The 42225-nt window shown below is 70.9% G+C and carries 40 protein-coding genes and 2 pseudogenes; 16 read left to right on the top strand and 26 right to left on the bottom strand.

Annotated features, from left to right (window positions below; genetic code table 11):
• The coding region (locus ABD330_RS28325) for a TetR/AcrR family transcriptional regulator (protein WP_344468856.1) at positions 1 to 501 on the top strand (501 nt) is incomplete at its 5' end.
• 49 nt (positions 502 to 550) lie between these two features.
• Here the strand turns inward: ABD330_RS28325 and ABD330_RS28320 are convergent.
• On the bottom strand, positions 551 to 1216 hold the full coding sequence (locus ABD330_RS28320; protein ID WP_344468855.1) for a response regulator: 666 nt from the start codon (positions 1214 to 1216) through the stop codon (positions 551 to 553).
• A 435-nt stretch (positions 1217 to 1651) separates the two neighbouring features.
• On the opposite strand from ABD330_RS28320, the gene ABD330_RS28315 reads away from it, so the two are divergent.
• From ABD330_RS28315 to ABD330_RS28305, 3 genes are all read left to right on the top strand, one after another.
• Entirely contained in the window at positions 1652 to 2677 is a 1026-nt protein-coding gene (locus ABD330_RS28315; RefSeq protein WP_344468854.1) for an AfsA-related hotdog domain-containing protein, read from the top strand.
• Entirely contained in the window at positions 2677 to 5352 is a 2676-nt protein-coding gene (locus ABD330_RS28310; protein WP_344468853.1) for an AfsR/SARP family transcriptional regulator, read from the top strand. The genes ABD330_RS28315 and ABD330_RS28310 overlap by 1 nt, the downstream gene beginning before the upstream one ends.
• A gap of 146 nt (positions 5353 to 5498) precedes the next feature.
• Positions 5499 to 5954, top strand: coding sequence for a YcxB family protein (locus ABD330_RS28305; RefSeq protein ID WP_344468852.1), 456 nt, complete (start codon positions 5499 to 5501; stop codon positions 5952 to 5954).
• A 9-nt stretch (positions 5955 to 5963) separates the two neighbouring features.
• On the opposite strand, the gene ABD330_RS28300 is transcribed toward ABD330_RS28305, so the two are convergent.
• The 5 genes from ABD330_RS28300 to ABD330_RS28280 are packed head-to-tail and all read right to left on the bottom strand — an operon-like array spanning position 5964 to position 10195.
• Entirely contained in the window at positions 5964 to 6539 is a 576-nt protein-coding gene (locus tag ABD330_RS28300; RefSeq protein WP_344468851.1) for a hypothetical protein, read from the bottom strand.
• Positions 6536 to 7933 (bottom strand): hypothetical protein, encoded by a 1398-nt coding sequence (locus tag ABD330_RS28295; RefSeq protein ID WP_344468850.1) that lies wholly within the window; start codon positions 7931 to 7933, stop codon positions 6536 to 6538. The genes ABD330_RS28300 and ABD330_RS28295 overlap by 4 nt, the downstream gene beginning before the upstream one ends.
• Complete coding sequence (locus ABD330_RS28290; protein WP_344468849.1) at positions 7930 to 8739, bottom strand: ABC transporter ATP-binding protein; 810 nt, start codon at positions 8737 to 8739, stop codon at positions 7930 to 7932. The genes ABD330_RS28295 and ABD330_RS28290 overlap by 4 nt, the downstream gene beginning before the upstream one ends.
• A 41-nt stretch (positions 8740 to 8780) precedes the next feature.
• Positions 8781 to 9575, bottom strand: a complete 795-nt coding sequence (locus ABD330_RS28285; RefSeq protein ID WP_344468848.1) for a zf-HC2 domain-containing protein — start codon at positions 9573 to 9575, stop codon at positions 8781 to 8783.
• A 59-nt stretch (positions 9576 to 9634) separates the two neighbouring features.
• Entirely contained in the window at positions 9635 to 10195 is a 561-nt protein-coding gene (locus ABD330_RS28280) for an RNA polymerase sigma factor (RefSeq protein ID WP_344468847.1), read from the bottom strand.
• Between the two features lie 170 nt (positions 10196 to 10365).
• Between ABD330_RS28280 and ABD330_RS28275 the strand changes: the two are divergent.
• Both ABD330_RS28275 and ABD330_RS28270 read left to right on the top strand, forming a co-directional pair.
• Positions 10366 to 10593 (top strand): annotated as a pseudogene (locus tag ABD330_RS28275) (pirin family protein); the annotation flags it as partial.
• Between the two features lie 93 nt (positions 10594 to 10686).
• Positions 10687 to 11643 carry a pirin family protein gene (locus tag ABD330_RS28270; protein WP_344468846.1) on the top strand — a complete coding sequence of 319 codons (957 nt, stop codon included), beginning with the start codon at positions 10687 to 10689 and terminating at the stop codon, positions 11641 to 11643.
• 211 nt (positions 11644 to 11854) lie between these two features.
• Here ABD330_RS28270 and ABD330_RS28265 read toward each other — a convergent pair whose 3' ends face one another.
• The 4 genes from ABD330_RS28265 to ABD330_RS28250 all read right to left on the bottom strand — a co-directional run bounded on the left by ABD330_RS28265 (position 11855) and on the right by ABD330_RS28250 (position 15014).
• Complete coding sequence (locus tag ABD330_RS28265) at positions 11855 to 12634, bottom strand: hypothetical protein (protein ID WP_344468845.1); 780 nt, start codon at positions 12632 to 12634, stop codon at positions 11855 to 11857.
• A 370-nt stretch (positions 12635 to 13004) separates the two neighbouring features.
• Positions 13005 to 13193, bottom strand: coding sequence for an AbrB/MazE/SpoVT family DNA-binding domain-containing protein (locus ABD330_RS28260; protein ID WP_344468844.1), 189 nt, complete (start codon positions 13191 to 13193; stop codon positions 13005 to 13007).
• A gap of 88 nt (positions 13194 to 13281) precedes the next feature.
• Positions 13282 to 13974 (bottom strand): Eco29kI family restriction endonuclease, encoded by a 693-nt coding sequence (locus ABD330_RS28255; protein WP_344468843.1) that lies wholly within the window; start codon positions 13972 to 13974, stop codon positions 13282 to 13284.
• 200 nt (positions 13975 to 14174) lie between these two features.
• Positions 14175 to 15014, bottom strand: coding sequence for a GIY-YIG nuclease family protein (locus ABD330_RS28250; RefSeq protein ID WP_344468842.1), 840 nt, complete (start codon positions 15012 to 15014; stop codon positions 14175 to 14177).
• Positions 15015 to 15130: 116 nt separating this feature from the next.
• Between ABD330_RS28250 and ABD330_RS28245 the strand changes: the two genes are divergently transcribed.
• Both ABD330_RS28245 and ABD330_RS28240 read left to right on the top strand, forming a co-directional pair.
• A complete protein-coding gene (locus tag ABD330_RS28245; RefSeq protein WP_344468841.1) occupies positions 15131 to 16468 on the top strand; it encodes a DNA cytosine methyltransferase in 1338 nt (445 codons plus the stop codon).
• The gene (locus ABD330_RS28240) at positions 16465 to 17298 is read left to right on the top strand and encodes a very short patch repair endonuclease (RefSeq protein WP_344468840.1); all 834 of its coding nucleotides are present in this window, start codon (positions 16465 to 16467) and stop codon (positions 17296 to 17298) included. Before ABD330_RS28245 ends, ABD330_RS28240 begins: the two co-directional genes overlap by 4 nt.
• A gap of 132 nt (positions 17299 to 17430) precedes the next feature.
• Here ABD330_RS28240 and ABD330_RS28235 read toward each other — a convergent pair whose 3' ends face one another.
• Genes ABD330_RS28235 through ABD330_RS28210 form a run of 6 tightly spaced genes read right to left on the bottom strand, consistent with a single transcriptional unit; the run spans position 17431 to position 23704 of the window.
• The gene (locus tag ABD330_RS28235; protein WP_344468839.1) at positions 17431 to 18480 is read right to left on the bottom strand and encodes a hypothetical protein; all 1050 of its coding nucleotides are present in this window, start codon (positions 18478 to 18480) and stop codon (positions 17431 to 17433) included.
• The gene (locus ABD330_RS28230; RefSeq protein ID WP_344468838.1) at positions 18474 to 19496 is read right to left on the bottom strand and encodes a glycosyltransferase; all 1023 of its coding nucleotides are present in this window, start codon (positions 19494 to 19496) and stop codon (positions 18474 to 18476) included. The genes ABD330_RS28235 and ABD330_RS28230 overlap by 7 nt, the downstream gene beginning before the upstream one ends.
• A complete protein-coding gene (serS, locus tag ABD330_RS28225; RefSeq protein ID WP_344468837.1) occupies positions 19497 to 20789 on the bottom strand; it encodes a serine--tRNA ligase in 1293 nt (430 codons plus the stop codon).
• On the bottom strand, positions 20782 to 21492 hold the full coding sequence (locus ABD330_RS28220; protein ID WP_344468836.1) for a histidine phosphatase family protein: 711 nt from the start codon (positions 21490 to 21492) through the stop codon (positions 20782 to 20784). Before ABD330_RS28220 ends, serS begins: the two co-directional genes overlap by 8 nt.
• A complete protein-coding gene (locus ABD330_RS28215) occupies positions 21489 to 22454 on the bottom strand; it encodes an aminoglycoside phosphotransferase family protein (protein ID WP_344468835.1) in 966 nt (321 codons plus the stop codon). Before ABD330_RS28215 ends, ABD330_RS28220 begins: the two co-directional genes overlap by 4 nt.
• Complete coding sequence (locus ABD330_RS28210; RefSeq protein ID WP_344468834.1) at positions 22454 to 23704, bottom strand: methionine adenosyltransferase; 1251 nt, start codon at positions 23702 to 23704, stop codon at positions 22454 to 22456. The genes ABD330_RS28215 and ABD330_RS28210 overlap by 1 nt, the downstream gene beginning before the upstream one ends.
• A 209-nt stretch (positions 23705 to 23913) precedes the next feature.
• Here ABD330_RS28210 and ABD330_RS28205 point away from each other — a divergent pair, with 209 nt between their 5' ends.
• The 3 genes from ABD330_RS28205 to ABD330_RS28195 are packed head-to-tail and all read left to right on the top strand — an operon-like array spanning position 23914 to position 27384.
• The gene (locus ABD330_RS28205) at positions 23914 to 25305 is read left to right on the top strand and encodes a helix-turn-helix domain-containing protein (protein ID WP_344468833.1); all 1392 of its coding nucleotides are present in this window, start codon (positions 23914 to 23916) and stop codon (positions 25303 to 25305) included.
• A complete protein-coding gene (locus ABD330_RS28200; protein ID WP_344468832.1) occupies positions 25302 to 26186 on the top strand; it encodes a phosphotransferase in 885 nt (294 codons plus the stop codon). Before ABD330_RS28205 ends, ABD330_RS28200 begins: the two co-directional genes overlap by 4 nt.
• A gap of 28 nt (positions 26187 to 26214) precedes the next feature.
• On the top strand, positions 26215 to 27384 hold the full coding sequence (locus ABD330_RS28195) for a damage-control phosphatase ARMT1 family protein (protein ID WP_344468831.1): 1170 nt from the start codon (positions 26215 to 26217) through the stop codon (positions 27382 to 27384).
• Positions 27385 to 27477: 93 nt separating this feature from the next.
• Here ABD330_RS28195 and ABD330_RS28190 read toward each other — a convergent pair whose 3' ends face one another.
• The 6 genes from ABD330_RS28190 to ABD330_RS28165 all read right to left on the bottom strand — a co-directional run bounded on the left by ABD330_RS28190 (position 27478) and on the right by ABD330_RS28165 (position 33718).
• The gene (locus ABD330_RS28190) at positions 27478 to 27813 is read right to left on the bottom strand and encodes a hypothetical protein (RefSeq protein ID WP_344468830.1); all 336 of its coding nucleotides are present in this window, start codon (positions 27811 to 27813) and stop codon (positions 27478 to 27480) included.
• 286 nt (positions 27814 to 28099) lie between these two features.
• A complete protein-coding gene (locus ABD330_RS28185; protein WP_344468829.1) occupies positions 28100 to 29851 on the bottom strand; it encodes a relaxase/mobilization nuclease domain-containing protein in 1752 nt (583 codons plus the stop codon).
• A complete protein-coding gene (locus ABD330_RS28180) occupies positions 29848 to 30588 on the bottom strand; it encodes a plasmid mobilization protein (protein WP_344468828.1) in 741 nt (246 codons plus the stop codon). Before ABD330_RS28180 ends, ABD330_RS28185 begins: the two co-directional genes overlap by 4 nt.
• 288 nt (positions 30589 to 30876) lie before the next feature.
• Entirely contained in the window at positions 30877 to 31824 is a 948-nt protein-coding gene (locus ABD330_RS28175) for a DUF2637 domain-containing protein (RefSeq protein ID WP_344468827.1), read from the bottom strand.
• A gap of 134 nt (positions 31825 to 31958) precedes the next feature.
• The gene (locus ABD330_RS28170) at positions 31959 to 32672 is read right to left on the bottom strand and encodes an ATP-binding protein (RefSeq protein WP_425555665.1); all 714 of its coding nucleotides are present in this window, start codon (positions 32670 to 32672) and stop codon (positions 31959 to 31961) included.
• Positions 32672 to 33718, bottom strand: a complete 1047-nt coding sequence (locus ABD330_RS28165; RefSeq protein ID WP_344468826.1) for a hypothetical protein — start codon at positions 33716 to 33718, stop codon at positions 32672 to 32674. Before ABD330_RS28165 ends, ABD330_RS28170 begins: the two co-directional genes overlap by 1 nt.
• Positions 33719 to 34137: 419 nt before the next feature.
• On the opposite strand from ABD330_RS28165, the gene ABD330_RS28160 reads away from it, so the two are divergent.
• A complete protein-coding gene (locus ABD330_RS28160; protein WP_344468825.1) occupies positions 34138 to 34632 on the top strand; it encodes a helix-turn-helix transcriptional regulator in 495 nt (164 codons plus the stop codon).
• Between the two features lie 594 nt (positions 34633 to 35226).
• Positions 35227 to 36042: a recombination directionality factor gene (locus tag ABD330_RS28155; protein ID WP_344468824.1), complete on the top strand. Its 816-nt coding sequence runs from the start codon at positions 35227 to 35229 to the stop codon at positions 36040 to 36042.
• Positions 36043 to 36109: 67 nt separating this feature from the next.
• On the opposite strand, the gene ABD330_RS28150 is transcribed toward ABD330_RS28155, so the two are convergent.
• On the bottom strand, positions 36110 to 37858 hold the full coding sequence (locus ABD330_RS28150) for a recombinase family protein (RefSeq protein ID WP_344468823.1): 1749 nt from the start codon (positions 37856 to 37858) through the stop codon (positions 36110 to 36112).
• Positions 37859 to 37893: 35 nt separating this feature from the next.
• On the opposite strand from ABD330_RS28150, the pseudogene ABD330_RS28145 reads away from it, so the two are divergent.
• A pseudogene (locus ABD330_RS28145) lies at positions 37894 to 38628 on the top strand (pirin family protein); the annotation flags it as partial.
• Between the two features lie 15 nt (positions 38629 to 38643).
• On the opposite strand, the gene ABD330_RS28140 reads toward ABD330_RS28145, so the two are convergent.
• From ABD330_RS28140 to ABD330_RS28130, 3 genes are all read right to left on the bottom strand, one after another.
• Positions 38644 to 39837: a caspase, EACC1-associated type gene (locus tag ABD330_RS28140; protein WP_344468822.1), complete on the bottom strand. Its 1194-nt coding sequence runs from the start codon at positions 39835 to 39837 to the stop codon at positions 38644 to 38646.
• Positions 39834 to 40190, bottom strand: a complete 357-nt coding sequence (locus ABD330_RS28135) for an effector-associated constant component EACC1 (RefSeq protein ID WP_344468821.1) — start codon at positions 40188 to 40190, stop codon at positions 39834 to 39836. The genes ABD330_RS28140 and ABD330_RS28135 overlap by 4 nt, the downstream gene beginning before the upstream one ends.
• Before the next feature lie 104 nt (positions 40191 to 40294).
• A complete protein-coding gene (locus ABD330_RS28130) occupies positions 40295 to 41227 on the bottom strand; it encodes a hypothetical protein (protein ID WP_344468820.1) in 933 nt (310 codons plus the stop codon).
• A gap of 398 nt (positions 41228 to 41625) precedes the next feature.
• On the opposite strand from ABD330_RS28130, the gene ABD330_RS28125 reads away from it, so the two are divergent.
• Both ABD330_RS28125 and ABD330_RS28120 read left to right on the top strand, forming a co-directional pair.
• Positions 41626 to 41985: a PadR family transcriptional regulator gene (locus ABD330_RS28125; protein ID WP_344468819.1), complete on the top strand. Its 360-nt coding sequence runs from the start codon at positions 41626 to 41628 to the stop codon at positions 41983 to 41985.
• The gene (locus ABD330_RS28120) at positions 41982 to 42182 is read left to right on the top strand and encodes a hypothetical protein (RefSeq protein WP_344468818.1); all 201 of its coding nucleotides are present in this window, start codon (positions 41982 to 41984) and stop codon (positions 42180 to 42182) included. The genes ABD330_RS28125 and ABD330_RS28120 overlap by 4 nt, the downstream gene beginning before the upstream one ends.
• The last annotated feature ends 43 nt before the right edge of the window (positions 42183 to 42225 follow it).

Here is a 42225-nt window from a genome sequence, read left to right as displayed (position 1 = left end):
GCCGCGCTCGTCGTCTTCGACGAGCGCGGCGCCGACCTGCTCACGCTCGCCGCCGTGGCCGCCCGCACGAAGGTGGCGACGCCCTCGCTCTACAAGCACGTCCGGAGCCTGGCGGAACTGCGCGCCCTGGCCGCGGCCCGGGTCCGCGCGGATCTCGGGGCCCAGCTGCGGCAGGCCCTGCTCGGCCGCAGCGGGGAGGACGCGGTCGTCACCCTGCTCCGCGCCCACCAGGAGTTCGCCGACCGCCACCCCCACCGGTACGCGCTGGCCGTCGGCCACGACGATCCCGGACCGGCCGGCTCGGCCGACCAGGTGGACGCGGTGCTGGCCGCTGCCCTACGGGGCTACGGACTCGAACCGGACGCCCTGCGGCACACCGTCCACGCCCTGCGCACCGTCGCCCTCGCCTCGGCGGCCCTCGGCTCCTCCGAGGCCGCCCGCCTCCTCCTGGCCGGCGTCCTCACGGCGGGCCTGCGCAGCCTCGCCGCCCACCCGGCCTGAGCGTCTCCCTGCGGGACCGCGCGGGCGCGGTCGAACAGTACGGGGCTCCTCAGACCCCCGCCGCAGGTGCCGTCATCCGGCCGTAGAGTTCGCGGCGTGAGGAGACCTCCAGCTTCTGGAGCACCGTGCTGACGTAGTTCTTCACCGTCTGCCGGGCCAGGTGGAGTTCATCGGCGATCTCGTCGTTGGAGTAGCGCCGGAGCAGCAGGCCGAGCACCTCGCGCTCGCGGACGGTCATCCCGTCCTGCTGGAGGTCGGCTTCGAGCCAGTTCTCCTCGTCGCGGGGGGTCTCCTGGCTGGTCAGCCAGACGTGCCGGCCGTCGATCAGCCGTTGGACGGCCTCGACCAGGGCGGCGGTGTCGACCGAGCGGTGCACGAAACCGTCGGCCGCGCCCCTGAGGCACTCGATGACGACGCTCAGTTCGGACCGCTCGGTGTAGACGAGGACCAGTGGCGCGTGGGTCAGGGACTTGAGCCGGCGGCCGAGCCGGATGCCGTCCCAGGGGGCGCGCAGGTCGCAGTCGGTGACCACCAGGTCGGGCGTGGTCTCCTGGCTGAGGTGCCAGGCCCCCTCCGCCGAGGAGGCGACGGCGACCGAGTCGACGAGTCCCGCGTCCCGCAGCAGACCGGAGACCGCCCACCGCGCCAGTGGCCACTGATCGACGACCAGTGCCCGCCGGGTCGTCCCCGGCATCGGCTCCCTGTCCCCTGCCATACCGTTCACCGTCCTTCGGCACTCGACCAGTTGTCCGGTTCGATCCCGTCCGGGTGCCTTGTCCGACACTCGCTGTGACTGTGATTGTCAGGATGGTGAACTATGTGGGTCAACGCGGGCCGACCTTGTTTTGCAAGTGCGGCCGACGGGTTTCGCAAGTCCGCCCGACGGGGCGTCACCCACCGCACTGTCGAACGTGTTCCGCACAGTCACTCGATCCCCTCGGGGGCGTCCGGTACCCCTGGTACCGCCCGTTCGGCCCAATCGAGTACCGGCGGTCCTAACCGTCCGCCACCGGCGCTTCCTAACCTGATCGCGGACGGGGGGAGCGTTCAGCGGTCCCGAGCAGGGCCCCGGGGAGGGCCCGAGCAGGGTCCCGGGCCACGCCTCCTCCGGCTGCCTGCACCCGCCAGACGCTTACGAGTGGAGATCACCGTGCCAGAACAAGCACCAGGTCAGACCCTCGCTCAAGCGGTCCGCCGGCACCACGGGCCGACCTCGGCACCGGGCGCCACGGCCTTGGTCCACCACCTGGTGCACCGGCCGAACACCCCCGAAGGTGTCGTGCTCGGCACCACCGGGCCGACCGAGCAGCAGTTCGCCGTCTCCGCACTGCTGCCCGAACGGCATCCACTGTTCAACGACGGGCCCAACCTCTTCCACGACCTGCACTCCCCCGCCGAAGTACTGCGCCGCACCGCCCTGTTCGTCTCCCACCGGTACTTCCGGGTGCCCCAGGAGCGCCCGGCGGTCTTCGCCGCGACCGAGGTCATGGTCACCGGACTCGACCCGTGGCGCCGCACCCCGGGCCCCGCCCACCTCACCATGGACATCACCCTCAGCCCGGTGGACGTGGTCAGCGGCGTGCCGCGCGGCCTGGAGTGCGAGTCGGCACTGTACGTCGAGGGCGTCCGCTGCGGCACCGCCACCGCCCGGCTGGTCTTCCTGATGCCCCGGGTCTACCAGAACCACCGCGAGCGCGGCCGGGTGCTGAGCCGGGGCCGGTTCACCGGGCCGGAGGACGGCGAGCTCTGGGCGAACGAGCCCGCCGCCAAGGCCGTCGGCCGGGCCGACCAGGCCAACGTCCTGCTGGGCCGTCCGGTCCAGAGCCGGCAGGGCGAGCTGGTGGTCGAGGTCTCCGTCGACCCGCGCAACCAGGTGTACGGCGAGGCCACCACCGACCACGTCCCGGCCATGGTGCTGATCGAGTCCACCCGGCAGGCCGCCCTGCTGCTGGCCGGCGAGCTGCACGGGTTCACCGTGAACAGCTGCGTGCTGAGCCGGTGGAGCGCCCGCTTCCAGGGCTTCGCCGAGCCCGACCTGCCGCTGCACTGCCGCGCCGTCGCGGGCACGCTCGGCCGGTCCGCCGACGGCCGCCCGGCCCTGCCGGTCACGCTGACGCTGCACCAGGGCGCCCGGCAGATCGCCGCCGTCGACACCGTCGTCCTCCAGGACTACTGATGTCGGACTCAGGAGAAGGCATCAGATTCAGGGTCCTCGGCCCGATCAGCATGACCCCGCACACCCCGACCGCCGCCAAGGTCCGGGTGCTGCTGGCGACCCTGCTGGTACGCGCGAACGAGGCGGTCTCCACCGCGAGCCTGATCGACGAGCTCTGGGACATCAACCCGCCGCGCACCGCCGCCACCACCCTCCAGGTCTACGTCTCCCAACTCCGGCGCGCCCTGGGCGAGATCCCGTCCGAGCCGACCACCTCCGACCGCCGCCTGCACACCGTGCCGCCCGGCTACCGGCTGACCGTCTCGCCCACCGACCTCGACCTCGCCCGGTTCGAGACCCTGCGCCGCACCGGCAAGGAGGCCTACGACCAGGGCGACTTCACCACCGCCGCCGCCGACCTGCGGGAGAGCCTCGCGCTCTGGTCCGGCGTCGCGCTCTCCGGCGTCCCGCACGGCCCGGTGCTGGCCACCACCTGCGTGCGGCTGGAGGAGCTGCGCACCGTCACCCTCGAACAGCGGATCGCCGCCGACCTCCGGCTCGGCCGCCACCACGAACTGACCGGCGAACTCATGGAGTTGGTGAACCAGCACCCGTACCGGGAGACCCTGCACGCGCACCTGATGGTGGCCCTGTACCGCTCCGACCGGCAGTCGGACGCGCTGCAGGCGTTCAGCCGGGCCCGCAAGGCGCTGGTGGACGAGCTGGGGGTGGAGCCCGGCGCCGGGCTGAAGCGGCTGCACGACCGGATCCTGCGCTCCGACCCGCTGCTCGCCTGGCAGGATCCGTCCCCGGCCCGGCCGGCCCCGGGCGCCCCCGCGCTCTGGCTGCCCCCGGCCACCGCCGACTTCACCGGCCGCGAGGCCGCCCTCGCCACCGCCGCGAAGCTCGTCCCCGGGGCCGCCGAGGGCGAGGCACCGCGCGGCCGCCAGGTGCTGGTGGTCGGCGGCCGGGCGGGGGTCGGCAAGACCACCTTCGCGGTGGAGTTCGCCCGCCGGAACGCGGCGGGCTTCCCGGACGGCCAGGTGCTGATCGAGCTGCGCGGCTCGCAGGACACCGCCCTCGACGCGTCGCAGACCATCATCGCCCTGCTCCGCAGAATCGTCCCGGCAGGCGCCGAACCGCCTGCCGGGACGGACCTCCCCGAGCTGGCCGACCTGCTGCACCGCGCCGTCGAGGGCCGCCGGCTGCTGCTCGTCCTGGACGACGCCTCCTCCGAGGACCAGCTCCGCCCGGTGCTGGCCGCGATGCCCGAGGTCTTCACCGTGATCACCAGCCGCCGCCCGCTGACCGGGCTGGACGGCGCCCGGCACCTCGTCCTGGACGTGCTGCGCTCCAGCGAGGCGCACCGCCTGCTGGTGTCGATCGTCGGCCCCCGGCTCGCCGACGACCCGGCGGCCGGACGGGAGATCGCCCGGCTCTGCGGGTACCTGCCGCTCGCCGTCCGGGTGGCCGGCAGCGGCCTGGCCGCCCGCCCGCACTGGTCGGGAGCGGACTGGGCGGACCGGCTGGCCGACGAGAGCGCCGGGCTCACCCCGTTCGTGGCCGGCGATCTCGACGTCCGGGCCAGCCTGCTGGTCGGCTACCGCGAGATCGGCCCGGCCGAACGCCGCGCCTTCCGGCTGCTGGCGCTGGCCCCCGTGCCCGACTTCCCGCTCTGGGCCGCCGCCGCCCTGCTCGACCTGCCGCCGGCCGAGACGGAGCAGCTGGTGGAGCGGCTGGTCGAGTCCCAGCTGCTCTCCGTCCGCCGGACGGCACCGGGCCGGCCCTGCCGGTACAGCTACCACCGGCTGCTCCGCAAACTCGCCCTGGAGCAGCTAGACGCGGACCCGCCGGGCGCCGTCGAGTCGGCGACGGACCGGCTCGGCGCCGCCTTCCTGCGGTACGCCCGGTACGCCGCCGCGCTGCTCACCCCGGGCGCCACCGAGGTGCCGGACGGCGACGGCACCGACTTCCCGCCCGCGAAGGTGGTCGGCGACACCCCCGCACGCTGGTTCCAGGACGAGGCCGCCGGGCTGGTCGGCTCCGTCCGGCAGGCCCACGCGGCCGGGCTGTGGTGCCTGACCTGGGAGCTGACCGAGGCGCTGGCCGGGTACTTCGAGGCCGGGTCGGTCTGGGACGAGTGGGCCGCCACCCACCAGCTGGCGCTGGAGGCCGCCCAGCGCGCCGAACAGCCCACCGCGCGCTCGGCGGTGCTGCGCTCGCTCGGCGACCTCGCCTGGCAGCAGCGCCGCAACCCGCAGGCCGCCGAGTACTACGAGACCGCCCGGGCAATCCACCACGGCCTCGCCGACCGCCTCGGCGAGGCGCACTGCCTGATCGGCCTGGCCGACGTCGCCCTGACCGACGCCGAACCGGGCCCGGCGGCCAAGCTCTACGCCCAGGCCGCCGAACTCCTCGGCGACGGCGCGGACGGCCGGCGCGGCCGGACGGACGTGCTGCGCGGCATCGCGCTGACCCACCTGCTGTCCGGACGGCCCGAGGACGCCCTGGTCGGCTTCGGCGAGTTCGTGGACGCCGCCCAGCGCCTCGGCGACCGCCGGTGGGTGCAGTTCGGCAGCCGCTCGATCGACCGGATCCAGGAGCACGTCATCGACCGCACGCCCGCCGACCGCCTGGAGGCGGTGGAAGTCCGGCCGGGCGTCTGGCTGGTGGGCGACCCGCACCTGCGGGAGTAGCCCGCCGGTGCGGCGCCGCAGGGCTGCGGCCCTGCGGCGCCGTAACGGGGACGCACGGGGTCTGTCGCCCTCCTCGTCGGCCTGAGACCATGCAGTGCTGTCCGGACGACCCGGGGGGACGCGTGCACATCACCATCAGCTTTCGGATGACCGTCGACGACCTCCACCGAGGCCTGCGGATCGCGTCGGGAGACCTCCGGCGGCGGGTACTGGTCTACTTCACCGTCTACCTCCTGCTGGTCGTCCCGGCGTTGTGGCTCTCCCCGCTCGGCGGGCTCGGGTACCTCGGGCTCGTACCCGGCGCCGTGCTGCTGTGGCTCATGCCGCACCCGAAGCGGCTCGCCAGGGCCCAGCTCTCGGGCGGGCCGGGCGACGTCGAGGTACTCCTGACGGATGATCAGGTCTGTGTCCGGACGCCGTACAGCAGCCCCGACATCCCGTGGTCGGCGTTCCTGCGGACCGCGGAGGACCAGGGCCACCTGTTCCTGGTCATCACCCGGACGAACGTCCTGCCGCTCCGCAAGGAGCTCCTCAGCGCCGCCGAGCTCTCCGAACTGCGCGCCCTCCTCGCCGCCAGGACGGACTTCACCCCCGCCGGCTGAGGAGTACCGCTACCGCCTCGGCCCGGCGGCGGCGTACAGGCCGGTGCCGGCCGCCAGGAGGGCCCAGGCGGTCCAGTTGGCCGCCGCCGTGCCGGGGGGAAAGTCCAGCCAGTGGGCCACCTGCCCCAAGGTGCCGCCCGGGGCCGGGCCGAGGAGGGTGTAGGCGAGCCAGCCCGTCGGCAGGGTCCAGGCGAACGGCGCCCCGCACAGCACCGCCCCGAGCGCGGCGAGGCCGGCCAGGCCCGCGCTGTCCCGGACGACCAGCTCGGTGGGGGCGAGCCGGGCTCCCGCCGCCTGGACCAGCAGCAGCGCCGCCCCGGCGACCACGCCGATCAGCAGCACGTGCGCCGCCCGCCGGGGAGCCCACCGGATCGCGGCGGTCCGGTCCAGCGCGGCGTCCTGCCCGCCGAGCCCGACGGAGGCCGCCGCCACCTGCGCGGTGAGCACCAGGATCGCCAACTCCAGGTCCGGCGAGCCGGCGGTGCGCCCCCGGCCGAAGGCCCAGGCCGCCGGCGCGACGAGCGCGACCACGGCCGCCCAGACCGGCACCTGGCGTGAACGCGCGTACAGCAGAAGCCAGTTCATCGGGCATCCACCCCGGCCAGCAGGGGGAGCAGCGCGTTCGAGGAGCAGGAGAGGGCGGCGGCGTGCACCTCGGCGATCCGCGCGCGCTGCTCGGCCGGGGGCAGTGCGGTCAGCTTCGTCCAGGCGGTTTCGGCGTCGGCCCAGATCTTGAGGGTGTACTCGTCGGTGCCCTTCTCCTCCAGTGGAACGAGGTGCGGGTCGCCGAGGGCCCAGCTCGCGACGATGCTCTGCACCGCGGCGCCGCCCAGGCCCGCGCCCTCCCAGTCGTTGTTCGCGTGGCAGCTCGGTGCGAGGCCCTGGGCGACCAGGACGCGGGTCAGTCCGCCGTCCGTCGCGCGGACGAGCATCCGCTCGTCGAAGTCGACCAGCACCGCGTCGGCGGAGAGCACCCGGGGGTCGCCGGCCGCGCGCAGCTCGGTGTCCTCCCGCACCGCGTTCGGCGCCTTGTCGCCCAGGGCGTCGTGCAGCACGCGCAGCGCCTCCCTGCCGTGCGGGGCGAGTCCGGCCAGGCGTGAGCTGTCCGCCCGCGTCACGCACACCGGTCCGTCGCAGACCGGCGCGGCGGCGGCCCTGTCGACGACGTAGGTGTCGCGCGCAGTGGCCGGGAGCACCAGCAGGGCCAGGGCCAGGCCTGCCAGGACGGGGGCCACCGCCAGCAGCCGGGCCCGGCGGGTCACCGCCGACAGCAGGGCGAAGCCGGTGGCGAGCAGGCCGAGCAGCCAGAGCGTCTGGCCGAGGTGCACGGCACCGGACAGGGTCAGCAACATCTCGCGCGGCATGGAGACCCCAGGCGCCAGCAGGGCGAGCCGGATCGGCGCGATGCTCGACGGCAGCGCTCCCTCGCTGTTCGGCCGCACGAGCGCCGTCAGCACCAGGAAGAGCAGCGTCAGGGCCGGCGGGGTGAGCACGGAGGGCAGGGCCCGCGCGACGCCCATGCCGAACACGGCCCCCGCGACCAGGGCCAGCGCCGCCACCAGCGAGATCGGCAGCCAGCCGAAGCTCGTGTAGGTGGTGGCGCCGAAGGCCACCTGGACCCCGCCCACCAGGACGAGGAGGCCGAAGCCCGAAGCCAGCGCGAGCGCCGTCGCACCGGCCGGCAGCGCCGCCCGGCGCCAGGCCGGCAGCGGCGTGGTCGCCAGCAGCTCGGCCATCCGCGAGCGGGAGTCGCGCAGCCCGTACACCGCCCCGAGGCTCACCACGAGCGGCCACCAGAAGGACAGCAGGTACCGGTTCCACAGCGCCATGGAGGTCCACTGGGCCGTCCACCCGGCGGTGCCCCGCCACCAGTTCCCGTCGATCGACAGGAAGACCGCCAGGCTGCCGCCGAGGACGACGAGACCGGCCCACGGGGCGACGGAGCGCCTCAGTTCGGTCCGCAGCACACGTCCGTTCACCAGGTGCCTCCCTGCCGGTCGGAGCCCTGGAGCAGCGCCGAGTAGCCGCGCTCCAGGGGGCTGTCGCCCGGGTGCTCGGGGCCGCCCGCCGCGGCCAGGACGTCCGGGGTGCCCTGGAAGACGAGGCGGCCGTCGGCGAAGAGCACCACGTCGGAGCAGGCGGCCGCGACGTCCTCGACCAGGTGGGTGGAGACGACCACGCAGGTGTCCCGGCCCAGTTCCTGGAGCAGCTCGCGAAAACGCAGCCGCTGCGCCGGGTCCAGGCCGGCCGTCGGCTCGTCCAGCAGCAGCAGCGCAGGGTCGTTGACGATGGCCTGGGCGATGCCGGCCCGCCGCACCATGCCGCCGGACAGGGTCTTCATCCGGTGGTCGGCGCGGTCCGCCAGGCCCACCCGCTCCACGGCGCGTTGGACGGCCGCGGGGATGTCCGCCTTCGGGACCTCCTTCAGCCAGGCCATGTACTCGACGAACTCGCGTACGGTGAAACGCTTGTAGTAGCCGAACTCCTGCGGCAGGTACCCGATCCGACGGCGCAGCGCCCGGTGCTCACCCACGCCGCCCACGGAGTCGCCGAGCAGCTCCAGCTCTCCTTCGGCGGGGCGCAGCACGGTGGCCAGGGCCCGGATCAGGGTGGTCTTCCCCGCTCCGTTGGGCCCCAGCAGGCCGTGGGCGCCGGTGCCGAGCGAGAGGTCGAGGCCGTCGACGGCCATCTTCCTGCGCCCGGCCCGCACTTTCAGGCCGGTGGCCCGGATCTCCCAGGCGTAGGTCTTGGGCGCGGTGTCGACCGCGCTCATCACGGGTGTCATGCGGTGGGCCTTTCGAGGGTCGGGGACGGTCGGGAACGGCTTCACAGCAGCGAGTAGGCGCGCCTGCGGGCGATCACGGCGCCGGTGCCGAGCACCAGGAGCGCCCCCCACAGGGGCAGTTGGTCCGGCCGCAGGACGACGGGGACGCGGCCGGCGCCCCAGGCGGGCGCCGCGACGACGGCGCACCAGGCGGCCGCCAGCCCGGCGGCGGCGCGGGTCACGCCGACCACGCTGCCCAGTGCCAGGGCCGTGGAGGTGAAGGCCAGCGAGGGCAGCAGCCACTGGGCGGCCGTCATCGCTCCGGTCAGCCACCCCTCCACCAGGAGCGCGGGCAGCACCACGGCGAGCACCACGGTGGTGCGCCGCAGCAGCAGGGGCAGACCGGCCCGGGGGGTGGAGGCCGTCAGTTCGTACGCCGGGTCCAGGGCCCGCGACCACGCCGCGGCCACACCGCACAGCGGCAGCACCGGCGCGATCAGCAGCGCGGGCGCGACGCCACCGGCGGCCGTCGGCGCCCCGGCCGCCGCCAGCAGCAGCGCCAGCACGGTCACGATGACGGTCATGGCCAGCCACGGGACCGTGACCGAGGTCGTCCAGGCCGGCAGCCGGCTCGGGCGGTAGCGCCGCGAGGGCATCCTGACGGCCGTGTCGAGCTGCGGCCCGAGAGCGGCGCGGACGCTGTCGACGAGCGCGGCGGTGCCGGGTGCCTCGGTGGCCACGGAGGCCGCCAGCCGGCCGCGGCAGATCGCGCACGTCTCCAGGTGGGCCTCCAGGGCCCACACCGTGTCCGCGGCCATCTCCGTACCGCCACGTGCGTAGTCGTCGATCAGCCGCATCGACGCATGGGACGAAGCCGCATGGGACGAAGTTGACGAATGTGCAGCACGCTCCGCGCTCATGCCAGCGCCTCCCGCATCGCGATCCGGGCCCGGCGGGCACGGGTCTTGACCGTGCCTTCGGGCAGTCTGAGCAGGACGGCGGTCTCCCGGACGGAGAGCCCGTCCAGCACCATGGCCTGCAACACCTGGCGGAGTTCCGGTGCCAGCTGCCGCAGCGCGTCGCCGACGTCGCCGCCGACGGCCTTGGCGAGCACCTCGTCCTCCGCCGCGGGCACCGCCGCCCGCTCGGCGGCGGCGACCGGTGGTTCGGCGTGGTGGGCACGACGCCGGAACGCGTCGACCAGCCGGCGCGCGGCGATCGTCCACAGCCATCCGACGGCCGTCCCGCCGACCGCGCTCCCGGCGAACGCACCGGCCGCACGCCACACCGCCAGGTAGGTCTCCTGCATGACCTCCGCGACGATCTGCTCGTCCGCGCAGCGGCGGCGCAGCCGCACCGCCAGCCACGGCGACGTACGGCTGTACAGCTCGTCGAACGCTCTGCGGTCGCCTCGGGCCACCAGCCGGAGGAGGTTCTCCTCGTCCAGCTCGTCCAGTGCTCTCCTGCGTGATCTCACACCAGCCAGACGACGGATCCGGCGTCCGGGTTCTGCACAGGCTGTGAGCTGCCTCACAGCGCTGCGCCCGGGCGTAGGCCCGTCCGGGTAGTCCAACATTCAACTTGCCACTTGTTGAGGATTGAACTACCATGAGGGACGTAGGCCAGTAGACCCCCAAGGAGGCCGACATGCCCGCCGTGACCGTCGACAACCCGCTCGTCCTGCCGCGCATCGCGGCCCCCGCCGAAGGCTCCCGGCCACGCCCCGTGCTGGCCGTCTCGACCGCCCCCGAGGGCTTCGAGGGGGAGGGCTTCCCGGTCCGCCGGGCGTTCGCGAAGATCAACCAGAAGTACCTGGACCCGTTCATCATGATGGACCAGATGGGAGAGGTGGACTACGCGGCCGGTGAGCCCAAAAGCTAGTCCAGTTGGGGGACTAGTCGCAACAGGGCTCTGACCTGCGGAGACGCAGGACGAACATCGCAATCCAACCCAACCGAGGAGGCCGGCATGCCTGCCGTGACCGTTGAGAACCCGCTGATCCTGCCGCGTATCGCGGCCCCCGCCGAGGGCTCCGTCGCCCGCCCCGTCCTGGCCGTCTCCACCGCACCCGAGGGCTTCGAAGGTGAAGGCTTCCCGGTCCGCCGGGCCTTCGCCAAGATCAACCAGAAGTACCTCGACCCGTTCATCATGATGGACCAGATGGGCGAGGTGGATTATGCCGCTGGGGAGCCGAAGGGAACCCCTTGGCATCCGCATCGGGGCTTCGAGACGGTCACCTACATCATCGACGGCACCTTCATCCACCGGGACTCCCACGGTGGCGGCGGCGTCATCACCGACGGCGACACCCAGTGGATGACGGCCGGCTCCGGCCTCCTCCACATCGAGACCCCGCCCGAGTCCCTCGTCATGTCCGGCGGCCTCTTCCACGGCCTCCAGCTCTGGGTCAACCTGCCCGCCGCCGACAAGATGATCGCCCCCAAGTACCAGGACATCCGGGGGACGAACGTGAAGCTGCTCGCCTCCTCGGACGGCGGCGCGCTGGTGCGGCTGATCGCCGGTGACATCGCGGGCCACCAGGGCCCCGGCGCCACCCACACGCCCATCACGATGATCCACGTGTCGGTGAACCCCGGCGCTCAGGTCACCCTGCCGTGGCGGGCTGACTTCAACGGCCTGGCGTACGGCCTGGCGGGCACTGGCTCGGTGGGCGAGGAGCGGCGCCCCTTCCACATGGGCCAGTCCGTGGTCTTCGGCGAAGGCGACTCCCTCACCATCCGCGCCGACGACACCCAAGACTCCCGCAGCGCCAACTTCGAGGTCGTCCTCCTCGGCGGCCTCCCCATCCGCGAACCCGTCGCCCACTACGGCCCGTTCGTCATGAACAGCCACCGCGAACTCCAGCAGGCCATGGAAGACTTCCAGGCCGGCCGCCTGGGCACCATCCCCGCAGACGCCAACTGAGCCCAGGCTCAGCACGGCAGCGCCCTCAGCGAGGCTCCACCGTGACATGCGGGCGGGGCCTCGCTGGCCGTCTGCACACCGGTCGGACTCGCTCGCGCCACGTCACCCGACCTTCGGTCACGCAGGTGGCACAAGGCCCTTGGCGTCCTGCGCAGGCAAACGACGGCCTCCGCCAGCGTCATGACTGGTGACTCTACGTGGCGCCCGTGGTTCAAGCGCGCCGCTCATCTGGACCTCCGGCGTTAGCACTCGTTGCGAGCTTTGCCCTGATCTCGTCGATGCGGCTTCGCGTCGCTGCGGCGTTCTTCTGCTCGCGCTTGAGTTTCGCTTCTGCGGCGGCCAACTCGGCGGCAAGGCGCTCGCGTTCAACTGGGCCAGGAGTGCCGGGCTCGCGCGCGACCTCCTGGTCGCAGAGCGGCCCGATGCGCTCGCTCAACACCACCCCCCGGTCGACCTCGCACTCTGAGCAGCGAGTGACCCCCATCGAGTAGGAGCTATGGCTGCGGTGCTGCGTCCTCTCGATCACGTGCTCGCAGGTCAGCGTCAGCTTCCAGACGTCCAACTCCTTCTTCCGATCGTCGGACCGAGAGGCGAAGAGCATCTTCGCGAGCTCTTCGACCTGCTTCGGACCCATCGGAGGTGGCGGACAACAAGCTGAGCAGTGCATTACCGGACATCCCGAGACCAACCAGCGCCCTTCGCGACACTCGCCATGCCGCTCCTGGAACTGCTTTTCGGCGACGTCGTCGCGCTCCCCATCCGCCATACGCGACTTCGAAGGCCAATCGCCTTCGTGGCCAAGGAGAGGCTGCCCACAGCCACGGCAGGGCACGCCAGCCTTGTACTCGTCCCAGCTGAGGTACATACCCTCGCGTCGCCATCGCTGGCGCCGCTCTTCGTCCCGCTGGTGCCGCTCTTCGCAAGCCAATGCCTCGCGGCGAGCCCGCGCTGTGGCCCGTTGCTGCCGCTGCTCCTCCGTCAGTTTCGCCATGCTGCCACCCGCATCCACGCCTCCCAGTTCCAGGCCAGCCGCAGCAACATCTTGGGCAAGCTCATGGCTCGATCAGCAAGGCTGCGGCAATTGGCTAGGTATTGACAGAATCCACTGGCAACTCGCCTGAGCCTGACAAGCGATCTGCGACGAGTGCGCGTCCGGAGATCGTTTCCTGCAGCGAGTCGCAGCGCCAGAAGTGTCCACCGCCAGCGGCCGACATTCGCCACGCATTCGCAGCGAGCAGCCAAACAAAGCGCAATCGTCCGACTATCACATATCCACTGGCCTAGCACGGCTGCGGCAGAGCCGCCAGTCGGAAGGTACGGCCTGTGTATGGGCGGTAGCAGCTACGAGCCGGATGTGGACCTCAGAGGTTGCCGCCAGCCAGCAGGTCGTGGATCACGTCCTCCTGGCGTCGGATGACGATGCGGCCGTCCCCGTCGCTGTAGATGACCACTTCGGCCCCGGGGTACAGACCGGATTCCGCGAGCACCCCCAGCGGAATCGCCACAGTGCCGTTCTCGCCAACGGTTGCTTCAGCAGGTTCCCTGATCACTCGATCAGTATGCCAAGCACGGTGTCTGCCAGTTGGCTCCCGGGAAGACGCACTTCTGCCTCCCGCCGTCCGCGTACGCTCGCATCGGTCAGATCACTCCCAGTGGCTGGCCGGCCGCGTTCGGGTGGGGCTCCGAGTGGAGCGCCAGGTGATCGCGTACTTCCTGCCGCAGCGGTTCTGGACCGCCGGGCTGAGCTGGCATCCTCTTGGCCCACTCGACGCCGGGATGCACCTCGTGCCACTTCGGGCGCAGCTGGGTGCTCTCACGGCCAGAACCCTGCGGGTTCACCCCGAAGCCTTCGAGCGCTACGTTCCAAACCGGCCGCAGGTCGCTGATCATCAAACGCTCGGCCATCGGGGTAAAAAGATCGTCGGCCGGGAGGTACCGGGCGAAGAAGTCTTCGACGTTCAGATCATCGGTCTCACTGATCTTCGCCGCGTGCTTCCTGAGCCTGGACCACAGTGGGTTTCCTTCCCAGGCCTTCCCTACCGTCACACCTTTGCGGCCACCACTCGGGTCGGCCTTGCCGACATAGATCGGCACTTCGAACTTGTCGGACGCGATCGGAGCGTAGAGCTCATGATCGCCCGCGTAGTAGATCGCGTAGATCCCGCAGCCGCTAAAGCGCGGGATCTGGTCCAGCCGCTGGGCTTCTCGGGAAGTCAGTGCCCACAGCACACTTCGACCAAGATTCTCACGGCGCAACGGATCGTAGATGGATTCTGGCCCGGAACGGGGCTCCGCGTCACCGACGCCATCGAGGGTGGGCTGCGTGGCCACTGCGAGGTTCTCCGCTCCGGACAAAGGTTGTGTAGCTGGTCGTCGAGCTGACTGTCTACGGCCTTGACGCTGAGACGGGACGGGGCCGCTCGCGGATGATGTCAGCTCGAAGAGGGTGTCCATCTCCACGGTGGCGGTTCCGTTCCCAGCTGGTGGCCCCTGGCATCGGCAGGGCGTGAGGTGGCGGCCCAGTCGGTCGATCAGTCGGCCTGGGCAGGCTGATCGACCTCCACGTCCCCGGCCGGATCGGCTTCTGGTTCGACGTCGATCGACTGGCCGTCCCGATAGTAACGCCAGGCACTCTTGTAGGTGCTAGGACTGTCGTCGTACATGATCACGTAGCCCATGAGGACGCTGATCTGCCACTTGTCGGGTATCTCCGCCGAGATGAGCCGGAAGATCTCGTCAGCGGTCACCAGACCGGCGGGCACCTGGAGGAACCGACTCTTGAATTCAGCGGCCTTCCCGTACCGGAAGTTGTACGGGAGGCCAACCTTCACGCACTCCAGCAGACCGTGCAGAGTGCTTAGGCCCGGCTCCAGACCCTCGACCGGCCGATCCAGGTCGACAGGGAACTGCACGTCGAAGTGGTTCTGCTTCAAGATCGTGCTGTCTCGCTGCCGTCCGGGGTCCTTATTTCCGAAGCCATTGTTGTTCCAAGGGATGTTGCCCATCTCCTTGTGGCGACTGATCAGCAGCTGTTCCGGGGCGAGCGCCGAGAAGTCTTCCGCCACGTACAAGCACGAGAAGGCCATCCGGTCCAGTGAGATGTTCCGGCGCCCGGAGATCTTCCTCAGGTGGTTTCGCAGTCGGGACGGCAATGACTTGTCAGCCTTGCCCACATAGACGAAGTCGCCGTCCAGGTAGAGCTGGTAGACCCCGGCCTTGTCCTTGAGCTGTCCGATGCTCTCCTCGCTCAAGGGAGCCCTGTCCAGCCCGTCGAGCGCGTCGGCGAGTTGATCGCCGAGCGCCTTGGTGATGCTCAGCATGAAGTCCTTGTGGTACTGCGGCCCGCCATCGAACCCCACCACCGGCACCATCAGCCCTACTCCCTAGAACGACGTGATCCAGGAAACCCTATCGGCGGGCACCACTCGAGGACGAACCTTCGCGCCAAATCGCTTGAAGATCGCCAACTCCGCGGTATGCTTTCGCCATGGCTGAGCTGCAAGAAGAATCGAAGAAAGATCGCACTGGCGTCGAACTGTTCGCCGGTGCCGGCGGCCTGGCCATGGCCGTACACCGCGCGGGGTTCCGGCCACTGCTGTTCAACGAGTTCGCCAAGCGGGCCTGCGAGACGCTGGAGGCCAACGGCGCGAAGCGGCTTCCGGACGGCGAGAAGCCGACCCGAGCCCCAGGCCCCAAGGACAAGGTGCCGCTCGTCGCCGGTGACGTCCAAGAGCTGGACATGGACTACCTGAAGGGCGAGGTGGATGTCCTCGCCGGCGGGCCCCCCTGCCAGCCCTTCAGCCTCGGCGGCGTCGCCAAGGGCGACGAGGACAAGCGGAACATGTTCCCGCAGATGTTCAAGGCCGTCCGCCAGATCCAGCCGAAGGCCGTGATCTGCGAGAACGTCCGCGGCCTGCTCAGGCCCTCCTTCAAGGACTACTTCCAGTACATCCTGCGCGAGCTGGAGCTGCCTTTCGAGGAGCGTGCCGAGGGCGCGGACTGGACCCAGCACGACGCGTATCTGCAGACCCGGCTGCAGGAGCAGAAGCAGCTGAAGCCGAGGCTGGAAGACCTCAAGAAGCGGTATCAGGTCATCATGACGCCCGTGAACGCGGCGGACTACGGCGTGCCGCAGATCCGCAACCGGGTGATCATCGTTGCCTTCCGCCGTGACCTGGACATCGACGTCGAGCTGTTCAAGAACCTCGTCAAGCCGACACACTCGGAGGCTGCCCTCATCCGCTCCATGAAGGACGGGGGAAGCTATTGGGAGCGGCACTCGGAAGTTCCCGGCCACGTGCGGGAGTGGGTCAAGGCCCGCCTGCCGGAGACCCTGCCGATCGACGACGGACTGCTGCCCTGGCACACCCTCAGGGACGCGATCACGGGCATCGGCAACAACAAGCCCCTGCCAGAAGTACCGGACGAGTGGCTCGATCGCACCGAACACCTCCTCGGCGGCTTCACCGACCACATCGGCTGGCCGGGCGCTCGGATCTACGACGGCCACACACCCAACGAGCTCGACCGGCCGGCGAAGACGGTCAAGGCCGGAGTGCACGGGGTGCCTGGCGGCGAGTCGGTCATGCTGCTCGACGAGTTGGTAGCCGACAAGGCCGCCCAGGGCGGGCGCAGGTACAAGTACCGCTACATGACGGTCCGCGAGACCGCTCGCGTCATGACCTTTCCCGATGGGTGGGAGCTCAAGGGCCCGCGCGGCGAGAAGATGCGCCAGCTCGGCAACGCTGTACCCGTCGTCCTCGGAGAGGTGTTCGCCAAGGCCGTCGCGGCGGTCCTGGACGAGGCGGAGGACCGGCGGAAGTGACCGTGAGGGTCAGCGTCGGACAGGGCGGCTGGAAGCACGACCCGCCACCGGAACGCGCGTGGAAGGGGCGGCCAGGCCGGACCCGAGAAGCTCTGGCGGTCGAGCAGGACCGGGCGGCCGGAGGCCGCCACCGGCGCTCCGTCGATCTTGGCGACGGCCGGTTCGCCCGCGCTTCGGTGGAGTTGAAGGTACTGCCGGGCACGCGGCGCATCCGCGCCTACCTGCGCTGGTCCGACGCAGGAAAGTCTCCGGCACGCTACCTCGGAGAAGTCGAGCACGAGAGCCGTGGCGCGAACCTCGCCGAGGGGTGGAGTCTGGCCTGGCAAAAGGGGTTGCTGTCCGAGGAGCCCCCGGTAGAAGGCTCATGGGCCTCCTCAGCTGCCGTCCGTTCGTCGATGCAGGGTAACCGAAACAAGGACACCAAGCCCGAGCTTCGGCTGCGCTCGCTGCTTCACCGGCAAGGGTTCCGGTACCGCGTTGCGGCCCGACCCCTGCCTGAACTCCGCCGTACCGCTGACATCGTCTTCGCCAAGGCGAAAGTGGCTGTCTTCGTCGACGGCTGCTACTGGCACGGCTGCCCCGAGCACCTTCGCCCTTCGACCAAGAACGCCGAATTCTGGCGAGCCAAGATCGAGGGCAACCAACACCGAGACGCGCAGACGGACGAGCTGCTCCACGAAGCGGGCTGGACGGTCATCCGCGTATGGGAGCACGAAGATCCCGTGGAGGCCAGCGCGCGAGTCTCCGCAGCAGTGCTCAATGCAATAACGAGCCCCGGTGATGCTGCCGCTCCAGGCGCCACGCGCAGAGGTGGCAAGCCGCCAAGGTGACGGTCGCCTTGTCCACGGTAAGCGTTCCGATCTCGGCGACCTGAGTAGCCTCCTCGCACTTGAAGCAAAATCCGGTTGTCCAGGTGAAGCGCAGGCGGAACTCGGCTGGCGGATTGCGGTCGCGCAAAGCGTTCACGTCTCAACGCCCCGGTGGGCCTGGCAGGTTGGGGAAGTATGCTCCATACCGGGGCCGCGTCGGTAGATCTCGCGTTCGATGACGGATGTGACCTCGGGCCACTGCATGGTCATCGACGAGGTGAGACTCCAGTAGCCGTGGCTCGCGCGGACCAGAGCGCTCACGCCCAGCGGGGCGGCGTCCGACGGGACGCTGGCAAGGACTCGGCGTAGGACGCCGCCAGCGCCACGCGCTGCCGGGCTTATTCCACTTCCGACAAGGAGGGTGGCGGTCCGGACAGCGTCGAGGACATCCGGCATAGCGGCCGTCGTGGCGAAACGGCCGAGGACAAGGTCCCACCAAGGCTGGCGGGTGCGAGCCCAGGCAAGGCGTTCGAGTCCGGAACCGAGGTCGACCGCCATCTTGGTCGGATCTTCGGCGTTCCAGAGCAGGACGACGTCGCCGATCGGCAGGTCCAGGTGGCGGAAGTGCACGGTGTACCCGCAGACCTCGCGCCGTCTCCACACGGCGTTGCGCCCGTGGATGGTGATGTGCCTGGCGTGGAGGCCGAAATCGGAGAGCACCGTGAGCCAATGGTCGAGAATGCCGGTGAACTCGGCCTTCCTGGTGATGGGTTCCACACGCGAGACGTTGACGAACGAGGTGAGGAAGCCGTCCTGGAGAGCGCCGGTGGCGTACCTCTCGCCGGTCATCCTCACAACCGGCTGAGGGAGGTAGCCGCGACGGAGGACGTACGGCTCGCCGTCCTTGAGGAGCGGATCGAGCGCCTGGACGGCGGAGATCGTCAGCTCTGTGTCGCGGCCCCACCGCATCGGCAGCGGTCTCGCCCGTGGCACCCCTTCCGCGTGGAAGCTGCGCTCCAGCCGGTCCAGCAGGCCAGCCCACGAGTGAGGGCGAGTCGGCGGTCGATAGGGCGTTCCACGGTCGCGATGGAGGACTTCGAAGCGTCCGTCGGGGCTGTGGGTGACCTCCCACTTCGGGCCCAGCCCAAGGCGGTCGCCATCCAGGAGGCCGCCCCGGATCGACGGTATGTCGGCCGTCAGCACGGCCGGGTGGCCAAAGCGCGGAAGTGGCGGGCCGGGTCGAAGCGCTGGAACCCGATCTCCTGAACGGTGGGAGCGTCCAGCATGAGGGCCTGTTCGATGGCCTCGGCAAGGGCCAGAGAAGCTGCCTCGTCGTTGCGGTCCGGGTCGGCGTACGCGGCGGCTCCGGTGGCGTCGCAGATCGCCGCCTCGGCACAGGTGCCCTCCCGCCAGCAGAGCGCCGCGACCGGGGTGCCCGCCCGCAGTGATTCGCCGAACACCGCAGCGCCGGCCTCCACGTAGGTCCGGGAACAGGTGTAGACGTAGGCGGCGGCATTGGAGAAGGCGGCGGTCTTGGCGGGGCCGCCCAGCTCACCGACCCAGGTGACGTGGTCGGCCGAGAGAAGAGGCTGGTGCCTGCGTAGGTAGTCCGTGTCGAAGACGGGGCCGACGATGTTGATCCGTCGTCCGAGGAGCTGGGCGGCCCGAACCGCGAGGTGCGGCGCCTTCTCCTCGTCGATGCGGCCGAGCCAGACCAGGTCGCGGCCGGGAACGGCCGGCGGCTCGGCTTCGCCGATGCCGAGGTGGACGGCGTGCTCCAGGACCGGGGTGTGCATGGCGTAGCGCGCAGCCATCTCCGGCGAGTAGCAGTAGAGCCTGGAGCGGCGTCCGTCGAACGCGTCCGCCGCGTGCTGGAACACCGGCGAGTGCTGGAAGGTCGCGACGTCGCAGTCGAGCTCGTCCCAGACCCTCCGCCACTGGGGATGTGACGGGTACTCGTGGCCGACGACGAGGAGGTCGTATCCGGTCGCGCGCAGCTCGCGCGTCGTCCGGGTGCCCGGCTGGAGGTCCTCAAGCCGGACCGGGCGCAGTGCCCAGTCCGCTCCGAGGTCGGTCCTCCAGCCAGGGCCGAGGAGGTGTACGTCGGCGCCTGCGGCTCGGGCGCCTTCCGCCACTGCCCAGAGCCAGCGTTCGATCCCGCCGTAGCCGGCGGGCGGGAAGGTGTAGCTGCTGGGGAAGTCGCAGATGCCGACTAACACTTATGCCTCCGTTGTTCCGTCCGCCGAGATCCGGCGGAATCCGAGGTAGGACACCAGGGCCTCGGGCAGGACGATCGAGCCGTCCTGCTGCTGGCACTGTTCGAGAAGGGCGGCCAGGGTGCGGCCGATGGGCAGCCCGGAGCCGTTGAGGGTGGCGACGGGCTTGGTCTTGCCGTGCTCGTCCCGGGTGCGGATGCCCGCGCGGCGGGCCTGGAAGGAGCCGCAGTCCGAGACGGAGGAGATCTCGCGGTAGGTCTGCTGGCTGGGCAGCCAGACCTCGATGTCGTAGGTGATCTGAGCCGAGAAGCCGAGGTCACCGGCGGCGAGCTGGACGACCCGGTAGGCCAGACCCAGCTCCTTGAGACAGGCTTCGGCGTGGCTGAGCATCTTCTCCAGCTGGGCCTGCGAGTCCTCGGGGTCGCAGATGCGGACCATCTCGACCTTGGAGAACTGGTGCTGGCGCAGGATGCCGCGGGTGTCACGGCCGTAGGAACCGGCCTCCGAGCGGAAGCACGGGGTGTGCGCGGTGAGCGCCAGAGGGAGTTCGGCGGGCGGGATGATCTCGTCCGCGTAGAGGTTGGTGAGCGGGACCTCGGCGGTCGGGATCAGGAAGAGTTCACGGTCGCCCATGCCGGTGGCGAAGAGGTCCTCCTCGAACTTCGGGAGCTGGCCGGTGCCGGTCATGGTCTGCCGGGTGACGAGGTACGGGACCGCGTGCTCGACGTAGCCGTGCCGCTTGGTGTGCAGGTCCAGGAAGAGCGTCGCCAGGGCGCGCTCGATGGCGGCGCCAGGTCCGCGCGAGACGCTGAACCGGGAGCCGGAGAGCTTGCTGGCCCGGGTGAAGTCGAGGATGCCGAGGGCCTCGCCCAGGTCCACGTGGTCCTTCGGCTCGAAGGAGAAGGACGGCGGCGCACCGAACCGCCGGATCTCGACAGCGTGCTCGTCCGAGTCGCCGTCGGGGGTGCTGTCCAGCGGGAGGTTGGGGATGGTCAGGAGGAGGTCGCGCAGTTCCTGCTGGGCCTGGTCCTGCTCGGCCTCGGCCGAGCGGATCGACTCCTTGAGGTCTCGGGCCTGGCCCTTCAGGGTCTCCGTGTCTCCACCCTGCCGGGCCACCTGCTGGACCTCCTGGGCGACCCGCTTCGACTCGGCCCGCAGATCGTCGGCGCGGGTGATGAGCTGAGATCGGCGGGACTGAAGAGACTCCAACGCAGAGAGATCCAGGGTGTAGCCGCGGCGGGCGAGGCGGCGGACCGCCTCGGAGCCCATCTCGATCAGGGCGCGGGGATCATGCATGGGAGTTCGTCTCCTCCAGCTGGACAGATGGTCCATCGAAGGTAGCAAGTACGCGCCCGTCTTCTGGCCTCGCGGCCCATCCGCCCGCAGCGTTGGTCTCTTTCTCCTCCGTATCCAGGATGTTGAGCAGGTCCGTGATGAGGTCGTCCAGTTCGCCGTCCTCGATCCTGGTCAGGTACAGGCAGCGCACCTCGTCGAAGAAGATCGGCATGGCCCGCCCCGAGCTCTCACGCATAGTCCGTCTCTGCCACCGGATCACGGAGGCCAGCAGCCCGTGCGCGACGACCACCCGGGGCGAGGGCAGCTGGAGGGCGCTGCGAAGGCCGCGCAGCATCCTGCGGATGGCTTCGCGTTGGGACTCGGCAGCACCGGGCGGCTCTTCCCAGGGGCCGGCGGTGACGAGCCAGCGCGCGTACTCCGTGAAGGGGCCGCCTTCGAACTGCCCGTAGTCCACTTCGTTGAGCGCGGGCTCGACCTTGACGGGTTGGTCGGCGTCGCCCATCAGCAGCCGGGCCGTCTCGCTCGTACGGGCGAACGCCGAGGTGAGCCAGCTGCTTGGCTGGACGGCGGCGAGCACGCCGCTGCCGGTCCGGCAGGCGACGCGACCCGCTGGGTCGAGTGGGAGATCGACCGTCGGGTCGCCGTTGACGCGGTGAGTCGTGCTGTAGCGGGTGCTGGCGTGGCGCAGGAGGTAGGTGGTCATGTCCGGCCGGTCCTCTCCGGCAGCGCGGTGAGGTCGAGGTCGGCGGCCAGCCCCGCGATCACCCGCTCCATCGTGGGGGCACGGTGGTCCTCCACCTCGCGGTAGTAGAGGAGCCCGTCCACGCAGAGCGCGAGGCTCCAGTGGCGCAGCCGCCGTGGGTCGAGATCGGCGGTGACGGCGGCGGTCTCGAACCGGTCGCGGGTGCCGGCGCCCAAGTTGTAGTAGACGGTCCAGAACGCCCAGTCGAAGATCTCGTCCCCGGTCATCGGCAGGGGGTCCGCCAGGACGGGCTTCCTGTCGTGGTCGAAGAGGACGTTCTCCCGGTAGACGTCCGCGTGGAGGACCGTTGCCCGCGTTTCGTCGGGGTGCAGCCCGGTGACCAGACTCTCGCCAAGTCTCGCCCAGTCGACCTCCGCCTGGGGGCGTTGCGCCGCCAGGCGCCGGTGCACTCGCGGGATCAACTCGCCGTCGAGGTAGTCGCGGAGGCCGGGAAGCGCTGCGGCTGTGGCCGTGGCAGTCGCGCCTCGGCCGATGCGGTGCAGTTGCCGTAGTGCGGCGGCGACGTCCTCGTGCTCGTGGTTCGCCGGTCCGGCTGCTCCGCCGGGTATAGCGGCCACCACCTCCAAGGCGGCGATTCCGAGGTCGTCCGCGTGGTTGAGCACCTTGACGGCCGGCCCGTCGGCCCAGATCCCCAGCGCGGCCACCTCGTTGCGGTAACGGCTGTGCTCCGGCCACGCCTTCAACAGCACCTCGCGTCCGCTGCCGCGCTCGTGCGCCACCATCAGCAGCGAGGCGTGCCCGGCGTCGTGGTAGCGGTGGAGGATCAACTGCCAACGTTGCGCGGCTTCGTCGAAGCGCTCGGGTGCACGGGCGAGCCACCCGTGCACCCCCGGGCCGTAGTGCTCCCGAAGGCGCTGCCAGGCGCTGCGCGGAGGCAGGAGGGTGCGCGATTCGGTGGGCATCAGCTGAGCCGGACGCCGTGGTGGACCAGCTCGGCGGTGAGCTCCGGGAACCCGCCGAGGGCGAGGGCGACCTGGGCCTGCACCTTGTCGATGTCCGGGTCCTCGGCCGAGAGCCGGACCAGGACCTTCCAGGGCTGGTCGAGTCGCTGGCCGGTCGCGCTGACCAGGTGGACCTCGGCGTAGCTGCCGGTCTCCTCGTACAGGCGCTGGGCGAGCCGGGTGGCCGCCAGGTTGTAGAGCTTCCCGACGTGGTAGACGGGGTTCTTGCCGCTGGCGCCTTCCAGGTTCATCGGGCGCAGCGGGGTGATCAGGCCGTTGACCCGGTTGCCGCGACCGACGACGCCTTCGTCGCCGGACTCGATGGAGCTACCGGTGTAGGTCAGGTAGAGCTCGTCCTTCTCCGGGACGTCGCGCGCGTTGAGAAGGAAGGTGACCTCAACGCCGCCGAGGTGCTGCTCGGCGAACCGGGCGCACTCAGCCAGAACCTCCTCCTTGTTGGCGAGGTACGCAGCCCGGTCGGGCACGTGCTCGGACTTCTGTGGGACGCACAGGATGGCCTCGGCCTTCGCGCCGTCGAAGTGCCCCATCAGCTTCACGTCGGAGCCGCACCACGGGTTCGCCCGGGTGAACTCGCTGACGCCGGACAGGTGGTTGACCAGCGCGTGGGCGAACTGCTCGAACGGGGCCATCGGGGCCCAGCCGGTGCCGAGCGAGGTGTCGTTGGCGAGCAGGGTGTGGCGCTCGCGCAGGTCGTCCACCGAACGGGGTGCGAACCAGCGCGATCGGTCGGTGCCGCTCTCGTCGGTCACGACCGCGCCGGGGCTGGGGTTGCTGGTGATGTTGAAGACCAGGTCGAGGTGGCCGACGAGCTCGGGCAGGCGGTCGTGGAAGAAGGCATGGACCGCCTGCTCGACCAACTCCCGTACCGGGATGTCCTCACCGCCGCAGGCGTACGCGGCTCGTCCGTTGACCAGCACCTTCACCGGGGCCGTCATCCGCCCAGCGCCGTAGCGGACCTCGCAGGAGCCGCCGAGCAGGGCGAGCTTGTCGAAGTTGTGGTGGAGCACGGCGCCGAAGCGGTCGAGCGTGTAGCGGCTGTATGCGCGGGAGAGCTCCTCGGCCAGGTGGTCGGCGAGGGTGTCGGGGTGACCAAGCCCCTTGCGTTCCAGCAGGACGAGGTCGGTGGGGAGCTGACGCCCGGTCTCGATGGTGATGCTGCTGTGCTCCACGGTCGTGCTGACTCGCTGCATGGCGATCTCCTCTTCCGTCGGTCCGGCTACGGCGGCAGCCAGCGGGGCGTTCGGCGCGTAGTTGCACCGAACACCTGCACGTCAGGCTCGTAGCGGTGTGTAATGGGCGCTTAGCGCTCGGAGACATTCAGCCCTGCCGGCGAACGGCCCGACCAGTACCGGCATTCGGACAGCACCCGCTGTCCACAAGAGACGCCCTGGGGGATCAAGTGCCGCGACCACCGAAGCCTCTGGACCCCACCCGGTCCGCGGCTCACTGGCTCGGCGCGGAACTCCGGCACTGGCGGGAACTCAGGAAGCTGAGCCAGGACGAACTCGGTCGGCTGGTCCACCTCAGCGGGGACCTGATCAGCAAGTTCGAGCGGGCGGAACGACCGTGCAAGCTCCACCACACCCGGGCGTTGGACGCCGCCCTGGACACCGGCGGCGTGCTCTCGCGGAGCGTGGCGCTGGCCGAGGCTGAAATGGACAACCGCTCCGGGGAAATGGACAAACGGCCCGCTGCGGCCGTCAAGGCTCCCCGAGGAGCGCGGCTCGGGGGCACGCTGGACGGGTCAACTCACGCTCCCGAGTGGAACGAGTCCGACCCCATGGAACGACGCAACTTCCTCACCGCGACGGGCGCCGCCATCGCTGCCGGCCCGCTGGCCCAACTGCTGACCTCCACCTCGGCCGCCGCCGTTCCGACGACGGTTCGGCCCGCCGATGTCGAGCAAATCCGCGACGCTGCGACCACACTGCGCGGCTGGGACAATCTCTACGGCGGTGCCGGCGTAGTCCGCGAGACCGCGCTGGCCCAGCTCAACTGGGCTGCCGGACTGCTGAACAGTCGTTGTCCGGCCCCGCTGCGAGCCGAGCTGTTCGGTGCCGTCAGCCGACTGGCGACCGTGGTCGGCGCGGCTGCCTTCGACTCCTTCGCCCACGACGACGCCCAGCGCCTCTTCGCCTTCGCCACGGCGTGCGCGGAGGAAGTGGACAACTGGCCGTTGCGGGCCATCTCCTACAACCTCCGCTCCCGCCAGGCCATCTGGCGCGGCGACCCCGACTCCGGTCTCACCCTCGCGGAGCTCGGCCTCGCCCGCGCCGACCGCCTCTCCTCCGCCGAGCAGTCGATGCTCCACAACGCCCGCGCCCGAGCCCTGGCCAAGATGGGCCGCACCCAGCAGACACTGGCCGCGATCGGCACGTCCGACGACTCGTTCGCTTCGATCACCCCGACGGCCGAGGGGCCGTGGATGGCGTACTACGACGGCGCCCAGCACCACGGAGATACCGGCCACGCCCTCTTCGACCTCTCCCTCGCCGGCCATCCGCCGCAGGAAGCCCTCCGGCGGCTGCAGGCGGCGGTGGACGGCCACGGCGAGGGGTTCGCCCGCTCGCGCGCGTTCTCCCGCACCAAGCTCGCCACCCTCCAGATGGCGGCCAGCGACCCCGACCAGGCCTTGGCCGAGGGCCGCACCGCGCTATCCGAGGTCAGCGACCTCCGGTCGCTCCGGGCCAACTACGAGCTGGCCGAGCTCGCCCGCGTCGCCCACCGTCATCGCAGCCTCCCCGACGTCCGGGATCTGCGCGAACAGATCGCCGCTACGGTGGCGGTGTGAGCAGCCTCGAAAACTCCCGCGCCCTGCTACTCAAGGCATGCGCGGAAATCGGCCTGTCCGCAGTCGGCGCCGAACCGATCCGGATCGGGGAGAACGCGCTGTGGCGGCTGCCGCACGGGATCGTGGCCCGTATCAGCCGCCCTGGCCAAGCCGCTGCCGCAAGCCGCGAACTGGCTGTCGCCCGCTGGCTGTACGACTGCGGGGTGCCCGCGGTGCGCCCGCTCGCGCACCTGCCGGAGCCGCTCAATGTGGACGGCAACCCGGTGACCTTCTGGCACGAGCTCCCCCTGCACCAGCCAGGGGCAGCCGCCGACATCGCGCCGCTCCTCCGGCGCCTCCACGAACTCCCCATTCCCACCTTCCCTTTGGGCCGCCTCGACCCATTCGTCCGGCTGGCCGCTCGGATCGACGCCGCCGCAACCCTCGACGACGACCAGCGACAGTGGCTGCGCAACCGCTTGGCCGAACTCGAAACGGCGTGGCAGGGCCTCCGGCCGAGCCTGCTGACGAGCGTCATCCACGGCGACGCCTGGCGCGGCAACGTAGCGGTCACCCCCACCGCCACGTACCTACTCGACTTCGAGCGGACCTCCCTGGGGCCTCCCGAGTGGGACCTCACCGCCACCGCCGTCGGCTACGGCAGCTTCGGCTCGGTTTCGGACAGTGAGTACGCCAACTTCTGCGAGGCGTACGGAGCCAACGTGATGACCTGGGCCGGCTACCCAGTGCTGCGGAGCATCCGCGAGCTCCGGGTCACCTGCTTCGCTCTCCAGCACGCGGCAGCCGATCCAACCCGACACCGGGCAGAAGCCCACTACCGTCTCTCCTGCCTGCAAGGGCAGAGCGGTCCACGGCCGTGGGGCTGGACAACTGTCAGCTGAGATGTCGATGAGAGGGACGAGCCCGACCATGATGACTGCACCCGTGATCCGCAGCGATGTCCCCGGATCCTTCGCCTGGGGTGTCTTCCACGAGCGGCACCCGAAGCTCGTCCAGCAGGTACTCGATGCACTGCCGTACGGGCCGAGCGAGCGAGCCGCGATCGAGGAGCTCCTCGCCGAGAGCATTGACGGTGTGCTGCAGCCGCTCAGCACCAGCGCCCACGACCGCCAGCAGTGGCTTGAGTGGGGCGGCGAGGGCGTGAACGGGCGGCCGTGGGGTGAGGCGCCGTTCCTGTGGGCCGAGAGCTACTTCTACCGCAGGCTGCTCGAAGCCACCGGCTACTTCCGGCCCGGGACTTGGCAGGGCATCGACCCGTTCGCACCGTTCAAGGACGCCGAACTCGCGGGCCCGGCCGTCGACGCCGAGCTGGTGGCCCTCGGCGACCTGCCCTCGGAATTCACCGACAAGCGAGCCGCCGCGCTGCTCTCATCAGCGCTCTGGGGCAACCGGGCCGACCTGAGCTTCCAGATCACGGCGGAGGCCGGAGGGTCGATCGCGTCCGACCTGGTGGCCGACGACAGCGAGTCGCTCTGGGCCGAGCTGGAGCGGGCTCAGGGCGGGCGCGTCGGCATCATCGCAGACAACGCCGGCCGGGAACTCCTGCCGGACCTGGTGCTGGTCGACCACCTCTTGGCTTCCGGCCTTGCGGCACAGGTCGTCGTGTACGTGAAGCCGCAGCCGTACTACGTGTCGGATGCGACGATGGCCGACGTCCTCGCCACCGTCGAGCGCCTGCGCACCGCGACCACAGCGGCTGCCGGGACGATCGGCGAACGGCTTTGGCGAGCGATGAACAGCGGCGCGCTCGTGGTCCGCACGCACCCGTTCTTCTGCGCGCCGCTGCCGTTCCACGACATGCCCGCCGACCTCCGGTCCGAGTTCACCGGCGCTGCGATGACGATCCTCAAGGGCGACCTCAACTACCGGCGGCTGGTGGGCGATCAGCTGTGGCCGCCCACCACTGCGTTCACCGAGGTGGCCAGCCACTTCCCCTCAGCGGTCACGGCTCTGCGGACGCTGAAATCGGACGTGATCGTCGGCGTGGACGCTGCCGTCGTCGCTCAGCTCGACAGCGCCGGGACGCCGTGGCGCACCAACGGCCGCCACGCTGTCATCCAGGTCGACCTCCGCCGGTAGCCGAAGCGCCGCCCGTGTGCCCCGCTGTCCTCGCTCGTCCGGGCGTGACGCGGCAAGCGTCGGAGGTGAACAGCGGCGGGTGCGGCGTGGACCTCAGTCCAGGTTCCAGGTCGTTCCGGCGAGGAGGCCGTCGAAGGCGAGGGCTCTCATGGCGGTGTCGAAGTCGTCCCACTCGTGCTCGGGTTCGACGTAGTGCCGGTCGAAGTCGGCCCGGGTGAGGTCGGGCTCACGCCATTCTGCGGCGCAGCGGCAGCGGACGAAGATCTGGTCGTGGACGGCGAGGAGGAGCCAGTCGCGGCGGGCACCGCAGCCGGTGCAGGTGATGGTGATGCCGCGCGGGTTGAGCTCGGCGGGGTGCGGGACGGCGCGGATGACGGCACGCGCGGGTTCGGGGGCCGGGTTGTAGAAGTCGTGGTCGTAGTCGGTCATGCGGTCCCTTCGGGTCGGCAGCGGGGCAGCAAGGGACCATACGACGTGCGCCGCCGGAATGGATCCCTCCCAGCGAGAAGGACATCGAATCGACACCGTCACCTTGCTGCAGGGTAGTTGTGGCGCTGCGGCCGCCGGGTTTCCTCGGGAAATCCCGGCGGTCTGCTTCGTTGGCTGGGTCCTGCCTTCGGCGGCGGCTGACGGGTGGCGTCCGTGCTGGGCGGGATTGGTGGGTGGGGGGCTGGTGGGCGGGTGCGGGGGCTCCGTTCCCGCCCACCTGGGTTGGTCAGCGCGTTCGGCGCACCTGGTCGGGCGCGACCGGCGCCGGCGGTGTGATGACCGGGGCAGCCGGTGTGCTGGTGGTGCGGCTGGTGGTGCGGGCGCGGGCTGCCCTGGTGCGCAGTTCGTCGGGGGTTGCGGCCGGTGCGGGGGTGGGGAGGTTGGCGTCGCGGCGGATGCGCCAGGTGAGGACGGCGGCGGGTGAGTCGGCGGTGGCGAGTTCGCGGCGCCCGGCGGCGTTGGCGAGCAGGGTGGTCGGGTTGTGGCCGGCGGCTTCGGCCTGGGCGAGGGTGGCGGCCAGGGCTGCCCAGTTCTCCTCGGCGAGGAGGCGGGTGGCCTGGTCGGCGGGCAGGGTGCGGCGGACGGCGTCGGCCTGCCGGTCGTGGTCGGGCTTCGGGAGGAGCCGGCCTTCGAGGGTGAGGTGGGCGATCGGCTTGGCCGCGTGGCGGGTGTAGGCGGCTCGGAGGTGGTCGGCCGCCGTGCGGGCGGCGTCGGCCTGGTGGCGGTGGCCTTGGGCGGCGTGCCACTTGGCGATCACGATGGCGAGCAGGACGAGGCTGGTCAGGATCGTGGCGGCGGCCGTGCCGTCCTCGCCCCGGCCGGTGGCGGGTCCGGCGTGGAGGAGTTCGCGGGCGGCGGAGCGCATCGCACGCAGGTCGGCGCCGGCTGCACGGGTGTTGGCGATGCGGGTGTACTCCAGGGCCCGTGCTGCCTGGTGGAGTTCCTTCCTGCTGAGGGTCGGGCTGGTGGCAGCGAGCGTGTCGAGGACTTCGAGGCCACCTCGGATCACAGCCTCCGCGCGGGCGGCGTCCGGGTCGTCGTCGAAGGCCGGGTAGGCGTGTTCGATGGTGGTGCTGGCCCGGTGGCGGCCGTCAGCGGGCCAGGTGCGGGGGTCGGGCGTGGGGAAGGCGGGGTCGTCGACGCCGAGGGCGAAGCGTGCCTGGATCTTCGGCTGGGTGAGGTCGGAGGCGAGCTTGCTGCCGGAGAACCAGATCGGTCCGCTCTCGCCGCCGGTGGGGAGGGCGAACTTGTAGCCGGTCACGTCGCCGGAGGGCGCGCGGCGCACGCCGAGGAGCACGCCCTTCGCGGCAAGCCGGGCGGTGAACTCCTCCTCGTCCGCGGCCCCGGCCAGGGCCTGGCGTACGGCGGTTCGCAGGCGGTCGCGGTCGGTGCCCTCCCGGCCGAGGCGCTGAGCCTTGTGCAACTCCTTGCCCTTGGCGCGCTTGGGGATCGCATCCCGGTACTCGCGGGTGCGGGTGTCGGAGAGGTCCTTGAGCTTGTACTCGCGTTCGATCTCTGTGAGTTCGGCTTCGACGCGGTACTGGTCGCCGCGCAGGCGGGCCTGCGTGAGGTCGGCCCGCACTACGGTGGCGAGGATGTGGACATGGTCGTCGGCGTGGCGCACGGCCACCCAGCGGCAGGCGTCTTCGTCGCCGTCCGGCGCGATGCCGGCGGCGGCCATGACCCGGCGAGCGATGGCGGCCCAGTCGTCGTCACTGAGGATGCGGTCGCTTGGGTCGGCTCGGATCATGCGGTGGTAGACGTGGTTGTTGATCTTCCTTCCGTACTGGACGACGTGGAGATCGAGGGCGTCCCTGAGCTGCTCGAGGGTGGCGGACTGGTGGCGGCCGGGGTCGGGGGCGAAGCCGTCCCAGGAGGCGACGACGTGCGGGTCGGTGTGCTCGTTCGCCTTGCCGGGGCCGAACAGGTAGCGGAGCGCGCCGAGGGTGTTGTTGCCGTGGACGGCCTTGCTGATCAACCGCGCTTCACCTTCGCCAGCCCCATCGCGGCGGCGTCGACTCCGGCGACGGCCCGCAGTCCCGCCTCGAAGGCGTCTCGGACGGCGGTGGCGGCGTCCTGGATCGCGGCGGGCCGGACGTCGGCGCCCGAGTGGTAGGCGTGGGTGAGCTGGTTGAGGTTGTTCATCGCGCCGGCGTGCTGGCGACGGGTCGCCCGGAGTTCGTCGACGGCCGCATCCAGGCTCGCGTCCCGCCCGCCGAGGCTGACGCTGTCTTCGGAGAAGACCTTGCGGGCGAGGTAGTGCGCGACGGACAGTTTCGCGGCCTTCGCCCGGCTCTCGATCTCGACTTTCTCTTCGGGGGTGACACGGAGGGAGACCTTGGTGTGCTTCGGGTTCTCGTCGTCACGGCGGCGACGCTTGGGCTTACGGCGCGCGTCGACACGATCGGTTCGGGCGATGGGTGCGGCGGGCGGCAGCTCGTCAGCGTCGGACACGGGGACGAGGTTGGTGGGCTTCTCCTGGAGTGCCGCGCCCTCGCGGTGCTCCTGCGGTGTTGCCGTGCGCGCCCTCGCGCTCGGCAACACCACCTCGCCCGCGCCCTCCTGGGCGTGGGTGTCCGCGTCCGGGCCCCGATAAGGGGGCCGGACGCACTCGCTTGCTCCGCTGTTGCCGTGGAGGTGGTCAACTCCAGTGCGGTCCTGGGAGCTTACAGGCTTCCCGAGCAGGCTGTTCAGGGTTCGGCGGACGGTGTTCACGCGCATTTGTTCCTCGGTGGCGGCTGGCGATTCGGGCTGGTGGGTGTGTGGTGGGCAGTGTCCGGGTGGTTGCCGGTTTGGCCGTGCCGGAATTCGCAGGTATGGGCGACAGGTCCCACGCGGCCTTCCCGGGAGCGACCGCCGCATCGGACTGTGCCCGCGCTGCGAGTCGAATCCGGCCGGGCGCACTGACCGGGCGGCGCTGGCCTTCTGCCGAGTGCGGCGGGGGTCGGCAGAAGTCGGTGTCCGGCTGACCGACCGGGCTGGTCAGCCGGACACCGGGGCTGGTCAGTCGGCCTCGGGGCGCGGAGGGTTCTGTTCGTCGGCGTGCTCCTCGCGGAGCTTTCGCATCAGCTCGGTGAGGCGGGTGCTGCCGAGCGGAAGGCCGGCGTCGCGCACGGCCTGTTCGACGATCGCGCGGGTGAGACGGCCCTCAGCGGCGACCGCCGCGCGGCCCACCTCCAGCAGCCGCTCCATCGGCGCACCCGGCGGACGTCCGATCGGCTTGTTCTCCGCCCCACCAGCACTTCCGGAGACTTCGGCCTGGGGGTCCGGTTCATTGACCGGTTGGTCGTCGACCTCCGCCGGTTCGGGATCGGGCAGCGCGTCGCGCCACTCTGCGGGCAGAAGTCCGGCGGCGGACATGAGCGTCAGGAGCGCGTTCTCGTCACTGCGGTCCTCCACCCGCTCCAGCCGGAACTCCGGCTCGGGGTCGGCGGTCACCGGGTCGGCAGAAGTTTCGGTGCGTGGAACGGTGTTCTGCTCGGCGGAAGCGGTCGCCGTGTCGTGGCCGTGGCGGGCGATGAGGATGTAGAGGTGGACGGCGCCGCCGAGGGCGAGCGGGGCGAGGGTGGACAGGACGCCGACGACGGTGTCGGTGAGCTTCAGCCCGCTGCTGGTGGTGGGCAGTTGGTTGAGGCGGACGGCGTGCAGGGCGTTGGCCCAGACGCTGGTGGCGGTCGCTCCGGCGAAGAGCGTCCAGGCGTAGGCGCGGGCGGGCCATCGGGCCTCGCGCAGGACGAGCAGGGCTCGGACGCCGTAGGCGATGAAGCCGTCGATGATGATCGGGAACAGGTAGGTGAGCGGGCCGCGGACGTGGGTCGCGCCGGCCATCTGCCGCAGGGCGTCGTAGGACAGGACGAAGCCGAGGACGCCGAGCAGGGCGACGGCGAGGCGGTCCCAGGCGGTGGCCCGGACGGTCGGCGTGTGGGCAGGGGGTATCGCGATGGTGGTCAAGGGTGGTGCTCCAGGGGTGGCCTCGCCGCAGGCGGGCGTGGCGAAGCGGCGAGGCGGTGGTGGGGTGAAGTTCGGGGAGGCCGGCGCACCGGGCACCGGCGCACCGGCCGGGGCGTACCGGGCACCGGCACCGGTCAGGCGGCGCGTAGCCTGCGGCGGTCGGTGCCGGTGAGGATCGCGCGCTCGCACATCTCGGCGAGGCGGGAGGCGGTGCGGTCGCCGAGGGCGTTCTTGATATCGCCGGGCGCCAGGTTGGTGGTGAAGATCGTCGGGAGCAGGTGCTCGTAGCGGTGGTCGACCAGCCGCAGGGTGAGCTCCTCGGTCCACTCGGACGCCTTGGCGGCGCCGAGGTCGTCGAGGACCAGCAGCGGGCTCGCCATCAGATCGCGCATCTCCCGCTCGGTGTCCGCGCCCTGGCGGGGCCGCTGGGAGGCGTACAGCTCCGTGGCGGTGAGCTTGGTCCAGCGCAGACGCACACCGGCCTTCAGCAGGCTGCGGATCGCTCCGTACGCCTGGTGGGTCTTGCCCGAGCCGGTGGGTCCGGCGATCAGGAGCGAGGGCCCCTGGGCGATGCCCAGGGTGCTGCCGGGGCCGGGTCGGCAGGCCAGGGTGACCTGCTGGACCCAGGTCGTGACCTCCGGGTGGTCGGCTTCGGCGAGGCGGTAGCGCGGGGGGATGCGGCGGTCGGCGAGCTCCAGCGCGGTGGAGGGCTGGTCGGTGTCGGGCAGCGGCCGGTCGGGGTCGATGCCCTTTGCGGCCAGCATCCGCTCCAGGCGCAGGACGGCGCCGGAGGCCGGCTGCGGGTCGCGACGCTCGTCCGTGCGGCGGGGGTTGGGCAGGCTGGTCATCACAGGTCCCCCTCGTAGTAGTCGCGGGCGTCGGCCGGGTTGGCGAAGGGCCGGTACGGCGCGCGGGCAGCGCTCTGCCCGGCGCGGGAGGGCGCGGCGGGCTGGGCGTTGATCGCCTCGTGGACCATGCTCGGCAGCACGCTCGGGCTCATCGGCTTCGCCGCGTACAGCCGCAGCCCGGCGCGGATGTCGTCGTCGCTGGTGCCGCCGTCGAGCAGGTCCTTGATGACCTTGCCGAGGTGCCCCCGCACGTTGGCCGGTACCGGCTTCGGGCAGCCGGCGACGTACTCGGCCAGCAGGTCGCCCGCGTTCACCGACGGCTTGCCGGTGGGCGCGGCGACCAAGACCGGGCCGTCCCGGTCAGGCGCTGCCGACGAGGGTGCCGGGGTGGGCGCGGCGCCGCCGCCCCCTTCAGGGGTAGATCCATGGTCCAAGGTCCATGGTCCAGGCACGACGTTCTCCGGAGCCCTCCGGAGAGACTCCGGAGAAGCCGCCTGACCTGCGCTTTCGCTCGGAGCTGCCGCATTGGGCACCGGCAGGGCTACTGCGGGGACGGGCTCGGCGCCGGCCGAGCAGGGCCGTTGGGCGGGGACGGTCTCCGCGAGGGTCGCGAGCGGTTCCGGAAGGCTCCGGAAGTTCTCCGGAGCCGGACGCACGCAGCCCCGGCCCTTGGCCTTGCACTTGCCGCACCAGCCTGCGGGCTCGTGGACGGAGCAGGAGGGCAGGCGCGAGGGGGTGGGGTGGGAGATCTTCTGGTGCTCGTGCCACTTGGTGACGTGCAGGTACTGGCGGCCGTCGCAGCCGGTGTAGCGGCAGATCAGGCCGGTCTCGGCGAGCTGGCGAAGCTCGTCCTCGGTGTCGAGCGCGGTGTGCTCGGGCCGCAGCGACCACAGCGCGCCGTTGAGGACGGCCGCGTTGTCGCGCTGGCGCCCCTCGTCGTCGGCCTGGGTGAGCAGGCAGACGAACGTGCGCTCGGCGGTCAGGGAGACCGAGGCGAGGTCTTCCGAGACGGGGTACTCGGGCTTGATGGTGCGGATGCGCGCCATGGCCTCACCACCCCGCCTTCAGGGAGGAGGTCTGCGAGGCAGGTGCGCCGCACAGGGGCGACGCCGTACGCTGGAGCACGTTGGTCCTTCCTCGGTGCGCGCATGGGCTGCAACCCTGCACCGTGGTCGATCGTCGTGGATGGGCGGTTTTGGGACCTTTCGGGCCCTCGGTGTTGATAGCACCGGGGGCCTTCGGTCTTTCGGGGCGAGCGCAGCATCGCACCGCGATGCGGTTTGGCTTGACATGCGCTTCACCGTGCATCACTATGGCATCCTGGCGGCCGTTATGCAAGTCGCCTCAGGATCGGATGCGAGGTGAATTGATGCCGGGGACGGACGAGCCCACGGACGGCACGACTGGCGGGCCGGATGAGGAGTTGCCGGGAAGCGAGCCTGCAGGCCCGGAGGCCCCAGCTGGCATGAGCGAGGAGAACGCGGCCGAGCGCGTCCGAATGGAGCGCGAGCGCCGCGGCTGGAGCACCGGCGAGCTGGCCAAGCGCATGACTGAGGCCGGCTACCCGATCAACCAGTCCTCGGTCTGGCGCATCGAGAGCGGCGAGCCGCGCCGACGGATCAACCTCAACGAGGCGATCGGCTTCGCCAAGGTCTTCGACCTGCCCCTGGAGGACCTCCTCGGCCCGCCGACCTCTCCCGAAGAGAAGATCATGCAGGAACTCGCCGACCACGTGGTCCAGGGCTACCGACTGGCCGCGCAGGGCGCCGAGTTCACGACCAAGGCTTTGGCGGCCGCCGAGAAGTACTGCCAGGACTTCCCCCACAACCGCAAACGACTGCGCGGGAAGATCGCGATCGGCCTCTCCTTCGAGTACCGCAGATACGCGCCCACGCCCCTGGTGCAGGAGTTCCTGCGGGGCGGCAAGATGCCGTCCGAGCCGGTCCACACCGACGAGTAGCCCGGCCGGCTCCGTCGCCCAGGCCGCTGTCGACCGTTCGCCAGGACCGCACGAGAGCGTTTTCGGAAAACGGCCGGGCCGCTCCTACCGTGCTCACGAGCCCGACCAGCCATTTGGCGCGGCCGGGATCCAGAGCTAACGTCACACCCCACGCGGCCGCCAACCGCGCAACGCCCATCCACGACGTCAACCACGGTGCAGGGTTGCAGCCCGCCAGCCACCGAGGAGGGATCCGCATGCCGCCTCAGCAACACGCAGCCGCAGCCCTCGGCTCCTGCCAGGCCACCACTGCGCGGCTCGTCACGGTCACCACCGCGACCACCCCCAGCGCCTCCCCCAGACCCATCTGACGGGTCTGTCCCCAGCTGCCCATCCGCGCCCCGCAGGTCACCTGCGCTGAACGCCGACGCAGCTTCTCCGCCGTGCCGCCGCGACAGCCCGCGCCCAGCCCGGCTCCCGCTGTCTCGACGCTGACGTCCGATCGCCGCCTTCTCGCTCCCAGTCGGGAGCCGCCCCCTCCCCCAACCGCCCATCCACGATGTCGCCATGCGGTGGCCCGGGTTGCAGCCCGCCGGCCACCGCAAGAGGAGCCACATGCCCCAGCTGTCCCTCAGCGCCGCCCAGCCGGACGCCCGCTCTGCGGCCACCTATCTGAAGGCCCTTCAGTTCCCAGCGGCGGCGACTCGGCCAGCACTGGCCACTACCAGCTTCCCCCGCTCCAGCCGCGTGATCGACGGCTCGCTCGCAGCGCTGCGTGAACGGGAGTCCGACGGTGACCCCTCGGTGGACCTGACGGTCTGCGCGCCCAACGACACGGTCGTGGGCCGCTTCCACACCGGCCGCCGAATCGACAACCGCCCTGAGTCGCTGCCCAACTGGCGGGTCTCCACCACCACTCCGGAGACTGCTGCGGCGATCTCTCAACTCCTCGGCGGCGCAACGGCCGACGACTGGGCCCAGGGAGTAGTGACCGGTTCGCCTGCGGTTCGTGTTGTCCTCGACGGCGCGGACTCCGTCACGACAGAGCTGCGGCTGTGGGGGCCGCAGGGACTCGTCCACCACTGTGACGGCGTGCTATTCCTCTCCCCGGCAGAGGTCCAGGGGGCTCCGTGTGGCTGCCCCGAGTCCTCCGAGGAACGGGCGGCGCTGGCGAAGAAGCTGCGGGCTCCGCAGCCCGCGACCACCGTGGTCTTCCGACTGGCGGGGCGCTACGACCTCGGACGGTTCGAGTTCAGTTCGCCCTCTCGAATCCTCGCCGACGCAGCGGTCACGGCCCGCACCCAGCTCGCCGGTATCGCCGGAGAAGCGCTCTGTGAACTGGCACTTGAGCTTGTCACGGTCAGTGTGGGCGGTGGCGTCGAGGTCTCGTACCGCAAGCCGACGCTGACGGTCCTCGGCCCCTGGAGCTAGAGACACATGTCGCAGAAGCGGCCCCGGACATCCGTTGTCCGGGGCCGCCTTCACATGTCGGCACCCGTCACAGCACGCGCTGTCCCTCGCCGTCGTCCGCCGCTTCCCGGCGCTTGGCGAACTCGATCTCCACCCGCTGGTGCACCGGTGCTCGGCCCCCGCGCTCCTGGGCCTTGGACACCGTGATCCGGTCCACGAACAGCTTGACGAACTTCCTGCGCTCGGCGATGGGGGCGCTGTCCCACCACGAGCCCGGGCCGATGGGGTCGTCCGCCGGGTCCTCGGGCAGCCACTCGGCGATGGGGATCACCGGGGTCGCCGCCTCCTCCAGTACGGCGATCCTCGCCTCGGCCGCCTCCAGGAGGTGCAGGAGCGCGGCCTCTTCCGTGACGAACCTCCGCCGACCGATGTCTCCCCGGAAACCGCCCGCCTTGCGGTCGTCGTAGAGCTCCTCAAGTGCCCGCACCGCATCAGCGCGCTCCGCGACGAGGGTCGCGCGTTCCCGCGAACGCTCCGGGGACTCGGTGGCGACACCGAACCTGCGCGTCGCCTCGGCGAGCACCGCGAGGGCCTCGTGGTCGTGCTCGACCTCCCTCAGCAGCTCGAAGATGCTGCGTGCCACGTGGTCGTCCAGTGCCGCCTGGCTGACCGTGCACTCTCCGGCGTGCTGGCCGGGCAGCCTCTTGCGCCGCCGGCAGCGGTACGAGCGCTTGACCGCCTTGGCGCTGTCGGCGTGGGAGGTCTTCACGGATCCGCACTCGCAGTACAGGACCTCCATCGCGGACAGCAGCGACTCACCCCGCGAGAGCCCCTTCCCGCGGCCTCGTCCGTCAAGCCACTCCTGCAGCTCGTACCACTCCACGGGCGGGATGATCGCCTCGTAGATCTGGAGCGGGAGCATCGTCTCGGGGTCGCGGAGGATACGGTAACTCTCCACCGTGCTCGTGGGTTTGCCGTTCTCGCCGACCTTGTAGACGGGTACGGCTGCGAACCCGGCTATCCGGGGGTCCCTGAGGATGCGCTTGACGGTCTTGGTGTCCCACGCGCTGTTCTTCGTCTTCTTGCCGTAGGTCGCGCCGCGCGTGGGCACGATGACCTCGTTGTTCATGCTGTTGACGATCCCGCCCAGCGAACCGGGGTGGCGGCGCCGCTTGGGGTCGTACACCTGGTCCTTGTGCTTCTTGATCGTCGCCCAGATGTCGCGGATGACCCCCGGCTCGTTCTTCGTGTGTACGAGGGTCTGGATGACGATCGGCCGACCGTCCGCCGTGAGCCTGGTCTCGGCCTTCAACTCGAAGCCGTACGGCGCCTTGCCTCCGATGTACCCGCCCAGTTCGAGCGCCGTGGCCTTGGCGCCCCGGACGGCCACGCTCTTGTTCTTGCTCTCGTTGTGGGCCTGGTCCAGCCGCATGAACATGTGGATCAGGTCCACCAGGTTGCCCTTGCGGAACTCTCCCTCGGTGACGCTGACGATGGTCACGCCGAGGTTCAGCAGCTCGACGACGACCGGGATCGCGTCCAGCGGGTCGAGGCGCGAGAGGCGGCTGACGTAGTAGACGACCAGCAGGTTGATCCGGCCCGCCCGGCAGTCCTGCAACAGCTTCTCGAACTTCGGCCGCTCGACCCCGGTGAACGCCGAGATGCCGAGGTCCTCGTAGTACGTGACCGACTTGGCGCCACGACGCTTGGCCTCCGCCGTACCCAGTTCGCGCTGGGTCGTGGTGGAGGCTTCGCTGGCGTTCTCACGCGCGTCGGACTGGCGTGCGTAGACAGCCGCATGGACGTCCATGCCGGTGATCGCTGGTGGTGCGGACATGAAAACGGATGGTACTACTCCCCTAACTGACATAACCCAAGGGGACCCCTTGGCACCCGCACCGCGGCTTCGAGACGGTCACCTACATCATCGACGGGACCTTCATCCACCAGGACTCCCACGGCGGCGGCGGCGTCATCACCGACGGCGACACCCAGTGGATGACGGCCGGCTCCGGCCTGCTGCACATCGAGACTCCGCCGGAGTCGCTGGTCACGTCCGGCGGCCTGTTCCACGGGCTCCAGCTGTGGGTGAACCTGCCCGCCGCCGACAAGATGATCGCGCCGAAGTACCAGGACATCCGGGGCACGAACGTGAAGCTGCTCGCCTCCTCGGACGGCGGCGCGCTGGTGCGGCTCATCGCCGGTGACATCGCGGGCCACCAGGGCCCCGGCGCCACCCACACGCCCATCACGATGACCCACGTGTCCGTCAACCCCGGCGCCGAGGTCACCCTGCCCTGGCGGGCCGACTTCAACGGCCTCGCGTACGGCCTGGCCGGCAGCGGCACGGCGGGCGCGGAGCGGCGCCCCTTCCACATGGGACAGTCCGTCGTCTTCGGCGACGGCGACTCCCTCACCATCCGGGCGGACGAGGCGCAGGACTCGCGAAGCGCCAACTTCGAGGTCGTCCTCCTCGGCGGCCGGCCGATCCGGGAGCCGGTCGCCCACTACGGCCCGTTCGTGATGAACAGCCACCGCGAACTCCAGCAGGCCATGGAGGACTTCCAGGCCGGCCGGCTCGGCACCATCCCGGCCGACGCCCGCTGAGCCGACAGGTGTTCGTCAGATGTTGAGGTAGCGCTCAAGCCGGACGGGTGTCGGCCGACCCGCCAGGTAGACATCCGCCCGGAGGTTGAACTCCCCCCAGCCGAGCACCGTCAGGCCGAATTCGGTCGCCCGGTCGGTGACCGTGCGGTCCGGCTCGGGGAAGGACGGGTGCAGGTGGTAGACGACCCTGGTGACCCGGTCGAGGTCGGCTGCCCTGAAGCTCGCGAGACAGACGTGAATGCGGAAGTACGGCCGGCCGTCCGTCGAGCGCGAGCCGTCCGCCCGCGCGGTGTGGACCAGGTGAAGGGACGTCGGTGGTGCGGCCTCGGCCGGCGCCGCAGGGCGGATGCGGCCGGGATGCCGGTTCCGGACCAGGCCCAGCAGATCGGCGGTCTCGGTGCCGCACTGCTGCGGCACCGGCAGTCCCTCGGCCTGGAGCTGGACCTGAAGATGCCGGTAGATGTCGCCGAGGCTGAGCAACTCCCCGGCCTGCGCGCTGCCGGTGCGCAGCAGCCGTAGCAGGCGCTCGGTGAAGGCGGTGTGCTGCTCCCCGGGGAGGGCCAGCGCGGTCCGGTTCCCCGGCGCGGCGGTCAAGGTGTACGTCCCGGCCACCTGGAGCTGGCCGAGGATCGCGCTGTCGCCCTCGGTCAGGGTCTCGCCGATCGCCCGCCCGCTGAAGCAGCTGTCCAGGATCACCGCGCGCACCGCCGCCCGGCTGTCCAGGAAGACGTCACGCACCGCCGCGAACGGCAGGGCGGTGAACTGCGGCCGGTCGGGCCGGGTGGCGGACAGGCTCAAGTACAGCTCGCGGCGCCGCGGTTCGAGCAGCCCGTGCCCGCTGTAGTAGAAGAGCAGCAGGTCCTCGGCCTCCGCGGCGGCCCGGGCGAGCAGGTCACCGGTCTCGGCGACACTGACGGTGTCCGGGGCGGACCAGCAGGTGCCGGGGTCGAAGCCGCCCAACTGCGGGTCGGTGAGCACCTGGTGCAGGCCGGCGACGTTGTTGGCGACCACCGGGATGTCCGCAAGCCGCGGATCGTCGTAGGCGGGAGTGCCGACCAGCACGACCCGGGACCGCCGGTGGTCGACCGCCCGGGCCTGCGCCCCGCCCGGCGAGACGTGGCGCGGGGTGACCTGGTGGGCGTACCGGGCCTCACGCCGAGACGCCTCACGCTGGACGGTCTCGGTCTCACGGGGCGGCTGGGCGCTCATCCCAGATGCCGCAGGGTCTCGCGGAGCAACGCCTCGACGTCGTTGACGCGCTTGGCGTCCACGGTCACGGTGCGCTCCTGCGCGCGCACCACGATCCGGACATCCGACTTGCGCGGCTGCGACAGATAGGCCCGCAGCGACGCGGCCAGCACCGTCAACGCCCCTCCGCTGCCCACGGCGACGACCAGGGCATCGGCCAGGGCCCCCAACTCACCCGGCCCGGGCTCGGGATCGGCGAAGGCGACCAGCCCCCGAAGCTCGGGCTCGTGCCGCAACCAGTCCGCGAGATCCGCAAGTTCGTCGATGGCATCGACGGAATCGTCACCTGTCACCAACAGCCGTAAGCCGCTCATGCTCTCCCCCTCACCTGACTGCGCTCAGTATGCCCGCCGCACCAACGGGGAGCGCAACGGCCGCGCAAACTGCTCTCGCCGAGTCGGCGCAAGGGGTAATCCGGCTACCGGACGGCGGCCAGGCCGCCGGGGCTCAGGGTGGCTCTGGCGGCGCGGAGGGCCACCCGGGCGCGGGCGGCACCGGTCGGGGTCGCCGCCGCGCCGCCGCCGACCGCGACCGTCCGCGTGGCGAGGCCCGCGCAGGCCCGGCAGATGCCCGGGTGCGGTACCGGGTCGTGGCACTCGGCGCACTCCGCGTACCGGGGTGCGGCGGCGGGCGGCGCGGGGGCGTGAGCGGGCGGCAGCTTGCGCTTCAGGCGGTTGCGGAGCACGCCGACCGGGGAGTGCACGGTGCCGGGCAGGCCGGGCAGCAGCGCCCGGGCGAGGTCGGCCGGGGTGCTGCCGCGCTCCAGCCACTGGGCGACCAGGGGCGCCAGTTCCAGCGCCTCGGCCTCGCCCAGGCGTAGGCGGGGCTCGGGCCGGAGCACCCGGAGCAGGGTCAGCACCGCCGTCCGGGCCCGCTCGTCCGGCAGCGCCGGAGGCTCCCGGCCGATGTCGTGGTCCCCTTCCCGTCCGCCCGGCCCGGCGTCGGCCGACGGCTCGGCGGGGAGGGAGGGTTCTTTCCCCGGGTCCTTTACAACAGGGGCGTCAGCGGTGCGGGCTCCTCCCCCACCGGGGACCGGGCGGGGAACACCCGGCTGTTCCGGCTGCGGGGTGTCGAAGACGTGGGACTCGCTGCGGATCGTCCCGTCGGGCATCCGGACCTTCACGACCCGGTAGTACCCGGCCTCGGTCAGCTCCTTGAGCGCCCGGCGGATCGCCCCGCGCCCCTGCGGGCTGGAGTCGGCCATCGTCCGGCCGTCCTCGCGCCAGCCGTCGGGGCGCGAGAGGAGGTCGGTCAGCAGGCCGCGGGCAGTGTAGGTCAGCCGCCGCTGCTGCAGGAGGACGTTGGGCAGTACCGTGAAACTGCGCGCCTGGGCGCTACGATGAACACGCATCGGGAGGTCTTGCTCCTGTTGCCGGGCCCCGGGGTGTTGGTAGCACCGCCGGGGTCAACCATGGATCGGTGGTTCACGGAACGTAGCACACGCACCGTCCGCGAACCGACACGATCAGTGAGCGAGCACGATCGCTGTCCTGTTCCGGCAGATCTTGAGTGCATGCCGTCGGATTTTGACGAACGCGAGCCGGTGCCATCGGAGTTCGAGCACCGGCCGGCCGTCTGCACCCGCTGCGCCCCAGCCGCACGGGCGGACCTCCAGGCCCATCATTCGGGTGGGCGGCGTACCGGCGCAGGGCCCCTCCTTCTCATCCCGTTCATCGCCAGATGCGGAGTCTTCGCCACCTCAATAGCTAAACCATCGACATATCTAAACCATTGATCTATGGTCACGCTATGGCAGACCGTCAACTGCAGGAACCGACACGGCTCGTGCTCACCGCACTGGCCGACGCGCCCCGGCACGGGTACGCGATCGTCCAGGAGGTCCTGGTGATCACCGATGGCCGGACGAAGATGCTCACCGGCACCCTCTACACCGCGCTGGACCGCCTGCTCCAGCAGGGGCTCGTCCGGATCGACCACGAGGAGGTCGTGGCCGGACGGCTGCGCCGCAGCTTCGCGCTGACCGAGCAGGGCCGGCAGACGCTGACCGAGGAGACGCAGCGGCTGCGCGCCGGCCTGGCCGAGGCCGAGCGCCGGCTCGCCCTCGGCGGCCTCCAGCCGAAGTTCCAGACGATCAGGGGGACGGCATGACCGACTCGCACCTCTCGGCTCCCGCGCTGCTGCAACGGCTTCCCCTGAAGGGCCTCTACCCGGCCAAGTACCGTGCCGCGCACGGCGAGGAGATCACCGCCGTCTTCGCCGAGGCCGTCCGGCACGTCGACGGCCGCACCGCTCGGCGGATTCTTGGGGTCCTCGCAACACCTGATGATCTATGTGGTCGTCAGTAGATCACGCAGGCGCTCGGCTGGAGTTCTCCAGCCGAGCGTTTTG

The sequence above is a fragment of the Kitasatospora kazusensis genome, assembly GCF_039529945.1.
GTDB classification, from domain to species: domain Bacteria; phylum Actinomycetota; class Actinomycetes; order Streptomycetales; family Streptomycetaceae; genus Kitasatospora; species Kitasatospora kazusensis.
Note: the sequence above shows the minus strand (reverse complement) of the source record. Positions and strands in the feature narration are given on the sequence as shown.

What these genes read in the sequence shown, in the direction of transcription:
- ABD330_RS28165 (WP_344468826.1), bottom strand. Translation starts at nt 33,718, where the DNA reads ATGGCGCGCATCCGCACCATCAAGCCCGAGTACCCCGTCTCGGAAGAC.
- ABD330_RS28270 (WP_344468846.1), top strand. Translation starts at nt 10,687, where the DNA reads ATGCCTGCCGTGACCGTTGAGAACCCGCTGATCCTGCCGCGTATCGCG.
- ABD330_RS28265 (WP_344468845.1), bottom strand. Translation starts at nt 12,634, where the DNA reads ATGGCGAAACTGACGGAGGAGCAGCGGCAGCAACGGGCCACAGCGCGG.
- ABD330_RS28195 (WP_344468831.1), top strand. Translation starts at nt 26,215, where the DNA reads ATGATGACTGCACCCGTGATCCGCAGCGATGTCCCCGGATCCTTCGCC.
- ABD330_RS28210 (WP_344468834.1), bottom strand. Translation starts at nt 23,704, where the DNA reads ATGCAGCGAGTCAGCACGACCGTGGAGCACAGCAGCATCACCATCGAG.
- ABD330_RS28290 (WP_344468849.1), bottom strand. Translation starts at nt 8,739, where the DNA reads ATGACACCCGTGATGAGCGCGGTCGACACCGCGCCCAAGACCTACGCC.
- ABD330_RS28190 (WP_344468830.1), bottom strand. Translation starts at nt 27,813, where the DNA reads ATGACCGACTACGACCACGACTTCTACAACCCGGCCCCCGAACCCGCG.
- ABD330_RS28310 (WP_344468853.1), top strand. Translation starts at nt 2,677, where the DNA reads ATGTCGGACTCAGGAGAAGGCATCAGATTCAGGGTCCTCGGCCCGATC.
- ABD330_RS28305 (WP_344468852.1), top strand. Translation starts at nt 5,499, where the DNA reads ATGACCGTCGACGACCTCCACCGAGGCCTGCGGATCGCGTCGGGAGAC.
- ABD330_RS28120 (WP_344468818.1), top strand. Translation starts at nt 41,982, where the DNA reads ATGACCGACTCGCACCTCTCGGCTCCCGCGCTGCTGCAACGGCTTCCC.
- ABD330_RS28220 (WP_344468836.1), bottom strand. Translation starts at nt 21,492, where the DNA reads ATGACCACCTACCTCCTGCGCCACGCCAGCACCCGCTACAGCACGACT.
- ABD330_RS28170 (WP_425555665.1), bottom strand. Translation starts at nt 32,672, where the DNA reads ATGACCAGCCTGCCCAACCCCCGCCGCACGGACGAGCGTCGCGACCCG.
- ABD330_RS28125 (WP_344468819.1), top strand. Translation starts at nt 41,626, where the DNA reads ATGGCAGACCGTCAACTGCAGGAACCGACACGGCTCGTGCTCACCGCA.
- ABD330_RS28215 (WP_344468835.1), bottom strand. Translation starts at nt 22,454, where the DNA reads ATGCCCACCGAATCGCGCACCCTCCTGCCTCCGCGCAGCGCCTGGCAG.
- ABD330_RS28135 (WP_344468821.1), bottom strand. Translation starts at nt 40,190, where the DNA reads ATGAGCGGCTTACGGCTGTTGGTGACAGGTGACGATTCCGTCGATGCC.
- ABD330_RS28155 (WP_344468824.1), top strand. Translation starts at nt 35,227, where the DNA reads ATGCCCCAGCTGTCCCTCAGCGCCGCCCAGCCGGACGCCCGCTCTGCG.
- ABD330_RS28160 (WP_344468825.1), top strand. Translation starts at nt 34,138, where the DNA reads ATGAGCGAGGAGAACGCGGCCGAGCGCGTCCGAATGGAGCGCGAGCGC.
- ABD330_RS28245 (WP_344468841.1), top strand. Translation starts at nt 15,131, where the DNA reads ATGGCTGAGCTGCAAGAAGAATCGAAGAAAGATCGCACTGGCGTCGAA.
- ABD330_RS28320 (WP_344468855.1), bottom strand. Translation starts at nt 1,216, where the DNA reads ATGGCAGGGGACAGGGAGCCGATGCCGGGGACGACCCGGCGGGCACTG.
- ABD330_RS28250 (WP_344468842.1), bottom strand. Translation starts at nt 15,014, where the DNA reads ATGGTGCCGGTGGTGGGGTTCGATGGCGGGCCGCAGTACCACAAGGAC.
- ABD330_RS28285 (WP_344468848.1), bottom strand. Translation starts at nt 9,575, where the DNA reads ATGCGGCTGATCGACGACTACGCACGTGGCGGTACGGAGATGGCCGCG.
- ABD330_RS28150 (WP_344468823.1), bottom strand. Translation starts at nt 37,858, where the DNA reads ATGTCCGCACCACCAGCGATCACCGGCATGGACGTCCATGCGGCTGTC.
- serS (WP_344468837.1), bottom strand. Translation starts at nt 20,789, where the DNA reads ATGCATGATCCCCGCGCCCTGATCGAGATGGGCTCCGAGGCGGTCCGC.
- ABD330_RS28300 (WP_344468851.1), bottom strand. Translation starts at nt 6,539, where the DNA reads ATGAACTGGCTTCTGCTGTACGCGCGTTCACGCCAGGTGCCGGTCTGG.
- ABD330_RS28140 (WP_344468822.1), bottom strand. Translation starts at nt 39,837, where the DNA reads ATGAGCGCCCAGCCGCCCCGTGAGACCGAGACCGTCCAGCGTGAGGCG.
- ABD330_RS28130 (WP_344468820.1), bottom strand. Translation starts at nt 41,227, where the DNA reads ATGCGTGTTCATCGTAGCGCCCAGGCGCGCAGTTTCACGGTACTGCCC.